Origin of the sequence: Arthrobacter nitrophenolicus (genome assembly GCF_000332815.1) — a bacterium.
Classification (GTDB): Bacteria; Actinomycetota; Actinomycetes; order Actinomycetales; family Micrococcaceae; genus Arthrobacter; species Arthrobacter nitrophenolicus.
Map to the genome: position 1 here is coordinate 1 of NZ_AOFD01000020.1, position 57671 is coordinate 57671.

A 57671-nucleotide genomic window follows, 5' to 3' on the forward strand; every position below is an offset into this window, starting at 1 on the left:
GCTCGGTCATCCCTTGGAAGTCGACGGCGGCCGTTTGGTTTAACGCGCCTGCCCGCCTGGCGGGGACGGCGGTCAGCCGCGCTCGGCGATCGCCTTCACGTCGCCTACCAGCTTGTCCCACATGCCCTTTGAGTGTGCGGCTGCCTCTTCCGTGGCGTTGTTGTCCTGGGCAAGCGTGAGCCGGGTCCCCTGGTCCAGCGCCTCGAGGGTCCAGGTAAGGGTGTGGTAGTTCTCCGGGATGTCCGCGTCGCCGCTGAGCGGGCTGTAGTGGGTGTGGACCAGCCGCTGCCCGGGTTCCACTTCCAGGATGAAGCCTTTGTCCTCGTAGTCCCTGCCCTCCCACCGGCCGCGCCACACGATGGGCCCGCCCACGGTCCAGTCGGTGACCACGTCGCGCCGAACATGAACTCCTTGATGGCGGCAGGTTCGGTGATGACGTCCCAGACCCGACTGGCAGGAGCGTCGATGGTGACGGTCGAGGTGGCTACATGGCCGCCCGCCATCACTGCGCCTTCTTCGCCGTGAACAGGAGGTACTCCCATTCCATCTGGAAGGGGGTGTCGCCGTGGGCGTCGCCGAAGGAGTCGGCCAGTTCCGTGAGCGCGGCATCCAGTGCCTTGACCTTGTCCGGGTCCTCTCCGATGAACTTGTAGACCGAGATGGTGGGGCCGTAGTGGGACTTGAAGTAGCGGACGAAGTCGGCCGGCTGGTGGAAGCTGCGCACTGCGAGGGTCTGCTTGCGGGCCTTGGCATCGGTGATGCTGCCGCCCAGCAGCTCCCTGATGTAGTCCTCGGTGCCCCAGAGGGGCGCGGGCTGCGCGCCGGGCGGGGGCGGCGGCGCGAAGGGTTTCATGGTGGCGAACATCCGGCCGATGAATCCTTCCGGCGTCCAGCCCAGCAGTCCGATGGTCCCGCCGGGTTTGCAGACACGGACCAGCTGGTCGGCGGCTTTCTGGTGGTTGGGCGCGAACATGACGCCCAGGCATGACATCACCACATCGAACTCGGCGTCCCCGAACGGCAGCGCCTCGCGTCGGCCTCCTGCCAGTCCAGGCTCACTCCCCTGTTCGCCGCCTCCCGGCGGCCAGCCTCGAACAGCTCGGGGGTGAGGTCACTGGCCACGACTTTGGCGCCCATCATCGCCGCCGGAATGGCGGCATTGCCGGAGCCTGCCGCCACGTCCAGTACGCGGTGGCGGGACGTGATTCCGCAGGCTTCCACCAGGATGGCGCCAAGTTCCAGTAATAGCTCATCCGCCAGGGCCGGGTAATCCCCGGACGCCCACATGGCCCGCTGCTTCTGCTTGAGAGCCCGGTCCGCCTCCGCCGCTTCCGTTTGGTCGTTCATGTCCGCGCCCCTCTGCCGTTCCGTTCGGGATGACTGGCAGCACGCTGTGTGCACAGCGGAGGCTGCGATTCAGCCATTGTGGACGTGCGGGCACTGGCTGTAAAGGGACCTGCGGGATTATGCGGGTTTGCGGGCTTTGCTGGCGGCGGGCTTCGACGCCGTGGTCTTTTCTGCCGACGTCTTGGTGCCCGTGCTCTTGGTCCCCGCGGCCTTGGCCGCCGTCGTCTTCGAGGCTGCAGCCTTGGTGCCGGACGTTTTCGTGGCGGCCGGTTTGGACGCCGTGGACTTCGAGGCGGTGGACTTCGAGGCGGTGGTCTTCGCCGTCGTGGATCTTGCAGTGCCGGACTTGGTGGTTGCGGATTCCGCAGACTTCGCGGCGGAAGACGCGCGCGATCCCGAATCCCTGCGGGCAGGCTTGGCCGGCACCTCTTCTTCCTCTTCCCCGTCCGAGTCCCCGGCAGCGGCAGCTGCCCCGCCCCCGCGCTTCTTGTCCAGGCTCCGCTTCAGCGCCTCCATCAGGTCGATGACTTCGCCCTTGCCGCCTTCGCCCGCTTCCACGCCGAAGGTTGCTTCCGTATCCAGCGACTCCCCCTGCTCAAGCTTGGCCTCGATGAGCGTGCGCAACTGGACCTGGTAATCGTCAGTAAAGGATTCGGGATCGAAGTCCGCCGCCATGGACTCGACCAGCGCGGCGGACATCTCCCGTTCCTGGGGGGAGATCTTGATGGACGTGTCCAGGGCGGGGAAGTTGGCTTCGCGCACCTCGTCCGGCCACAACAGCGACTGCAGGACCAGGACGTCGTCCTTGATGCGCAGCGCGCCCAGCCGCGTCTTCTCCCGCAGCGCGAACTGCACGATGGCCACCCGGTCCGTGTCCTCCAGCGCCCGGCGCAGCAGCACGTACGCCTTGGGCGACTTGGAATCCGGCTCCAGGTAGTAGCTCTTCTCGAACATCATGGGTTCCAGCTGCTCGGACGGGACGAACTGCACCACCTCGATCTCGTGGCTGTTCTCCGCAGGAATGGACTTGAGCTCATCCTTGGTGAGGATCACCGTCCGGCCGTCTTCCTCGTACGCTTTCTCGATGTCCGAGTAGTCGATGACCTCGCTGCACACCTCGCACCGGCGCTGGTAGCGGATCCTTCCGCCGTCGGCATTGTGAACCTGGTGCAGACTGATGTCATGATCCTCAGTGGCGCTATAGACCTTGACGGGCACGTTGACCAGCCCGAATGCAATGGCACCCTTCCAGATGGCTCTCATTCCTACAGTCAACATCAGTCCGGGCCGGAGGTGAAGACCCATGCCCGCGGGTAAGGAGCGTGTCCGGGTGGCGGGCCGCGAACTCACGCTCACCAACCTGGACAAAATCATCTATCCGCAGACCGGAACCACCAAGGCGGACGTCCTGGCCTACTACGCCGCCGTGGCCCATGTCCTGATTCCCGCCGCCGCCAACCGGCCGGCAACCCGGAAACGCTGGGTCAACGGGGTGGGCACCGCGGAGCATCCCGGCGAAGTGTTCTTCCAGAAGAACCTCGAGGATTCGGCCCCAGGCTGGCTGCCGCGGGCCGCCGTCACGCACAAGGACCGGACCATCTACTACCCGCTGGTCAACGACGCAGCCACATTGACGTGGTTCGGCCAGATCAACTCGCTGGAAATCCACGTGCCGCAGTGGTGCGTGGATTCGCACGGCAACCAGCTGAACCCGGACCGCCTGGTCCTGGACCTGGACCCGGGTGAGGGCGCGGGCCTGCCCGAATGCCGCGAGGTGGCCCTGCTGGCCCGGTCCATCCTGGAGGACGTGGGGCTGGACCCTGTGCCCGTCACCAGCGGCAGCAAGGGCATCCACTTATATGCGCCGCTGGACGGGACCCAGAGCTCGGACCAGATCTCCGCCTTCGCCCGGGAACTCGCCCGCGCCCTGGAGGCCGACCATCCGGACCTCGCCGTCAGCGACATGAAGAAGACGCTCCGGAAGGGCAAGGTGCTGGTGGACTGGAGCCAGAACAACGCCGCCAAGACCACCATCGTGCCGTACTCGTTGCGGGGCCGGCCCACGCCCATGGTGGCCGCGCCACGGACGTGGCGGGAGATCAGCTCCAGCCGGCTGAAGCACCTGGACTACCACGAGGTCCTGCGCCGGGTGCAGGACGGCAAGGACCCGTTCGCCGCCGTCGTCAGCGCGTCCGGGCAGCCGGCCAACTCCCCCTCGGGCGCCGGTGCCCACGGAGGATCGAAGCACGGCGGGTCCAAGCACAGCAGGCCGACGCAGGGCGGGTCAGCGGCGGGCTCCGACGGGCACGACGCGAATCCCCGCCTGGCCAAGTACCGGTCCATGCGTGATCCGAAGGCCACGCCGGAGCCCTTCAGCGGCGCGGCGGGAAGCGGCGACGCCTTTGTCATCCAGGAGCACCACGCCAGCAGGCTGCACTACGACCTCCGCCTGGAGCACGACGGCGTCCTGGTGTCCTGGGCCATCCCCAAGGGCGTCCCCGAATCCGGGGGCAAGAACCACCTGGCCGTGCAGACCGAGGACCACCCGATGGACTACCTCACGTTCCACGGCACCATCCCCAAGGGGGAATACGGTGCCGGTGAGATGACCATCTGGGATACCGGCACCTATGAGCTGCATAAGTGGATCAACGGCCGCGAGGTCATCGTCACCCTCCACGGTTCGGAGGGAGGCGGGCTGGGCAGTCCAAAGAAGTTCGCGCTGATCCACACCGGCCGCGGCCAGGGCAAGGATGCCGAGGGGCAGTGGCTTATCCACCTCATGGACAAGGAGCAGGCAGGCGGACGACGGCGGTACGCGGCCCCCGCGGACGCCATCACCGAGCAAGCGCCGCCCCCTCCCCCACAGATTTCAGCCCCATGATGGCCACTGCCGGCGACGAGGCAGACCTGCAGGGCAGCAACTGGCAGTTCGAGCTCAAGTGGGACGGAGTGCGGGCCATCCTCGTGGCCGACGCACAGCGCGTCCGCATCTTCAGCCGCAACGGCAACGACGTCACCCGCACCTACCCCGAGCTCACGGACCGTTCCTGCTGGCCGGAGCAGCCCTTCGTGGCCGACGGCGAGATCGTCGCCGTCGGCGGGGACGGCAGGCCCGACTTCGGGCTGCTCCAGGGACGCATGAAACTCAACCGGCCTGCCGACGTCGCAAAAGCCCGCACTGCCATCCCGGTCCGGCTCGTCCTCTTCGACCTGTTGTCCGACGGCGGAACGGACCTCCGCCGGCTGCCGCTCAGCAAACGGCGCGAGCGGCTGGAGGGGTTTTACCGCCCGTCCGGCTGCCCCGTGGATCTCTCGCTCGTGCTGGACGACCGGATTGACCACATCCTGGAGAGCGCGCGCGAGCTGGGGCTCGAGGGTGTCATGGCCAAGCGGACGGACAGCCGATACGTGAGCGGGCAGCGGACCCGCACCTGGATCAAGCTCAAGATCGAACAGACCCAGGAAGTGGTGGTGGGCGGCTGGCGCCCGGGCAAGGGCGGCCGCCAGGACACGGTGGGATCGCTCCTGGTGGGCATCCCCGACGGCGACAAGCTGCAGTACGTGGGCCGGGTGGGCAGCGGGTTCAGCACCCGCGAGCTCGCCGAACTCCGGCAGACGGTGGAGCGGCTGGCCAGGAAGACGTCGCCCTTCCACGAGGTCCCCCGCCCCGATGCCGCGGACGCGCACTGGGTGGCGCCGCAACTGGTGGGTGAGGTGACGTACAGCGAGTGGACCGGCCCCGGACGGCTGCGGCATCCACGGTGGCGCGGCTGGCGGCTGGACAAGGATCCGTCCGAGGTAGTCCGCGAGGCGTGAGGCGAACCGGCAACGCGAAGAATCATCCGCGACACGAAAATTTGTCCCCGGCACGAAAATTGCCTGGCGCCCCCAAATAATGGGATCGCCAGGCAATTTCCGTGTCGATAGCTGCTGCGGCCGGCCCTAGGACGAGTGCGGCATCTGCGGCCTGCTGGTGCGGTGCACGGCCGTCACCGCTGCCTCGTGGCCCATCCGTCCCTGTCCGGAGCCGCGCTCCTTCGGGTGCCGGCGCTTCCCGTTGCCGTCCGGCCACGAGGCCTGCTTGGGCATTGCGGTCCTGCCGGCCATCGCCGGTCCGGGCAGGTCCGGGGCGTTCATGGCCGCCGCCAGGTGGTCTGCCAACTCGGGTTTGATGTGGGTTTCACGGTTGTCAGCCATGTGATCTTCCTTTCCGCAGTGAACTGATGTGTTGCCCGGCGGCCGGCGGCCCCCGGGGAACCGCTGGACGTGCCAGCGGAGTTGCGCAGCCGGCCTGCTGCCGGGACATCCCCGGCTCACGGTGCGCAGGCCTGAAAGGAACGGCGGGGTGCAGCCGGACTCTGTCCGGGCACACGGGTCCGCCTGCTTAAGAAGAAGGTTTTTCCATTGCTCCACCATAGGCACCCGGCAGCCGCCTGTGAACCCCTTTGCACCCGGTTTTGGAAAGCACGACGGCGGCGTCCGGGCCGGGCCGGAATCGCAGCCTTTAGGGCGGGCAGGAGAGCGTGGCCCCGGTCACACTCACAGTGGGGACGTCCGTCAAAAGCGGCTGGAAAGGCCCCTGCGCGGAAAAAGATTTGGTAACGATGGCCACATGGGCGCATATTCCCTGTAATGGCGCGGGAAAAGCCGGGAAACGGCACCGCAAACAGCGCGCTCAAACGGGCCCAAAAGGTCGATCCTACGGCATTCGGGGGCCGCGCGCCATGGAAATCCCGTAAAATTGAAGGCCTGCCCAGAGCGGGGCAGCTACAAGTCGCAAGCAAATGACCTCCACAGGAGTTGCCCAAATGCCCACAGACCGAAGCATGACCGACTCTTCAGCAGGCGCCAGGAACGCCAGCGGAACAGACCTGACAGCCCACAAAGCTGCGAAAAAACCACGCCGGCTGCCGCGCCGCCGGCTCAAGGAATCCGACGTCAACGTGGTGAACCAGCCGATGCTCAAGAAAGCACTCGGCGGAACCATCGTGGGCAACACCATGGAATGGTACGACGTAGGCGTCTTCGGCTACCTCATCACCACCATGGGGCCTGTCTTCCTGCCGGAGTCCGACCCCACCACGCAGACCCTGTTCCTGCTCGGAACCTTCGCTGCCACCTTCATCGCCCGTCCCCTGGGCGGCGTGATCTTCGGCTGGATGGGCGACAAGATGGGCCGGCAGAAGATCCTTGCCGCCACCCTTATGCTGATGGCCGCGAGCACGTTCGCCATCGGCCTGCTGCCCGGCTACGCGCAGATCGGGCTGTGGGCTGCCGGCCTGCTGGTCCTGCTCAAGATTGTCCAGGGCTTCTCCACCGGCGGCGAATACGCCGGTGCCACCACCTTCGTCAGCGAGTACGCCCCGGACAAGCGCCGCGGCTTCTTCGCCAGCTTCCTGGACATGGGCAGCTACCTGGGCTTCGCCCTCGGCGCCGCACTGGTCTCTGCCCTGCAGCTGGGGCTGGGACAGGCCGCCATGGAGGAATGGGGCTGGCGTATCCCGTTCCTGGTTGCCGGTCCGCTGGGCCTGATCGCTATCTACTTCCGGAGCAAGATCGAGGAGTCGCCGCAGTTCCAGGCCACCCTGGACGCCCAGGAGGACATCGCCAAGAACGCTGCCGCCTCCGATGACGCTGCTGCCAAGGGTCCGGTGGGAATCGTCAAGGCCTACTGGCGCTCCATCATCGTCGCAATGATCCTGGTGGCCGCCGCCAACACGGCAGGCTACGCCCTGACCTCCTACATGCCTACCTACCTCACCGAGTCCAAGGGCTATGACGAGGTGCACGGCACCCTGCTGACCATTCCGGTACTGGTGGTCATGAGCCTCTGCATCCCGCTGACGGGCAAGCTGTCCGACCGGATCGGCCGCCGGCCGGTGCTGTGGATCGGCGCGCTGAGCACGGTCATCCTGGCCACTCCGGCCTTTATGCTTATCGGCATCGGTGAAGTCTGGTCCACCCTGGCCGGCCTGGCCCTGATCGCCTTCCCGGTGACGTTCTACGTGGCCAACCTTGCCTCGGCGCTGCCGGCGCAGTTCCCCACGTCCAGCCGCTATGGCGCCATGGGCATCGCCTACAACTTCTCGGTGGCCATCTTCGGCGGCACCACCCCGTTCATCGTGGCGGCCCTGATCAGCGCCACCGGCAACGACATGATGCCTGCCTACTACCTGATGGGCACCTCCCTGGTGGGCGCCGTGGCCATCTACTTCCTGAAGGAATCAGCCCAGCGTCCGCTCCCGGGCTCCATGCCCAGCGTGGACACCCAGGACGAGGCCAAGGAACTGGTGGCAACCCAGGACGAGAACCCGCTGATCGACCTGGACGAGCTGCCGTTCGAAACCCAGGACATCCAGGACTCCGTTGCCGCCGGCAAGGACTCCCCGGACAACTCCACGGAGAAGAAGGTTCCTGCCGGGGTCTAGCCCCTCTTGTAGCCCGCGCTCACAAGGCCCGTCCTGCATGCCTCCTTGGGGGAGGCATGCAGGGCGGGCCTTCGCCGTGTCCGGGGACTGCGGCACGCGGATGTCCTTGTATGACCGCCCGCCGCCCGCGGACATGACTCCCGGGCAAGCCCGGGATAATTTCCGGGGGGACCGGGAGAAAACCAGGCAGCGGAAAAGACAGGGACGGTAGGACATGAAGCGCGTAGCGGAGCAGGTGCGCGCCCTCCACCGGCTGGAACCCGCCAGCAATGACCACCTGGCGGCGCTGCGGGTGGCCGCGGGGGTGGCGATCCCCTCGCTGCTCCTCCTGGCTGCCGGCCGGACGGACCTGATCATGTACGCGGTGTTCGGCGCACTGACCGGTATGTATGGACGGGCCGAACCGCACCAGCTGCGGCTCATCCACCAGGCCCAGGCTGCACTCGTGCTCCTGGGCGGCGTCACCGTGGGCGTTGTCCTGTCCGTCAACCACCTGCACTCCTGGTGGCTCGTGGCGGTGGAGGCCGTGCTCGCAGGACTGGGATCTGCCTATTCGGACCGGGTCCGGCTCCGGCCCAACGGCCCGTTCTTTGGCATCCTCGCCCTGGGCGCCTGCGCATCCGTTCCCATGGCGGTTCCCTGGTACGCCGCGCTGCTGATCGCGGCCGGCTCCGCCGCGTTCTCCATGGTTATCGGCTTCGGCGGCTGGTTCCGCCGCCGCACCTGGCAGCCGGGCGCCACAAGGAACCGGCAGGCCGGGCCAGGCCGCCGGGAGATGCTTACCCACGCGGCGAGGTATGTGCTGGCCGTGGGAGCGGCCGGAACACTCGGCGTCCTCAGCGGCAGCGGCCACCCGCACTGGGCGATGGCTGCGGCCGCCGTTCCCCTGGCGGGTGCAGACCTCCCCAGCAGTGTCCGCCGCGGCATCCACCGGATTGTGGGGACGTTCGTCGGGCTGGCGGTCACCGCCGTCGTCATTCTCCCGGAGCCGTGGACACTCACCGGGCTGTTCCCCGGGCAGCAGGCCATCCTGCTGGCAGTGCTGGTAATCCTGTTCCAGTTCACCACCGAGCTGTTCATGGCCCGCCACTACGGCTTCGCCATGGTGTCCTTCACGCCCGTCATCCTGCTGATGACCCAGCTCGCGTCACCCATCGACCCCGCGCTTCTGATCCTGGAACGCGGCGTGGAGACCCTGGTGGGGGCGCTGGTGGGAATCCTGGTGGTCATTGCGGTGCGCCGGTCCGGCACCCGGAGCCCCGCCGCCCTGCTGGGCCTGGGGACCCACGTCCGGCTTCCGCCCCTATTTCGGCTTCCGCGCGGGTCCCGCCACTAGCTTCGCCGGCGCCACCCGCGCCACCGCAGCCACCAGCTTGTACCTCTTGGACGGGATGGACACCGGCCGGCCGCGTTCGTTGTCCGCCAGGCCCTCGCGCACCACGCGGTCCGCGTGCAGCCACGCCCAGGAGGGGGCCACCGACTTGTCCATGCCCATCCGGTCGTGGAATTCGGTGTGGGTGAAGCCGGGGCAGACGGCGGTGACCTTGATGCCCTGCTTGCGGTACGCCAGGTTGGCCCAGCGGCTGAAGCTCACCAGCCAGGCTTTCGCCGCGGAGTAGGTGCCGCGCGGCAGGAACGCGGCGATGCTGGCCACGTTGATGATCCTGCCGCTGCGGCGTTCCAGCATGCCTTTGAGTGCGGCGTGCGTCAGCACCATGGCGGTTTCGCCGTGCAGTTTCAGGTGCTTCTTCTCCTCCGAGATGCGGTTGTCCTCGAAGTTGTGCAGCAGCCCGATTCCGGCGTTGTTGACCAGGAAGCCCACCGGCCGCTCCGGATCGGCGAGGCGTGCGACGACGGCGGCCACTCCGGCGTCGTCCGTCAGGTCGGCGGGGAGCACCTCAGCGGTGATCCCGTAGCGCCGTTCCAGGCCCGCCGCGGCTTCCTCGAGGCGGGCCCGGTTCCGCGCCACCAGGACCAGGTTGGTGCCCTGGGCGGCGAGCTGGCGTGCAAACTCGGCGCCCAGGCCCGCGCTGGCCCCGGTGATCAGTGCTGTGTTTCCGGAGGTTCTAGCCGTCATGCTGCAAGCCTAGCCACCTGCCGGGGCATCCTCAGGCGAAGCGGGCCAGCGGGTTCGCCAGGCGTCCGGCCATCTGCAGTCCTCCGGACGGGTCCGTGAGATCCAGCATCTGCTGGTTATTCCGGAGCTGGAGCCGGTTCAGGCAGGACAGCTCGAAGTCCGCCGCGAAGAGGTCGTGCCGGGCGAACTGGTCCGCAAGCTCCGGATGCTGCTCCTGGTACTCCTTGACGGCCGCGGCAGCGGTCCGCCAGAACTCCTCCTGGTCCAGGGTTCCCGCATCCTCCAGCAGCGCCGCCATGAACCGGAAGATGCAGTCGAAGATGTCCGTGAAGATGGCCAGGACTTTTTCGCCGTCCGGGATGGCGGCCTTGATCCGGGACACCTCGTCCGGAAGGTCCAGCCGGTCCCCCATCACCACGATTTCCTCGGCAATGTCCTTCATGACGGCCCGCACCGGCACCCCGTCCTGGAGGACCAGGATGACGTTCTCGCCGTGCGGCATGAAGGCCAGCTCGTACTTGTACAGGCAGTGCACCAGCGGCACCAGGTACGCCTCGAAGTAGCGGCGCAGCCAGTCCGCGGGGGCCAGCCCGGAGCGGTCAATCAGTGCGGACACCATCGGCAGGCCCTGCGCATCAACGTGCAGCAGTGAGGCCATGGTGGCCAGCTGCTGGCCGTCCCGGAGCAGTGGCAGCGGGCTTTCCCGCCACAGGGCTGACAGCATTTTCCGGTAGGGCGACCCGCTGGCCGAGCCGGCCTCGTAGTAGCCGTTGTGGTAGCCGAGGGCGGCGATCTCGCCGATCATGGTGAAGCCCCGCTGCTGCAGGGCACCGTCCGCCTCGATCAGGTTCCGCAGCCAGTCGTTGATGGCGGGTGTGGCCTTCATGTACTGCGGCGACAACCCGCGCATGAAGCCCATATTCAGCACGGACATGGCCGTCTTGACGTAGTTCCGCGCCGGGGCGCTGGTGTTGAAGAACGTCCGGATGGACTGCTGCGCCTGGTACTGGTCCGTCCCCGTCCCAAGGTAGACGATGCGCTGGCCTGCTATTTCAGCCGCGAACGTCACGGTGAGCTTGTTCTCCCACTGCCACGGGTGGACAGGCATAAAGAAGTACTGCTCCGGGTCGAGGCCCTGCAGCTGCAGTTCGCTGGTGAAGTCCACTGCCAGCGGGCCGAGCTCGGCGTCCAGGTGCGCCCGGTAATCCAGCCCGGCGCTTGAGGTGAAGACCGCGTGGCTGCGGTGCACGGCGATCCATTCCAGCTGCACCGCCGCGCCGGTTTCCGGGGCGAAGGCGTGGTAGTCGCTGATGCCAAAACCCAGCCGGCCGTTGTTGGCCACGAAGCAGGGGTGGCCCTCGGTCATGCTCCGCTCGATGGCCTGGAAGTCGGCGGCAACGTCTGCCCCGCCGGTGATTCCGGCCGCGAGTTCCGCGGCGGACGGCTGGCCGGCCCACTGCTTGTACGCATGGCTGGCCAGGGTGCTGCTGATTTCCTCCAGGTAGACGGGGAGCATCTGGATGTTGATCCCCAGGTGCCCGTGGAACGCCGTGATGAAGCCCAGCACGTCCAGCGGCGCTTCGGTGCCGTCCTGGAAGTAGCGGATGGAAGCGGCATCGATGGACCAGTGCTCCAGCTCCAGGACGCGGGCTGCGAACCGGTACTCGTGGGTTCCGTCGCCGCTGCGCAGGCGGTAGCTGCCGGGCTCGCCGTCCACCGGTTCGGGCGTGAGGATCCGCTCGTGCGAGAACTCGGCGAGCGCCTTGCGCAGGAGGTGCCGGTTGGCCCTGCTCCAGCGCTCCGCATCCAGGTGCGGAGCGGCGTTCATGGTGCCGGCGCCGGGGGTGTGGCGGCGGGCGGGTGCGAAGGTGTTGGCCTGGACAGTCACAGTGATGCTCCCTGCGGAACGGGGGTGGAAAGAGTGTCTAGTGCCGCCCTGGCGGCAAGGTAGTCGGTGCGGGTGCAGAAGCTGAGCAGGGCTTCCTTGTCCGGCAGGGTGACCAGCCCGGCGGCCTGGAACCCGAGCCGTTCGTTGAGGGCGTGGATCCTGGTGTTCCGGGCATCCGGTTCCACCACCACCCGCTCCACCTCCGGCCGGTCAAACAAGCGGCCGAGGACGGCGTCCATCACCGCGGTGGTGTAGCCGGATTCGGGGTTTCCCGACGGCGGCGCAACCAGCAGGTGCATTCCGACGTCGCCGGGCTGGACGGCGTACCGGCCGGCCAGCGGCGAGGACTCCGGCAGGTACTCCTCCATCAGGAAGGCGGGGACGCCGCCGTCGAGCCCCAGCAGGGCGTGGTGGTGGCCGCTCGACTGGATTTTGGCGTACTCCTCCGCCACGTCAGCCACGCTGGCGGACAGCATCCCCCAGAACGAGGCGTACGGCCGGGTCACCCAGCTGTGCAGGAGCGGCGCGTCGGCCTGCGCGTCCAGGCAGCGGAACGTGAACCTCATGCGGGCACCTCCGCTTCAACGCCCGAAACCGTACCCGGCACGGCAGCACCGGCCGGGGAACCACCGGCCGGCACTGCGGCGGCCGGCGAACCGAACTGCTGGAACGCGATGCTCCGCTCCACGGGATAGACCTCGCGGCCGGTGATTTCCCGCAGGATGCAGGAGTTGCGGTAGGCGCCCATGCCCAGGTCCGGGGTCACGAAGCCGTGGGTGTGCAGCTCCGCGTTCTGAACGAAAATCTCACCGGGAACCACACCGGTGCTGTAGTTCCGGTCCACGTCGAACCTGCCGGCGCTGTCCCGGGCTATCCGGTCCTGCACCCCGGCCAGGAACGCCGGCTCCCGGTAGCCGTAGCCGGTGGCGAACACCACCGCTTCACTGTCCAGGGTGTAGGAGGCGCCCTGTTCGCCGTGGTGGAACTGCAGGGTGTGCGTGCCGGCGGCCGGGTCCCACTGCGCGCCGGTCAGGGTGGAGTGGGTCAGCAGCTGGCTGTTGACCATGCCGGAAAGGCTCTTGGCGTAGAGCAGGTCGTAGATCGCATCGATCAGGTCCGAGTTGATCCCCTTGTAGAGGTTCTTCTGCGTCTTGTTGAGGTGGTCCCGGCGCTCCTGCGGCAGTCCGTGGAAGTAGTCCACGTACTCGGGCGAGGTCATCTCCAGGGTCAGCTTGGTGTACTCGAGCGGGAAGAACCTGCCGGAGCGGGTCACCCAGTTCAGCTGGTAGCCATGGACGTCGGCTTCCTGCAGGAGCTCGTGGTAGATCTCGGCGGCGCTCTGGCCGCTGCCCAGGATGGTGATGCTGCGCCGCTGCTGCAGCTCGGCTTTCCGGGCCAGGTAGTCGGCATTGTGGAAGGCCACTCCCCCGCTCCTGTCCGCAGCACCGGCAACGATGTCGGCGCCTGCTTCCGGCACATACGGGGACGTTCCGGTTCCCAGCACCAGCCGCCGGGCGAACAGCACCTCCGTCCCGTCCGGACCCGACACCGTCAGGCGGTACACGCCGCCGTCGTACGCCGTATCCAGCACAGCCGTGCCAAAACGGACGGAGGCCAGCTGGCCCGCCACCCACTGGCAGTACTGGTTGTACTCGGCACGCAGGGGGTAGAAGTTTTCCCGGATGTAGAAGCGGTACAGCCGGCCCGTCTGCTTCAGGAAGTTCAGGAAGGAGTACGGCGAGGTGGGGTCCGCCAGGGTGACCAGGTCTGCCATGAAGGGCACCTGAAGATGGGCGGGTTCCAGCATCATCCGGGATGCCAGTCAAAGGACTCGCGCTGTTCCAGGAAGATGCCCTCCACCCCCTCCACCGGCTCGGTGAGTGCGGCGAGGCCCAGGTTGAAGGGCCCGACGCCGATGGCGGCGAAGTCGTAGATCCTGCGGTTGTCATGGGTGCTCATGCGGATACCTCGCTCTGCAGCAGTCCGGCGCCGGTGGTGCGGAGGAGTCCGATGATTTCGGCGATGTCCTCGAGCGTTGCCTCGGCGTTGAGGAGGGTGAATTTCAGGTAGTGCCGGCCGCCCACCTTGGTGCCGGCAACCACGGCCTGGCCGGACGCGAAGACGGCCGCCCGGATGGCGGGGTTGATGGCGTCGGCGGTGTCCTCGGACAGCCGTTCACCGGTGTCCAGGACGGGCCGGTAGCGGAACACCAGGGTGCTGAGCTGCGGTGCGGCGGCGAGCTCGAAGTCGTCGTCGGCCTCGAGGAGGGAGCCCACGCGGGCGGCAAGGTCGATCGCCTCGTCGAACAGGGCCCCCACGGCGTCCGCACCCATGATCCGCAGGGTGAGCCACAGCTTGAGCGCGTCGAACCGGCGCGTGGTCTGGATGCTCTTGTCCACCTGGTTGGGGATGTCGGCCAGGGCGGCGCTTTCCGGGTTCAGGTAATCGGCGTAGTAGGTGATGTGGCGGAGCATGGCGGACTCGCGGACCAGGAGCGCGCTGGAGCTGACCGGCTGGAAGAAGGTCTTGTGGAAGTCCACGGTGACCGAATCCGCCAGGCGGGTGCCGTCCAGCAGGTGCCGGTAGCGTCCGGAGACCATCAGTCCGCCGCCGTACGCGGCATCGATATGAAACCATGCGCCGTAAGCCTTGGCGAGGGCGGCGAGGTCTGCGAGCGGGTCCACCGCGCCGAAGTCCGTGGTCCCTGCGGTGGCCACCACCGCCATGGCGGTCAGGCCGGCACCCTGGCTTCCGCCATGGCCTCGGCGAGGGCCGCGGGGTCCATCCTGTGGTCGGGGGTGCAGGGGATGCTGATGACGGCGTCGAAGCCGAGGCCCAGCATGGAGGCTGACTTCTGGATGCTGAAGTGGCTGTCCGCCGAGGTGAAGATCCGCAGGGTGTCCAGCAGGGCCGGGAGGCGGAGGCCGCTGCGGGCCGGATCCTGCCGGAGCCCGGCAACCGCGTGGTTCCGCGCGATCAGCAGCGCCTGGAGGTTGGACTGGCTGCCTCCGGAGGTGAAGATGCCGTCCGAGTTGTCGCCCAGGTTCAGGCGCTCCGCCGTCCAGTCGATGAGGCGGCGCTCGATCATGGTGGCGCCCGCGCTCTGGTCCCACGTGTCCAGCGAGGAGTTCACCGCGGACAGGATGGCCTCGCCCACCAGGGCGGGGATCACCACGGGGCAGTTGAGGTGGGCGGCGTACTTGGCATCGTGGAAATAGATGGCGTCCCGGAGGTAGACGGCCTCGAGTTCCTGGAGCGCGGCCGCGGTGTCCGGGAGCGGTGCATCCAGGTCCACGGCGCCCACGCGCGCCTTCATTTCCGAAGGCCCGACGCCGGTGAACGGCCTGGTGGTGCGCTCCAGTTTGGTGGCCACCGCGTTGACGCCCTGCAGCACCTGCGCCACATAGCGGGGCGAGTTCCGTGCGTTGAACAGGTGGTTGGTTGCCCCCAGCGCGAGTTCCACCCGGGAGCCGAAGTCCTGCCCCGGCGGCTCGGGTTTTGTGTCCACACCGCTGCTGCGGTGGTCATCCACGGGTAACTCGTCAAGGCGGGGCATCAGCGACACTCGTCTTCCTTCGGTCAGGAGCTGGGGGAATTACAGAGGTAAGCCTTACTTAGGTGACCCTTTTAATCAAACTTTTGTGCTCTATTTCTCTTCAGCCCCGGAATTTCAAGGGTTCCGCCGCTCCTTCGTGCGTCATTGACTGGCACGCAGAGGGGGATCTAGCGCAAAATGCCCCTTCCGACGGCCGGAGGCGGGCAGGGCGCGGCCTGGCGGGCTTGCAGCTAGGGTGGACTCACGGCAGCACTGACCGCTGCGTCGAGATTTGGGGGAAGCAATGGAGCAGGCACCGTCGCAAGCCATCGGCTTTCGGGAAGTGGACCGGGACGGGAATCCTATGCCTGAGGACAACGAACAGGCAGCCCGCAACACCGAAGGCGGCAGCACGCCCGCCATCAACCCGTTCATCGCCGCCCTATGGCTCCTCACCGTCATACTCATTGGCGGCGGGGCGTGGATTTTCGCCAACGCGGACACCTTCGCGGGCCCGGGCAGCGGCGGCATGCCGGCGCAGTTCCTGGTGTTTACCTTTGCACCCTATGCGGTCTTCGCGGGGATTGCAGCGCTCATCAGCCTGCTGCTATGGCACGCGCTGCAGTGGCAGCGCAAGCGGGCGTAGGCAGCAGCTTCCGAGCGGGGCAAGGGCAGGAAACCGGCCTCCCCGGCATGTGTCGCGGGCCACAGCGGATTTGCCCGTTCATTAGTAAGCATGCTTAGGTAATGGGGTAAATGAACCTCCGCAAGCAGTTCGCGGCGGGGCTGCCAACGCCGGCAGCCTCGTGAAGAAGCCCAAGGATGAACATCATGGCCACCGCTACCGAAGACCAGTTGACGGCGTTTGGGGAACGCACGCTGGGAGACCTTTCTCCCGTGGAACCCCTCCAGCCCCTGGATATGGAATTGATGGTCACCCTGAATTCGCGCATGCATTGCCGCATGCCCATGGAGCGCATTGACCCCGATGAGCTTCCCGTCCGCCAGCCCGTCTACGTTGACGGAACGGGCGTTGTACCCATCGGCATGTCAACTGTTCCCGGGAACGTAGTGACGTACCGCTGCGCCTGCGGCTTCACCATCGATGACCCCGCGTCGGCGCAGGCGCAAGCGCGCAGGCCCTCGCCAGCTGACCTGCGTCCAGGCGCACAGATCTACTGGTCCGGCTGCTACCCCTCCGGCCAGTCGACGAACTGCTCGTACCCCTCGTGCTTGCGCAGGTAGCCGGAGATGAACGGGCAGTGCGGAATGATCCGCTTGCCCGTGGCCACCACGTCGTCCAGGGCGAAGTGGGCCAGCACCCTGCCCAGGCCCCGGCCTTCGAAGTCCTGGCTGGTTTCGGTATGGGTGAAGTCAATATGCCCGGGCAGGTCCCGGAAAAACGACTGCACGGCCAGCTTGCCCCCTACCAGTAGCTCGTAGCGGTGCTGCGCATCGTTGCGCCGCAGGGTGACATCGGGGGCGAACCTATCCTCGGTGGACATCGTGTTCTCGGTCATGGTTCGACACTGGCACTACTTCACCCCGCTGGCAATGCCACAGCAGCAGCATTAGGGCAGCGGCGAAGCAGGCTGCGCCCGCACCCAGCAGTCCCAGCGTCAGGCCGCTGAAGGCCGCGGCCGCCACCGGAAGGAAGACCACGACGACGGCGGCGACCACCCTGGCGGGCCGGCAGCGGGTGCCGGGAACCGTCGTCGGACGTTCCTCCAGCCGGCCAAAGGCCGCCACGGCGGCCAGCAGCAGGAGGACCAGCGCCAGCAGGACCAGGGGCCGCGCCCACCACCACTCCGCCGTGCCGGAGGCGGGCTTGGGGAACGGGGTGAGGAGCAGCAGCCCCGACATCCCCACCAGCAGCGGCAGGTGCCACAGATACACCGTCAGGGAGCGGCTTCCTGCCACCGTCATGAGCCTGCTGACCCACCCCACGGAGCACACCGGGACCAGCACTGGCCGCGCCAGCTCCAGGAGGGCCGCCTGCGTGATGCCCAGCAGGAGCAGGCAGAGGTTGGGCGGGTTGAGGTTGACCAGCATATTGCCCGGGTAGAGTCCCAAACCCGTAACTGCGCCGAGGACCAGATTGGCACCCAGGGCAACGGCCAGCAGCCCGGAACGCGACACCCTGGACCAGTGCCCGCCAGCCAGCAGGAAGCCCACCTGCTGGACGGCGCACCACAGGAACACCAGGTTGGCGTGCGCCAGCCCGGGAAGCGCCCCGCGGAGGCAGTCAACGGTTACCACCAGCGCGGTCAACGCCATGAACGTGAGCCAGGGGGCGCGGGTGTGCAGGGCGGCGAGGAGCGGAATATTCAGCTGGGCGGCAAGGTATGCGGCCAGGAACCACAGGGGCATGCCCGCGCCGGCCGCCATCAGCTGGACCACCTGCGGATGCACACCCAGCAGCGCTGCCGCGCCCAGTGCCACGAACATTACCGCCAGCAGCGCGGTGGCGGGGCGGACCAGGCGCAGGAGCCTTGCCCGGACAAATTGGGATGCAGTTCCGCCGCCCTCGCTGAGCCGCCGCCAGGACTGCAGGCCGGTAATGCCGCCGGTCACGAAAAACAGCGGCATGACCATGAAGATCCAGATGACCGGAACAAACCAGTCCTGCTCAGCGAGGGTGTTTTGCGTTGTCACCGTGCCGTCGGGGTGCAGGACGGGGCTCACCATCATGCAGTGGCCCATTACCACCAGGGCCAGGCAGACGAAGCGCACAAGGTCGATGGCGGCGTCGCGGCCCTCAGCCGGAGCCGGGCGAGGCTTCCCGCTGCTCACAGCACCATTGTGCGCCTGTTGCGTGTGGTGTTAAAGGGTCACGAGTTTTGTCCAGATACGGTGGCTTCCGCGCCTCCCAACCCGCCAGATCTGGACAAAACTCCTGACTGAGCGGGCAGGAGCGGCTCTACTGCGCCAATGCGAGCAGGCCGAGGACGACGGCGAACAGCGGCAGGGTCCCTTGGGTGGCAGCGGCCCGGAGGTACTTCCGGCCGGTGGAAACCAGGACCAGCGCGGCCAGCAGCATGGAACCGCAGCTCGCGAAAATCAGGGTCCAGCCCGCCACGGACTGCGCCGAGCCCTCGGACCCCAGCGCCACGCAGGCTATGCCGATCAAGGCCCCGGCAGCCAGGAACAGGTTGTAGAAACCCTGGTTGAAGGCAAGCGGCCTGGTGGTCTCGGCGTCGGCCTGCGAAGCCACGCCGAAACGCCGCCAGGTGGCCGGTCGCGTCCAGGTCAGCGACTCCATGGTGAATATGAAGACGTGGAGCGCCGCCGCCAGGAAGGCAAAAAGGAGGGAGGCCAGGATCATTGCTTGATCCTAGCCTCCCCCGATTCCGGCTACCGGCCAGCCCCACGGCTACCGCGTGAGCGTGGCCAGCGTTCCGGCGGCGAAGTCCTTGGCGGTCCTGGTCCAGTGGCCCAGGAGCGCCTGCAGGTTTTCGCCGTCGGCGCGGTGGCCGGGCAGCTGTTTCTGCAGGGTGGCCAGGACGCCGGTGCGGAGCTCGGTGTTGAAGTTGACCTTGCCCACGTTCATGGCGGCCGCCTTCACCAGCTCCTCCGCCGGGATGCCGGACGCTCCGTGCAGCACCAGCGGGATGTGCGTCCTGACGGCGATGTCCTGCAGGACGTCCCAGCGCAGCTGCGGATCGCCCTTGTACTTGCCGTGGACATTGCCGACCGCCACGGCCAGCAGCTGGGCACCGGTCCGGGCGACGAAGTCCTCCACCTGGGCGGAATCGGTGAGGCCGGCCACGGAGGCGCCGGACTTGTCGGCGCCGAAGGCACGGTCCTCGTCGCCGGCGAGGTCGCCGAGTTCCGCTTCCAAGACGACGTCGGGACCAAGCAACGCGCGGGCGGAAACCACAAGCGCGATGTTGTCCTCGTAGGGAAGCGAGGAACCATCAGCGAGGACGGAATCCGCCCCCGCCGCGACGGCGTCGGCCATCACGTTCAAGTCCATGGCATGGTCAAGCTGCACTGCAACGGGCACGGACGCGGCGTCCGCCAGCCCGCGCAGTGCTGAGATGAGGCGCAGGCCGTTGGGGGTGGCGGCGGTCTTGGGCGCCACCAGCAGGATGGCGCCCAAGCCGGATTCCTCCGCGGCGCCCACCACTGCCAAGGCGGTGGTGAAGTCGTAGCAGGTGAACGCGGGGACGGCCGAGCCCTGCTGCAGGGCGGAGGTGACCAGGTGGTCCAGACGGGTGCGCATCAGACGCCCAGGCCTCCCACCAGGATCCAGGCGACGAAGGTCAGCGCGAAGCCTGCCAGGCCCAGGATGGTGGTCAGGACGGTCCAGGTGCGGAGCCCGTCAGCAACCGAGAGCCCCAGGTACCGGGTCACGATCCAGAAGCCGGAGTCGTTGACGTGGCTGAGGCCGAAGGCGCCGAAGCCGATGGCGATGAGGATCAGCGCGGTCTGGATGGGCGAGAAGCCGCCGTCGGCCACGGAGGCGGCCAGCAGGCCTGCCGTGGTGATGATGGCAACCGTGGCGGAGCCCTGGGAAGCGCGGAGGATTGCCGCAAGGATGAAGGCCATCACGATGACCGGCAGGCCCGCGGTCTGCAGCCCCTCGGCGAGTGCCTTGCCGATGCCGGAGACGGTGAGGACCTTGCCGAAGACACCGCCGGCGCCGGTCACCAGGATGACGATGGCCGTGGGGGCCAGCGCCGAATCCATCACTTCGCCGGTGTGCTGGGAAGACCAGCCGCGGCGGATGCCCAGGAAGTAGTAGGCAAGGCCCAGGGCAGTCAGCAGTGCGATCAGCGGGGCGCCGATGAATGCAGCCAGCTGGGCGGGGAAGGAGTCCTTGGGCAGGATGACGGCGCCGACGGTGCCCACCATGATCATGAGGATCGGCAGGACGATCAGGGTGATGATCATGGCCGGGCTGGGGGCAGTCCGGACCTCGGTCTTGACGGCAACCTTGGACGTGCCCTGGGCGGCTTCCTGTTCAATCTGCGAGTTTCCGGTGCCGAAGAGGCGGAACTGCTCGGCGGTGGCGGGCAGCATGGAGAACTCGCGGCGGTTGAGCTTGCGGGCAACGAAGTAGCCCAGGACACCCACCGGAATGCACAGCACCAGGCCGAGGATGGTGGTCCAGCCAATGTCGGCGCCGAGGATGCCGGCGCCGCCCACCACGCCCGGGTGCGGCGGAACAACAACGTGGATGGCCAGCATGATGGCACCAACGGGCAGGCCGATCTTGACCGGGTTGACGCCTGCCGCCTTGGCGAAGCCGTAAATGATGGGGATCAGGATGATGAATCCGACGTCGAAGAAGACGGGGATCGCCAGCAGGAACGCGGCCGCGGTCAGGGCTGCGATAACCCTGCGGGGTCCGAGCAGCTGGGTAAATTTCCCGGCCAGCGACTGCGCACCGCCGGAAATTTCGATCATCTTGCCCAGCATGGCGCCGAGGCCCACCAGGATGGCCACGGAACCGAGCGTTCCGCCCATGCCTTCGGTCACGGTCTTGATGACATCCGGCAGCGGAATTCCCGCGACCAGCGCCACGGAAACGCTGACCACCAGCAGGGCCAGGAATGCCGGAATCTTGAATTTAATGACGGCCACCAGGAGCAGGGCGACCCCTGCTGCTGCTATGGCCAGAAGAGCCAGTGCGCTCATCGTGCGTCTCCTTTGACATCGCCAGTTAAGCCTAGCGAGCTTGGCAGGTGCGGCGACGGCGGAGGGGGGACCGCCGTCGTCGTACCTCTTGGGGGAAGAGTTTTTGGTCAGATATGGCGACTTGGACGGACGTTAGGCCGCTTTATCTGCCAAAAACTCGATGGGGGTGGAACGGGTTACTTGGTCCGCTTGGTGGGGGCGACCACCTTGATGACGGCGGAGTCATCGGCGGCGGCGAGTCCCTGGGCCTGGCCCAGGAGGTAGAGCTGCTCGGCGGCCGCGGCAACCGGGGCCGCGAGCCCGGCCGCGCGGGTGGCTTTGCCCACGATGCCCATGTCCTTGACGAAGATGTCCAGGCGGGACAGCACCTCGGCACCTTCCTCGTTGTAGGCCTCGAGGATCCGGGGGCCGCGGTTGGACAGCATGAAGGACCCGGCCGCGCCGGCTTCGAGGGCGGCGAGGGTCTTGGCCTGGTCCAGGCCAAGCGCGTCGGCGAGGGCCATGGCCTCCGCTGCGGCCGCGATGTGGACGCCGCAGAGAAGCTGGTTGACGGTCTTGAGGGCCTGGCCGTCGCCGGGCTTGTCGCCCACCACGGTCAGGGTGGAGGCGAGCAGTTCCAGCGCGGGTGCTGCCTTTTCGCGAGCCTCCGGGGAGGCCCCGACGACGATCAGCAGGTCGCCTTCGCCGGCGCGCTTGGGCCCGCCGGACAGCGGGGCGTCCACCAGTTCCACGCCGTATTCGGCAAGCTTCTCCACCGTGGCGGGGATGGCATCGGTGCCCACCGTACTGCCGAGGATGACGACGGCGCCCGCCTCCAGCACGGAGGCCACGCCGTTCTCGCCGAAGAGGACGTCGTTGAGCTGGTCGCCGTTGCGGACGGCCAGCAGGACAGCGTCGGCACCCTTGGCGGCTTCGCGGGCGCTGCCGAAGGTGGCGATGCCGGCTTCTTCAGCGAGCTTCAGCCGCGGTTCGGCGATGTCGAAACCGTGGACGGTCAGCTGGGAGGCGAGCCGGGTGGCCATGGGCAGGCCCATGGCGCCGAGGCCCAGGACGGTGACGGTGTAATTGCTGGTCATGGTGTTCTCCGTTGAAGGTTGACGGCGGTTCGGTGATTGGGCTTGTCGAAATCCGGTTTCGACGGGCTCAACCACCGGAAGGACTAGAAGGTGTTGCTGAGCTTGCGGGTGACGTCGGCGAGGGACTGGTCGTCGCCCACGTTGCCGGCGAAGACGATGTACGGGATGCCCTTGGCGGGGCCGTCCACCGGTTCCCAGAGGCTGACGATGCCTGGGAGCATGGGGCCGCGGACGATGGCGTGGCGGATTTCCAGGCCGTGCGCGGCGACGTCTGAGGAGGTGATGCCGCCCTTGGCGATGACGAACCGCGGCGGGAAGGTTTTCAGGGTGCGGTTGACTACGGCGACGACGGCGGCGGAGACGGTGCGCGCGATCCGCAGGCTTTCGGCGGGGTCGTCTGTCTTGATCAGCAGGCGGCTGGTGTGGACGATGACGTCGCCGCCGCGGAGGGCTTCGACCACCGTGTCCACGGTCAGGTCCAGGTGGGAAGCGGCTTCCGCCTCGCCGGCCAGGAGCTTTTCGACGTCGATCTCGACGATGCGCGCGGCGCTGTGCTGTTCGGTCAGGGCCTTGAGCTGCCTGGTGGTAACGCCCACGTGCGAACCGACCACGATGAGGCCGCCGGCCTCGGACGGGGTGTTGCCGGCGTAGGCTTCGGCGCCGGTCAGCTCGGTACGGATTTCCTGTCCGATCCGGGCGCGGCCGAACGGAGGGCCTACCCGGTAGAGGAGCTTCTTGCCCCGGCGTTCCGCTTCCTCAAGGCCCAGGGCCAGGGCGCGGAGGTCGTTTTCGCTCACAATGTCGGCCACGATCGGGGTGGAATCGGCGGCTCCTTCGATGGCGTCGGCGATGGCCTTTGCGGAAATCGCAGGGTCCTGTGCCGCGGCGCCGGCCCGGATGGTGTTGAGGTCCAGGACGATGACGGAGTCCGCTGCAAAGCGGCCCTGCGACTTTTCCGCCACGTAGTCCGCCATGACGGAGGTGCCAAAACCGAAGGTGGCGTCCCTGGCGAACTCCGTCTCGGAGACAGGCGTCAGCGTTCCTGCGGATTCACCGGTGCCGCGCATGTAGTGCACCCCGCCGATGGTGACCCGGCCGGCGTCGGGAAATGCCGGGACCAGGACCACACCGTCGGTGCCCTCGCCGCTTACCTTGGCAACGGTGGTGGCGATGACGTCGGGTTCCAGGGGGTAGTGGCCGCGGAGGGTCGAATCGCTGCGGCTGACAAACCCCAGCCGGAGCGTGTCCGGAGAGCCGGCAGCGGCGAGCGCGTTGCGGACCACTTCCTCGTTGCGGGCGGCTGCTTCGGCGGGGTCCAGGCTGCGGGTGTTGGTCAGGACGTAGACGGCCGGCTTGGACTGGCCAAAAGCCCAGGTGAAGTCCTCCACGTCCCAGCGGGTGAGCACGGGGAGATCGGCCACGGACTGCGTCCCGGTGGGGTCGTCGTCGAGCACCACCAGCACGCGGGGAACCTCGGCGTTGGACGCGGCCAGCGTGTCTGCCACGAGGCTGGCGGGGATCTGTACTTCCGCTGGGTAGGCGGCCAGAACATCTGCTTCAAGCGTCACAGTGCACTCCGTTGTGTAGTAATCCGGGCGGCGGATCGTCAATTTTCGAATCTGTAAGATGTCTGACATCTTGCATTTGAATGCTAGTGTGGCATACGACATAGAGACGCGCAAGTAGACTTGTCAGACATATCCGCCGGGCAGAGGCCACGGCAAGGATCGGGGGCAGGAATGGCAAGGAAATCGCTGGTCGGCGTCGTGGCCGACGAGCTGCTGGACCGCATCATCGAGGGCGAATTTCCGCCCGGGGCCACCGTCCCCGGCGAACACGAGCTTAGCGCCCGCCACGAAGTCAGCCGGATGACCGTGCGCGAGGCCATGAAGACCCTCCAGGCCCAGCACATCCTCAGTGTGGAACGCGGCCGCGGAACGTTCGTTAACCCGTTGAGCCGCTGGACGTCCCTGGAAGCCGTCCTTCGGGCAGCATCGGAAGGCAAGAACGAGGCCGAAGCCTCCGTCCAGCTCATCGAACTCCGCCGCATGCTGGAAACCGGAGCATGCGAGCTGGCGGCCGGCCGCATCTCGGAGCCGGACACCGAGGCGCTGTTTGCCTACATCTCGGCCATGAAGGCAGCCCATGAAGTCAACGACGTCGCAGCGTTTGTCGAGGCCGACCTCGCCTTCCATGACGTCATACTGCGCGCGTCCGGCAACGTTTTCGTGTCCGTGCTGTTCGAACCGCTGCACCGGGTCCTGGAGAAGCGCCGGGCGGAAACATCGGCGGTGCCGGAAATCCAGGTGCACGCCATCGGACACCACCAGAACATCGCGGATGCGCTGCAGGCACGTGACGCCACAAAGGCGCGCCAGGCCATGGATGCGCATATGCAGCAGACGCTGGACGACTTGAAAACCCTGGTGTTGGGCAGCAAGTAACCCCCAGGCAGAAGGTCAGGAGGCCGGCGGGGCCGTGGTCCCGCGGACCACCAGCTCAGTGGCCACTTCCAGGGCGGTGGGCGCCATGGCACCCGGCTGGTCCTGCTGTTCCGTGAGCATGCCCACGGCCATGGATGCCAGTTGCGCCAGCGGCTGCCGGACCGTGGTGAGCGGCGGCGACATCAGCGCCGCCTGTGCGATGTCATCAAAACCCACAATGCTGAGGTCCCCCGGCACATGGAGGGAACGCTGCCCCGCCGCGTTCATCACCCCGATGGCCTGCAGGTCGCTCCCCGTGAAGATCGCCGTGGGCGGCTCGGGGAGGTCCAGTAGGTCGGCACCGAGCCGCATGCCGGACTCGATACTGAAGTCGCCGTCGCGCACCAGCTCCGGCAGGACGGGCAGGCCCGCCTCGTGCAGTGCCGCCGCGTAGGCAGCGTAGCGGGCACGCCCGTGGCCCGGACTGTGCTTGCGGCCGGTGATGATGCCGATCCGCTGGTGCCCCAGGGAGAGCAGATGCCCGACGGCGGTCAGTGCGCCGGAGAACGACGCCGGACTGACGCTGGGGATGGGCAGGTCCCCCGCGCTTTCGGGGTCGATGGCCACCGCCGGGATCTTGAGCGTCCGCACCATGCCGACCAGCCGCGACCTTGCGGGGAGCCAGCAGCAGCACACCGTCCAGGCGGTTCACCGACGGCTCACGCAGTTTCCGCCAGCGGTCAGGGGTGGAGTGGTCAGCCCGGGCGTAGGACACGGTGTAACCCAGCCGGTCCGCGGCGGCCTCGACGCCGGCCATGGTTTCCAGGATCCACGGGGAGTCAAAGTTGTTGACCACCAGCTGGAGCATGCCGGGCTGGGAGGCAGGGGTGCTGCGCTTGGAATAGTCCAGTTCTTCCAGCGCCTGCTGTACCTTGGCCCGGGTGGCTTCCGAAACGTGGGTGCGGCCGTTGAGCACCTTGGACACGGTGGGCACCGAAACCCCGGCGGCCGCCGCGACGTCGGCAATTTTGGGTCGCGGGGTGGCTGTCAACGGAGCAATCCTTGGGGTCATGTGGTTGCGGCGGCGAGTTGCGGAGCAGTCGCGCGCCTGACGGGCGCGGTCTCCACCCGCACGGGTCCCACGATAACACTGCCGCTTTCCCGGGAACCCAGCGGCGACGCCGTAAAAATGCCAAGTTCGGCGCCGATCCATCGGCCTTCCACAACGTCGAAGTTCCAGCCCTGGACCTCCCAGGGCTCGCCCGGGCCCGACCGCCAGGCAAAGGTTGACCGCGGCGTACCGTCCGTCCGGATCTGGAGTTCGATCCTGGCGCCCGGCAGCAGGACCCGCCGTCCCATCGCCTGTTCAGCGGGCTCCTCTCCCCCGGTGCCGCCGCCCAGGACGTAGCCGTCGGCTGTGCGCACAATGCCCAGCCAGGCGTACCTCTGTCCCAGCACCACCACGCCGGCGCGCGTTCCGGGCGGAACGTCCCGCAGTTCAAGGGATGTGGTGAACGTCGAGGGCGTGCCGGGCAGGATCTGGGCCAGCACATTGGGCAGCTCCCGCAGGTTCACGGGATCATTGGCCTGCGGCCGCAGCTCCAGCTGCCCGCCACCGCCCTGGTAGCACCAGGCGTCACGCGGGTTGGCCTGCCAGTGCCACTGCGGCCCCAACCAGGGTGACGTGAAGTCGTCGCTCGCGGGCGGTGCCACATCCCGGGGCGAGGTACCCGCGGGGTAGGGGTGGCTGGTCACCGGGGTGCCCGGGCCGCCGTCGGACGCCGGTGTACCCATCCAGGGCCAGCCGTCCTCGTCCCAGCCCATCGGCTGGAGGTGGACCACCCGCCCGTACGGCCCGCGGTCCTGGAAATGCAGGAACCAGTCCTCGCCCCGGGGCGAGGTCACCCATGCACCCTGGTGGGGCCCGTTGACCGCGGTGCTGCCCTGCTCCAGCACGCGCCGGCCCTCGTAGGGACCAAAGGGCGACCTGGACCGGAACACGGACTGCCAGCCGGTGGCCACACCGCCGGCCGGGGCGAAAATCCAGTACCAGCCGTCCCGCTTGTAAAACTTCGGCCCCTCCAGCGTTGTGTAGCCGGGAAGCTCGTCACCGTCGATGACGTGGGTTCCGTTGTCCAGCAGCCGGCTTGCGTCCGGGCTCATCCGGTGGACCGTGAGCCGGTTCTTGATGCCGATCCGGCTCTTCGCCCAGCCGTGGACGAGGTATGCCTGGCCGTCGTCGTCCCACAGCGGGCAGGGATCGATCAGCCCACGTCCGGGATACAGCAGGTGCGGGGCGGTCCAGGGGCCTTCCGCCTTTTCGGCGCTCAGGACGAAGATGCCGTGGTCCGGATCCGGATAGAAGATCCAGAAGCGGCCATCGTGGTACCGCAGTGCAGGAGCCCACACGCCGCTGCCGTGCCGGACCAGGGAGTAGTGGCTGCCTTGGGGCAGGTGCGGCAGTGCATGCCCGGCGTGTTCCCAGTCCACCAGGTTCCGGGACTTCAGGATGGGGAGTCCCGGCACGCGGTTGAAGCTGGAGGCGATGAGGTAGTAGACGCCGCGGACCTGGACGGCGTCAGGATCCGGCCAGTCGGCGTTGAGGACGGGGTTGGTGTACACGGGGACTGCGTTGCGGGATGTCATGGCGTCCTGTCGGGGCGGGAGGTCTGGAGGTCGGGGTGCTGCTCGAGGAGTTCAAGGGCTTGGGACGGGGCGGAAAGGTGGCCGTCGTGGATGACGGCGTGGAGTGCCTGCACCAGGGGATTTGCAGCGTTGACGACGGCCTTTTCGGACCAGGCAACGGCCGGGCCGGCACCAAGATAGCCGTCCGTCCTTACGAACCAGGGGCGGTTGTTTTCCTGGGCCAGGACAACGCTGGCCGGGGATCCGCCTGAGGTTGTGCTGATGGCGAGCCAGGGTGACTGGCTTCCGTGGCTGCCGCCACGCCGTCCCCCGATGCCGAGAAGACTCTTGGCCCGGCGCAGTCCTCGGGAAAGCGCCAGAAGATCCCGCCGTAACCTGCGCCCACACGCCCCTTGACGGCCGACGACGAAACCTCCAGCTGCGCGACGCCGCCTGCGGGAAGCAGCGCCGAGCGGATGGACAGGCTCCACGTGCCCGGGGCCGGGTGCCGAAAGCAGCGGATGCTTCGGTGCTCAGTGGCCAGCTCCATGCCCTGCCCGGAAAACCAGGTGACGGAACCGTCTGCGCCGCCGGCTGTCCGGCTCCAGCCGGACGGTTCCTGCCACCCGTGGTTGGAGAGCATGGCCGGGCCATGGGTGGACGTGTACGTGGAGCCGCCCCAGAAGTTGGTGCCGTTGACGTCCGAGAAGGCGATGGACAACCCGGCGTGGTGCGGATGGTCCTCCGACCCCGCCGCGGTCAGCGTGGTGCCCGCCAGCGAGCGGACCGGATGGAGATACGGCCGCGGTGAGTTCGACGGCGGAAGGCCGCGTCCGCTGCGGTGGCCCACCAGGGCGTCGAAATCAGGTGCGCCACGCGACATGGGGCCTCCTCCCGGGTGATGGTTTTGCGGAATGCAGATCAGCCTAGGCACTCCGGAAAAAAACGGCAATACCTAAAGAAAATTTCTGTTTTTTCTGTATGCGAGTTTCTAAAAAGGTGTTGACAGTCACACTCGCACCTTGCTAGAAATCGTTTACTCACTTGTTTCTTCTGCTTGCTGCTTTTCGCCTCTATAAGAAAAGCCAATCGCATGCACTTCTTCCGGAAACAGAAAGTTTCCGGGCCAACTCCACATCACGCTCCGTCCGCGGACAGCAAAAGAGAGGCGTCATTCAATGAAGAAGACAACAACCGCCGGGATGCCCCGCAGGATGTTCCTGGGCGCAGCCGTAACGGCAGCCGGGCTGGCCCTGAGTGGCTGCGGCGGAGGTGCGGCCCCCGCGGCCGGCGGCAACGTGGAACTCAACTTCGTTTACTGGGGTGACGCCAACCGGGCCAAGATGACCGACGCGGCCATCAAGGTCTTCGAAGAGAAGAACCCGGGCATCACCGTCAAGAGTGAATACCAGGACAGCGGCCCTTACGCCGATAAGCTCGCCACCCGCTTCGCCGGGGGCAATCCACCTGACGTACTCAACATGGCCAACCGAAGCCTGCTGGAATACGCCCAGCGCGGCACCCTGGCAGACCTTCGATCCATGCCGGAACTCGACCTGGCGAACATCCCGGACACCATCCAGAGCCGGGGTGAGGTGGACGGCAAGCTCTTCGGCCTTGCCACCGGCGTGACCACCATCGGCATGGTGGTGAACAAGACCATCACGGACCAGGCCGGCGTCACCATCCCGGACGACAAGACGTGGAGCTGGGAGGACTACGCTAAGTTCGCCACCGAGGTCACGCAGAAGACCGGCGGCAAGGTCTACGGGGCAGGCTACGACGTCGCCACGGAAACAGGCCCCATCCTGTTCGCCAGGCAACGCGGCGAGGACTTCTACACCAAGGACAACAAGCTCGGGGTCAGCGAGGAAACCATCCGGGACTGGTTCCAGTACAGCGTGGACCTGCGGGAAGCCGGCGGCTATCCGCCGGCAGGCTTCTTCGAGCAGATTGGCGGCTCCGCCGCGCAGTCCTACCTGGCCAAGGGAACCGTCGCCTCCCAGATCATCCCGATTAACAACTACAAGGCCTACAACGAGGCTGCCGGCGGCAACGTGGTGCTGCTCCGGATGCCCGGTGAAACTACCCTGGAGCGCCGTGGCTACTCTGCGGACCCCAGCATGCTCTGGTCCATCGCAGCCAAGTCGAAGCACCCCAAGGAGGCTGCAAAACTCCTGAACTTCCTGGTGAACGATGCAGACGGAGCCGCCGAAACGCTCACCCAGCGCGGCGTCCCCATCAATCCGGAGATTGCTGAGGCCATCAAGCCGAAACTCAGCAAGGACGACACCGCCTTCGTGGACATGGTGGCCGCCATCCAGGAAGACGAACTGGCCCCGGCATACGTCTACCCCAAGGGTGCCAGCGTTGTGGCGGACACCCTCAAGCAGCTCGCCACCGAGGTCGAATTCGGCCGGATCACCCCCGCGGATGCCGCCAAAACCTTCCTTGAGAAGAGCAATGCAGCAATCAACAAGTAGGTCCGTCCGCTTGCCGGCACCCCCACACCAGATAGGAGCCTGACGGATGTCAGTGCTGACCAAGCAAGCCCCCGGTGCGGCCGCAGCCCTCGGCGCGGGCGCACCGGGACGCCCGTCCCGCGGAACGCCGCGGCGGAAGAACCAGCGCTCCGGCTACCTGTTCCTGTTGCCGTGGTTTCTGGGCATGCTGTTCACGATCATCCCGTTTTTCGCGTCCCTGTACCTCGCGTTCACGGACTACAACCTTTTCATGGAGCCCAATTTCGTGGGCCTGGCCAACTTCCAGGCGATGGCCGGGGACCCGCGGCTGTGGCAGTCCCTGAAGGTCACCTTCATCTACACCTTCGTCTCCGTGCCCATTTCGCTGGCCGTTGCCCTGGCAATTGCCCTGGTCCTCAACCGCGGCCTGCAGGGGCTTGCCATCTACCGCTCCGTCTACTACCTGCCGTCCCTGCTGGGCGGCAGCGTGGCCATCGTGATGCTGTGGCGGTACATCTTTGGCAATGACGGCATCGTCAACGGATTCCTGAGCCTCTTCGGTATCCAGGGGCCGGCCTGGGTCACGGACCCGGACTTCTCCCTGAGCACCCTTATTGTGCTGAACGTCTGGACCTTTGGCTCGCCCATGGTGATCTTCCTGGCAGGCCTGCGGCAGGTCCCCACCATGTACTACGAGGCCGCCTCGATTGACGGTGCGTCCCGCTGGCGGCAGTTCCGCAGCATCACCATTCCGCTGATCAGCCCCATCATCTTCTTCAACCTCATCATGCAGCTCATCGGCTCGTTCCAGACGTTCACGCAGGGCTACGTGATGAGCGGCGGCACGGGCGGGCCAGCAGACTCCACGCTCTTCTACAACCTGTACCTCTACCAAAAGGGCTTCACCGAATTCGAGATGGGGTATGCCTCGGCGATGGCCTGGCTACTGCTGATGATCATTGCGATCTTCACCGCCGTCAACTTCATCGCATCCAAGTTCTGGGTCTTCTACGACAACTAAGGCAATCCCATGGCACTCATCGAATTACCGACAAAGCGCAAGCAAGACAAGCGGGCCAGGCAGGCGGATCCGGAAGACGCCCTGGCAGGAACGCCGGGCACCCGGTTCTCCCGGCACCTGATCCTCTGCCTGGTGGGCCTGGTGATGCTGTATCCGCTGCTGTGGCTGATCTCCAGTTCCCTCAAGCCCAGCAACGACATCTTCCGGCAGCTGGGACTATGGCCGGAGAACTGGGATTTCGGCAACTATGCCCAGGGCTGGACGGCCCTGGACCAGCCCTTCCACGTCTACCTTTTCAACTCGATGATCGTGGTGGTCTTCTCGATCGTGGGCAACATCTTCTCCTGCGCCCTGGCGGCCTACGCCTTCGCGCGGATGGAGTTCACGGGCAGGAAGCTGTTCTTCGCGCTGATGCTGGGCACCCTGATGCTGCCGGGCCACGTCCTGCTGGTACCTCAGTACATCATCTTCTCCCAGCTCGGCTGGCTGGATACCTACCTGCCGCTGATCATGCCGAACTTCATGGCCACCAACGCGTTCTTCATCTTCCTGATGGTCCAGTTCATGAAGGCGCTGCCAAAGGAACTGGACGATGCCGCGCAGATTGACGGATGCGGCCCTTTCCGCACGTTCCTCCGGGTCATCCTGCCGCTGTGTGTCCCCGCCATGGCCACCACCGCCATCTTCACCTTCATCTCCACCTGGAACGAGTTCTTCGGCCCCCTGCTCTACATCCAGAACCAGGACCTGTACACCGTTCCCTTGGCGCTGCGGGCCTTCATGGACTCGGAAGGCCAGAGCATGTGGGGGCCCATGTTCGCCATGTCCGTGGTCTCCATAGCCCCGATCATCGGCTTCTTCATCGCCGGGCAGAAGTACCTCATCAACGGCATCGCCACCACCGGCCTTAAATAGGCCGCCCCGTTTTCCGCGCGCATCACCTGACACCCCGAGTGAAACCGCCCTGGCCGGAGGCTGCCCGGGCACAAAACAAAGGAGTTTTGCATGAGTCTGCGACGTCTCTTAGGCGCGGCAACCGCCGTCGTCATCCTTGGCGGTTTTGCCCCCGCCCCGGCAACCGCCGCCCCTGCCCTTCCGGCCGGCGGCACCCGGGTGCCCGCCGCGCCGTCCGCCCAGGACCCCGCTACGCTTGATCCCGCAGCCCTGTGGAAGGGGACTCCGGACGGCTTCGCCTCGTTGCCCGGCCACGGGCTTCCCGGAACCACCGGCGGACAGGCGGGAAAGATTGTCACCGCCACCACCATCGCCCAGCTGCAGGAGTTTGCTTCCGCCCCCGAGCCGCTGGTCATCTTCATCGACGGTTCCCTGCACGCCGCCCAGTACGTCAAGATCCCCGTCGCGGCGAACAAAAGCTTCATCGGGGCCGGCGCCGGCGCGCGAGGTGGTGAACGCCGGGTTCAAGCTCATCAACGTTTCCAACGTTATCTTCCGGAACTTCACCGTCCGTGATTCGTACATTCCCGGCGACTGGGACGGCAAGCGCCCGGACAATGACCGGGACGGCATCCAGCTGGACACCAGCCACCACGTCTGGGTGGACCACATGAAGTTCGAACGGATGGGCGACGGACTGATCGACACGCGCAAGGACTCGGACTTCCTGACGTACTCCTGGAACGTCTTCGCGGACAACAACAAGGCCCTGGGCGTGGGCTGGTCCGCCAACGCCGTCACCCGCATGACCATCCACCACAACTGGATCCGGAACACCACACAGCGGAACTTCAGCCTGGACAACACCGCCGCCGCCCACGTCTACAACAACTACCTGCAGGACATCGGCCAGTACGGCATGATGGGCCGGAATGCGGCCAAGGTGGTCCTGGAAGGCAACTACTTCACAGCCGTGCAGGACCCGATTGTGGCCAAAGACCCGGGCACCGAGGTGGTCAACCGGGACAACATCTTCAACTCCACCCGCGGCCGCAAGGACAACGTGGGCTCCGCCTTCGATCCCGCCGCCTTCTACCCGTACCAGGAAGACGACGCCGCCCGCATCCCGGACCTCGTCAGTGCCGGCGCCGGACCGCGGACAAACAACGCAGCCCAGACGACGGCGGAAATCACCGTCGCCCTGGACGGCACCGGCGACTTCGGCAGCCTGCAGGCCGCCATCGGCTCCATCCCCGCCGGCAACACCCAGCCGCGCACCATCACCGTCAAACCCGGCACCTACCGCGAGGTGGTGAACGTCTGGGCAGACCGCCCCAACCTCACCATCCAGGGCGCAACAGCCAACCCGGCCGACGTCGTCATCACCTACGACACCCCCTCGAACGGTGCGAAATTCTTCGGCGGGACCTGGGGCGCGGTCGGTTCCGCCACCATGACCATCTCCGCCACGGACACCACCGTGCGGAACCTGACAGTGGAGAACGCGTACGACGAGGCAGCCAACGGCAACAGCCAGGCGCTGGCTGTCCGCAGCGTCGCCGACCGCGTGGTGTTCGACGGCACCCGGTTCCTCGGCAACCAGGACACCTACCTCGCCGATACTGCCGGGCGGGACGCCACCGCGCGGACGTACCTGAAGAACTGCTACATCGAAGGCGACGTGGACTTCCTCTACGGCCGGGGAACGGCAGTTTTCGATCGCTGCACCATCCACTCCGTGGACCGCGGCAGCGACACGAACAACGGCTACATCGTTGCCCCCAGCACCAAGAACTCCAATCCTTACGGATTCCTGATCACCAACAGCACCCTCACCTCCGATGCCGCTCCGGGCACCGTGAGCCTGGGCAGGCCCTGGTTCGCCAGCAGCGACCCCGACGCACACCCGATGGCCGTCATCCGCGACTCCGTGCTGGGCAACCACATCGCCGTCCAGGGCTGGGCCGACATGGGTGGCCACGTGTGGACCGAAGGCCGGTTTGCCGAGTACAGGAACACCGGGCCCGGCGCCTTTATCAACGAGTTCCACCCGCAGCTTTCGGACGCAGACGCGGCCAGGTTCACCAAGGAAGCCTTCCTGGGTGGCTGGACCCCGGCGGGATTGCGCTGAGATGGCCGGCACGCACAACTCCAAGGGGGTCCAAGAGTGATTACCGCACCCGTGTCCATCGCGATCGCCGCCGCAGTCGCCCTCACCGTGCCCGTACCCGCGCCGGCGCCGGCACCTCAAGGCATGGAAGCCACTTCCACATCCGATCCCGGGCGGCAGACCCTGGCACCGCGTGATGGCTGGGCGTCCTTTGACGGCGGCACCACCGGCGGTGCCAATGCAGCACCCGACGACGTGCACGAGGTTTCGACGAGGGATGAGCTCGCCGCAGCCGTGGCGGGCAACAAGCCCAAGATCGTCTACGTCAAGGCGGACATCAACGCGAATACCGCCTCTGACGGCACTCCCATCACCTGCCAGGACTACGCCGCCAACGGTTATTCCCTGGATGCCTACCTCGCGGCATTCGACCCTTCCCACTGGAACGGGAAGGCATCCGGACCCCTCGAAGATGCCCGCAAGGCATCGAGCGCCAACCAGCAGAAACAGATCCGGATGGACGTCGGTGCCAATACAACCATCATCGGCTTGGGCAACGTCCAGCTCACGGGTTTTACCGTGAACATCGACCAGGTGGACAACGTGATCGTCCGCAATCTCCGGATCTCCGACGCCTATGACTGCTTCCCCGGTTGGAACGGGGAGACCTGGAAGACCGAGTGGGACAACCTCGTGGTGTCGGGATCCACACACGTGTGGCTGGACCACTTAACCCTGGATGACGGCGCGACGCTGACGCCGAACAGCCGAGATATTTCGGCGAGCCCTTCCTGCGGCACGACGGCCTGCTGGACGTCGTCCGGCAGGCGGACCTGGTGACCGTTTCGTGGAGCAGGATGGTGGGGCATGACAAATCGCTGCTGTGGGGCAACGGGGACGGTGCCACCGGGGACCGGGGAAAGCTCCGGGTCACGCTGCACCACAACGAACTGGTTGATCTCGAGCAGCGTGCGCCCCGGGTCCGGTTTGGCCAGGCGCACGTCTATAACAACGTGTACCGGGTGACCAGTCCTGGCCGCTACCAGTACTCGTGGGGCGTGGGGGTGGAGTCGAGTATCATCGCGCGCAACAATACCTTTGAGCTGGCTGAGGGCATTTCTCCTGACCGGATCCTCCGGGACTTCGGCGGCACCGGCATCGACGAAGAGGGCACGTGGTCAATGGACGGCACATCAGCGTCCTCGACGCCTACAACTCGGCCAATCCGGGCCAAATGCTGGCACCGGAAGTTTCGGGATCGCCAGGGCCGCACCTGCCGATTGAACCTGCCCCGGCGGCACGGGAACGGGTTGAGCGTGATGCAGGTTCCGGCCTGCGGTCCTGAACCGGCCTGGGCGGGCGGATGCGGATAAGGGCTGGTCAGCCCATCGTTGTCCTACTAGTCTTCAAGGACGGCCCGCAACCGGGAGCAACGATGATCACGAGGAGCGAAGTTGTCCAACCACACGTACAGCATTTCTGAAATTGTCGGCACGTCGGATCAGGGTGTGGACGACGCCGTCCGGAACGGGATCGCCAAGGCTTCCCAGACGCTGCGGAACCTTGACTGGTTCGAGGTGAAGGAGATCCGCGGACACCTGGAGGAAGGCAAGATCGCCGACTGGCAGGTCACCATGAAGATCGGCTTCCGCCTCGAGGAACACTAAAACCCTCGCGACTGGCCAGCAGCCGGTGCCCGGAAACCAATGGTTTAGGCACCAGCTGCGGGCCAGTCCGCGTTTAAGGTTGGCCCTAGTTGGCCGAGGCGAAACCTGACGGACGCCGCCGCCACACTGTAGGGACGCCGTCGAACGCGGGAAACACATGTCCTTCAAAAAAGGACAGCACGGTGTGGGGATCGTGGTCGGGGCTCCACAGTCCGGACACCGGGCAGTGCGAGCCGGTGGCGGTGGACGAGGCGTTGCCGGCGTTACCTGCCTGGCGTTCCTTCAGCAGGGCGATGCGTTTCATCTTTGAGACCATCCTTGGTGGGCGAAGAGTATGTTCCTCCAGCCTAGGAACAGCGCCCCACCCCACCAATGGGCGGCTGGCCAGAATCGCCGCCTTCCTCTGGACAAATGTACAGCCGGCCCGGCGCCGCTACGCTTTCCCGGTCTCCTGGGGTGCTGCGACGACGTCAATCCCCTCCCGCTGCTGCCCCGCCCCGGGCGCACCAAGGCTGCCCAGCAGCGCAAGCGCGTCCGACGACGGCGAGCCGGGCCGGGCGGAATAGATCCGCAGCGTCTGGTCGGGGTCGTCCGGAAGAGCCAGGTTTTCAAAGTTCAGTTCCAGGTCCCCTACTGTCGGGTGGTGCAGCCGCACGGTCCCCGCTGCCCTCGTCGCCACCCGGTGTCCGGCCCACCATTGCCGGAAGTGTTCGCTGTGGACCGCGAGCTCGCCCACCAACTGGCTGGCCTGGGGATCGTTGGGGTGCCGCCCTACGTCCAGCCGGAGCGCTCCGGCTGCCTCCGCCGCCACCGTTTTCCAGTCCCGGAACAGGTCCCGGGCCCCCGAATCGAGGATGAGCCAGCGGGTGAGGTTGCGTTCGGCGGCCGGAAGGGCGGGGAAATCAGTAAAGAGCAGGAACGCCATCCGGTTCCCGGCCAGGACATCGCTGCGCCGGCCCAGGACCATGGCGGGCACGTCCCCCACGGCGTCGAGGAGGTTCCGGAGCGCCGGCCGGACGCCCTGCACCGTGGACCCGGACGGCCGGGGTGTTCCGGCGCAGTTCTCCAACAAATCCAGCATGTGGGCGTGCTCGCTGCTGTCCAGCCGCAGCGCCCGCGACACGGCGTCGAGCACTGTCCGTGAGGGGTGGATGTTGCGGCCCTGCTCCAGCCGGACGTAGTAGTCAGTGCTGACTCCGGCCAAACGCGCCACTTCCTCGCGCCGGAGCCCGGGAACCCTGCGCGCCCCGGGGGTAGTGCCTGCTCCGGCTACTTCCGGACTGAGCCGTGACCGCATGGCTTTGAGGAATTTTCCGAATTCGGCGCTTTGACCCATGGTGACCATTGTGCCCGGCCTTCCCCGCCAACTTCTACAACGAAGGTAGGACTGGCAGTCCTAGGAAAAAGAGGATCATCCTTAGCTGCTGACTTGGCGGCAAAAAATGCATAGGCTCGGAACAGAGCCAGCGGAAACCGCTTTCTCCGTGTCAAGCACACGGCACCCCATTCCAGCATTAGCACCAGCACCTGCAAGGAGCACCAATGTCAGAGCTGACACTGAACAACGGCGTCACCATCCCCCAGCTTGGCTTCGGCGTATTCCAGGTCCCGCCGGAAGACACGCAGCGGACCGTCGAGGATGCGCTGGCGGCAGGCTACCGCCATATCGACACTGCCGCCGCCTACCAGAATGAGGAAGGCGTCGGTGCCGCCATTGCGGACACCGGCATTGCCCGCGAGGACATCTTCATCACCACCAAGCTGCGCAACGGCGAACAGGGGCGCGCACAGGAGGCTTTCCAGAACAGCCGCAAGGCACTTGGCCTGGACTACGTCGACCTCTACCTCATCCACTGGCCGGTTCCGTCGCAGGGCCTCTACGTCCAGGCCTGGAAGGAGATGGAGCGGCTCTACGAGAACAAGGAAATCCGGGCCATCGGCGTCTCCAACTTCCTCTCCGACCACCTGGACACGCTGCTCGAGTCCGCCGAAATCGTCCCGGCCGTCAACCAGATCGAACTCCACCCGAGCTACCAGCAGGCAGAGCTTGCCGGGAAGTGCCGGAGCCTGGGGATCGAGGTGGAGGCGTACAGTCCGCTGGGACAGGGCGCGGACCTCAACGGAAACGCCGTCACGTCCATCGCCACCGCCCACAACGCCACCACCGCGCAGGTGTGCTCGCCTGGCACCTGGCGACCGGCAACATCGTCATCCCCAAGTCCGTGGACCCCGGACGTATCCGGGAAAATTTTGCCGCGTCGTCCCTGACGCTTTCCGACGACGAACTCGCGGCCATCAGTGCCCTCGAGTCGGGCGCCCGCCTGGGTTCCGATCCCGCCGTCGCATCCTTCACCCAGCTCTAGCCGCATCCCGGCCGGCCCAACCGCCGCGCTACCCGGCACAATCGCTGAAAGGACTTTCCATGGAATACACCCACTTGGGCCGGTCCGGCCTCAAGGTCTCCCGCCTCTGCCTTGGCACCATGAACTTCGGACCGCAAACAGAGGAATCCGATGCCCACAGCATCATGGACTCCGCCCATGAGAACGGCATCAACTTCTTCGACACCGCCAACGTCTACGGCGGCGCGGGGCACCGCGGCTGGACCGAGGAAATCATCGGGCGCTGGTTCGCCAAGGGCGGCGAGCGCCGCGAACACACGGTCCTGGCCACTAAGCTCTACGGCACCATGACGGACCGGCCCAATGAGTCCAGGCTGTCCGCCCTCAATATCCGCCGTGCCCTGGACGCGAGCCTCAAGCGGCTGCAGACGGACTACATCGACGTCTACCAGTTCCACCACATCGACCGGGATACCCCGTGGGACGAAATCTGGCAGGCCATTGAGGTTGCCGTCCAGCAGGGCAAGATCCTCTACTCCGGCAGCAGCAACTTCGCCGGCTGGCATATCGCCCAGGCGCAGGAGGCCGCGCGGCGGCGGAACTACACCGGCCTGGTCAGCGAGCAGTCCATTTACAACCTGTTCATGCGGCAGGTGGAGCTGGAGGTCATCCCCGCCGCCCAGGAGTACGGGCTGGGGCTCATTCCGTGGTCACCCCTCCAGGGCGGACTCCTGGGCGGGGTGCTGAAGAAGGAGCGCGACGGCGTCCGGCGCACCGAAGGCCGTGCGGCGGAGACCCTCAAGAAGCACGAAGGCCAGATCCGCCAGTACGAGGACTTTGCCGACGAGCTGGGCCATGAGCCGGGCGACATCGCCCTGGCATGGCTCCTGCACCAGCCGGCAGTGACGGCCCCGATCGTGGGCCCGCGGACCCAGGAACAGCTGGACGCCGCCATCCGGGCACTAAACGTCACACTGGACGCCGATGCACTGAAGCAACTGGATGCCATCTTCCCGGGCCACAGGACAGCCCCGGAGGATTACGCGTGGTGATCCCGCACCCTGAAGCCGGACCGGTGGCGCCGCGGAACATCCTCTTCATCGGCGGCACCGGGGTAATCAGCACGGCGGCAGCGGAACGCGCCGTCGGGCTGGGACACCGGCTCACCATCCTCAACCGGGGCCGGTCCACCAGGCCGGTCCCGGAAGGGGTGGAGACCCTGCAAGCGGACGTCCGGGACCAGGAGTCCGTCCGGGAGGTGCTGGGCAGGCGGGAGTTCGACGCCGTTGCCGATTTCATCACCTACACGCCGGACCAGGCGCAGGCCAGCATGGAGTTGTTCCGGGGCAGGACCGGGCAGTACGTCTTCATCAGCTCCGCGTCCGCCTACCAGAAGCCACCTGCCCGGCTGCCGATCCTTGAGTCCACGCCGCTGAAGAACCCGTTCTGGAAGTACTCCCGGGACAAGATTGCCTGCGAGGAACTGCTGTTCCGCGCCTACCGGGATGACGATTTTCCATTGACGGTGGTCCGCCCCTCACACACCTACGACCGCACCAAGATTGCCATGGTGGGCGGCTGGACCGACATCCACCGGATGCGCGCAGGCCTGCCCGTCATGGTGCACGGGGACGGCACCTCGCTCTGGACCCTGACCCACAGCCGGGACTTCGCCAAGGCCTTCGTCGGCTTGCTCGGCCTGCCCCAGGCGGTGGGCGAGAGCTACACCATCACGTCTGACGAGTACCTGCCCTGGAACCAGGTCTACCGGCTCTTTGCCAGGGCCGCGGGCGTGGCGGAACCGGAACTTGTCCACGTGGCATCGGAGACCATCGCCGCACAGAACCCCGAGATCGGCGCCAATCTGTTGGGCGACCGCTCCCACTCGGTCATCTTCGACAACAGCAAGATCAAAGCCCTCGTGCCGGACTACGCGGCCACCATCCCCTTCGCCGACGGTGCCCGGGAGATCGTTCAGTGGCATGACTCCCACCCTGAGCTGCAGGTGGTGGACCAGGGCTACATGGAGCTCACGGACAAGCTCACTGCGTGGGCCCGCGGCAGCATGTGAACCTCCGCGCAAAGCGGAGCTGAGCCTGCCTTCGTTAGCCACTGTCCGCGAAATCGCCGGAATGCTTCGGGAACGCCGATCAGGATCGGCGTTCCCGAAGCATTCCAGCGTGCCCGGCGAGCACCCAATTCTACAACGTTCTAAATAGCGCGCTTCTGGCGCGATTTCAAGGCTTGTTTTACCCCCACCCCCTACCCTAGGTTACTGGGGAAGCGTTTTCCCGATACAAAATTGAAAGGATTCACCGATGAATCCCACCAAGACAAGCCTGCGCCTGCTGTCGGTCGGCACCCTGGGCGTTGCCCTGACATTCGGCTGCCTTGCAGCCCCGGCCTCCGCCGTCGGGCCCTCCCCTGAGCCGGGCAACCCGGCGGTCCAGCTGGATCACCTGGACCGGGGGCTGGTGGCCGCCGGCACGTCCGAGGGCGTCTTCCTCAGCTGGCGGCTGCTGGGCCACGAAGCCACCGGTTCGTCCGCCACAGGCCTGACCGGCACCGACTTCAACGTGTACCGGGACGGCCAGAAGCTGGCAACGGTCACGGACAGCACCAACTACCTGGACACCTCCGGAACCGCCGCCTCGAAGTACCAGGTGCGCGCCGTCGTCGAAGGCGTTGAACTGGACGAAAGCGCCACCGCCACCTCCTGGGGCGGGAACTTCAAGGACATTCCGCTACGGAAGCCGGCGGACGGCGTCACCCCGGCCGGCCAGGCCTACACCTACTCCGCCAACGATGCCTCGGTGGCCGACGTGGACGGCGATGGCCAGTACGAGTTCATCGTGAAGTGGGACCCCAACAACTCCAAGGACGTCTCGCAGGTGGGCTACACCGGCAACACCTACGTGGACACCTACAAGGCGGACGGCACGCTCCTGCACCGGATCGACCTGGGCGTCAACGTCCGTTCGGGCGCGCACTACACGCAGCTGCTCGTTAACGACTTCGACGGTGACGGCCGCGCCGAGATGATGATGAAGACGGCGCCGGGGACAAAGAGCACCAACTACAACGCGGACGGCAGTGTCGCATCCCAGCAGTTCATCACGCTGCTTCAGTCCGACATCGAAGCAGGCTACGCCAGCACCGACGACTACCGGATGAGCGCCGCGGACTACTACCAGCACGTCGTGGAGATGTTCCAGGGCTGGAGCCAGCACCCCGAGGTAAAGGCCGGCAACTGGCCCGCCACCCTCGAGGAAGCCTTCGGCATCGCGCCGGAGTACCAGTACCCGCTGTCCACATCCGACGCCAAAGCGCTGGCCGACTACTTCATGGACGTTTACGCCCCCTCCCGCAGCGCACGGAACAACCTTCGGGCCTTCGAGGGCTTCATCGTCTCCGGCCCGGAATACCTCACCGTTTTCGAGGGCGCCACGGGCAAGGAACTGAAGACGGTGGCCTACGAGCCGGGCCGGCACGACGACGGCCTGATGTGGGGCGACTACGCCATGGCACGCATCGAGCCGGGAAACCGCGTGGACCGGTTCCTGGCCGGCGTCGCCTATCTGGACGGGCAAAAGCCCGCAGCGGTCTTCGCCCGCGGCTACTACACCCGCACCACCCTGGCCACCTACACCTGGGACGGTACCAACCTCTCCCCGGCCTGGAACATCGACTCGGGCTGGGCACCCATGACCAACCCGTTCAACGATTCCCCGCACGGCCGTGACGGCACCGATCCGGAATACGGCAAGCTCACCACGCAGGGTTTCCATTCGCTGAGCGCCTCGGACGTGGACGGCGACGGCAGGCAGGAGATCGTCTACGGCGCCGCAACCATCGACGACGACGGCTCCGTCCTGTACAGCTCCTTCGACACCATGCCGGAGGGCAGCGCCACACCGGGTGAAGAGGCGCGGCTGGGCCACGGCGACGCCATGCACGTGACGGACATCGACCCCAACCGGCCCGGCAAGGAAATCTTCACGGTGCACGAGGGCGGCACGTGGGCACCCTACGGCTATGCCATGCGCGACGCCGGCACGGGCGAGGTGCTGTTCGGCGCCTACTCGGGCAAGGACACCGGCCGCGGCATGATCGGCGACGTTGACCCCGCCGTACCCGGCATCGAGAACTGGGCCATCGGCATGCAGTCCGCCGACGGCACCAAGCTTTCCACATCCCAGCCCGGCACCAACATGAGCATCAAGTGGGCAGCGGACATGACCACGCAGATCGTCAACGGCTCCGGCGACCAGACCCCCACCATCGACGACTGGAAGCGCGGACGGCTGCTGACCGCGGAGGGAACCCGCACCAACAACGGCACCAAGGGAACACCCAGCCTGGTGGCGGACGTCGTGGGTGACTGGCGCGAGGAGATGCTCGTCCGGACCGCGGACAGCACCGCCCTGCGGATGTACCTGAGCACCGAGGTGACCAACCACAAGCTCTACACGCTGATGCACGATCCCCAGTACCGCGCGGAGGTTGCCCGGCAGAACACCACCTACAACCAGCCCTCCTACACCGACTTCTACTTTGCCTCGGACATGGAGTTCGGCGATGTGCCGCTCCGCGCAGCCTGGCTCCCCGGCAGCGTGAAGGCGTTGCAGCACGCGCTGGAGGACCTGACGGAATCAGGGGATGTCACGGGCCCGGTGGCCAGCCAACTCACGGAAAACGTGCGGCAGGCAGCAAAGGCCGTTGAAGACGGCGACCCGGAGAAGGCTGCCAGGACGCTGGAGCGGTTCGTGGACTTCCTGGCCCAGCAGAACGGACCGGACACGGTTTCGGACACCGCCCGGACGGTCCTGGACTACAACGCCGGAAACATTCTCCGGGCTTTTGGGAGCTAGGACGGCACTACGGGAGAGACTGTTCTCATGACACTTGCACCGCTGATCAAACTCAATGACGGCTACTCCATCCCGCAGGTAGGTCTTGGCACCTGGCCGCTGGACGACGACCAGGCCGCTGCCGCCGTCGTCCAGGCCGTGGAAGCCGGGTACCGGCACATCGATACGGCCGTGAAGTACGGCAACGAGCAAGGGGTGGGGAACGGCGTCCGCGCCTGCGGCGTGGACAGGAGCGAGCTCTTCATCACCACCAAGCTCGACGGCCAGTTCCAGGGCAACGACAGGGCGGTGGAAGGGCTCGAGGGTTCGCTGCGGCGGCTGGGGCTGGATTACGTGGACCTCCTGCTGATCCACTGGCCGCTGCCGGCCCGGGATGAGTACATCTCCACATGGAAGACGTTCGAGCGACTCCAGGCGGAAGGAAAGGTGCGCTCCATTGGAGTGTCCAACTTCAAGCCCGCCCACTTGGAGCGGTTGATGGCAGAAACCGACGTGGTTCCTGCCGTCAACCAGATCCAGCTGACGCCGGCGGTGACCCGGACCGTGGAGCGGGAGTTCCACCAGAAGCACGGAATCGTCACCGAATCCTACAGCCCCCTGGGCGGGTCCGGGGCCGGTCTGCTGGACGCGCCCATCCTCACCCAACTGGCCGAAAAGCACGGCAAAACGCCCGGCCAGCTGGTACTGCGGTGGCACGTTCAACACGGACTGGTAACGATTCCCAAGACCGCTAATCCGGACCGGATGAAGGAGAATCTGGACATCTTCGATTTCACCCTGGATCCGCAGGATCTAGCGGAATTGGCGATCCTGGACGAGGGTCCCGGGGCCGGCAACGATTCGGACGTCACGGGGCACTAAAACGCCCTGAAATGCACTTTTTCCAACTTACGGGGTTGGCAAACAGATAGTAAGCATGATTACTATTGAGTCAGAAGGATGAAGTGCTTCCGGAATCCGGAGGCCTCCTTTACTTAGGAAGAGGAACGAAAAAATGGGATTTATTGCATTTCTGATTCTCGGACTTATTGCTGGTGCGATCGCTAAGGCGATCCTTCCGGGCCGTCAGGGTGGCGGCTGGCTCATCACCCTGGTTCTGGGCGTCGTAGGAGCACTCCTCGGCGGCTGGATCGGCGGCATGGTCTTCGGCACCGGACTGCAGGAGTTCTTCTCGCTGCAGACGTGGCTGCTGGCCATCGGCGGCGCTCTCATCGTGCTGCTGGTCTACGGCATGGTCACCAAGCGCAGCGCTCGCGGCTAACCTAGCCCGCAAGCCAGGAAACCGGCCCGGGGACAAAATCCCCCGGGCCGGTTTTCATATTCCCGGCCATACGCCGTCCGGCTGGCCGGATTTGAAAACCTTCTCACGGAGCAGGATTTCATCGTGAAAAACAAGCTTCTTTTGGGTATCGGAATTGCCACCGGCTACGTCCTTGGATCCCGGTCCGGGCGCGCTGCGTACGACAAGCTCAAGGCACGCGCCGCAGGAATTTGGGACAGCAAGCCCGTCCAGGACAAAGTGCATGTCGCCACGGATGCCATCAAGGAAAAGGCCCCCGAAGTGGCCGACCAGCTGACCGAGGCGGCACGCCGGGCGGGGACCGTGCTTGGCTCCGCAATGCATCGTGAAGGCGCGTCCGGGTCTTCGGGTGACGGCAAACCCGCAACGTCCGACGCCGGCACTTCCACGGCTGCCACCGCAAGCGGCACAGGTACTGGCACCATAGGCAACGGCGCCCCAGGCAGTTACGGAACCGCGGCGACTGGAACATCCGGCACCACGGGAGGCGCAGCGGGAACGTCCGGAACCCTGAGCGATGCGGGTGACCTCGGCGAGGACCACATCCCCGCGCACAGCACCCACCCGGAAACTACGAACCTGGGAACCACATCCGATGAGGGTGGTTCGAAGGCCTGAGGCACTCTCTGCGTCAGATCATGACACGGGAAGCACCCTTGACAATGGGGCATTGACTTCCGTGTGCTAAAACTGAATCGCCATGCTGGCCGTCGCGATCCTTGGGGGACGCGGCGGCCGGCATTTTTGCTGGTCGGTGCTGGCAGGCCTTGGCGGTCAGGTGTTCAGGGCTCAGGTCACCAGGTCCGCGGCGCCAAAGGAAACGCTGAACTGCACGCACCACAGGTCCACTGACTTGTACCGCGCAAGATCAACGTCCGCGGGAATGTCGTAGACCTGGTTGCCTTGGTTTCCCTTGATCAGGCCCAGGTCGTAGTACTCGGCGGAACCCGCGGTAAACCAGCCGGCTGTGCCCTCAACTACTTTGGCAGCGCTCAACCAGACGTGGACATCCGGACCGTTCGACGTGTCCAGGTTCTCCAGGGTCAGCAGCCTTTTGCCGTCGGGCTGTTCAACGATCCGGACAGTGCCTGTGGTGGCGTGTTCGTGGCTGATCAGCGTGCCCACGGCCAATTGCCGGGGCCCGGGAGGCGTCGCCGGAGGAGCCTGGGGTTCGATGGCATCCCCGCCCGGAAGGCCTGAAGGAGAAGGCTGCGGCGGCGTGGTCTGGCTGGCTACAAACGGTAGTTGCTCGTCCACCCGCACATCTATGAAAAGCAGCCACGGCTTGAATACGACAAGCCCCACGACCAGGGCTGCGGCTGCCAGAACCGCCAGGATGACCTTCGATCGCCGGCCCAACCGGCCGCGGTTTCTGCCCATGGCTCCATCGTCCGCGTAATAGCCACCCGGCGCAACGACGCCCCGGACCGTCCCGCCCTAATCTCGTGGCTTCCCTTCCCCATTCCGGAACAGCATGCGACCCCCGTTCAGCGGGTTTTCCACATAGCCCTCTCGAACCGGCTGTTTTGTCGGTGGTCTTTGGGAGAGTTGTCCCATGGAGGCCATTGGGGAGCAGCTTGCAGAGTTCGGCAGTACTGCCGGCACTCTTCCGCTGGTTGCGCCGCAGCACCGCCGCCCGTTTATTGCGCACGACGCCGGCAGGCGGCCCGGGCGGCTGAGTCACCTTCCGGCGCACCAGGCTACCGCCGGTCCGGTTGCCCGCCCGGCCGAGGACCCGCTGGGGCTGGCCGCGATCGGTGCACTGCTCACCACGGCGGCAGCCGCTGCACCGGAAGCCCTGGCAGCCGCGGACTATGCCGAAGCAGCTCATTACGCGGCCCACATTGAGGAACTTTCCCGGCGTCTGGAGTCTTTGCAGGTTCAGTCCGCCGGAGCCGTGGACCGCACCCGCACCCAAGCCATCGCCGCCGCCGCGGCCGCCCGAACCAGCCGGACCCGCACCAGCGCCGCAACAACGGACCGGCCGGGGCGGGGCTGGATGACCGGCTGGGACGCCAACGGCGTCGAGACACTGAACGAAACCGACGTTGACTGGCCCGCCTCCAGCACTCTTCAACCCGCAGCCGCGCCCGCAGCAGGTCAACAGGATCCGCCGGTGACATCCCCGGCCGACGACGGCTGCCGGAACACTGCCGAGTTCCTCAGGCTCCGGCTCCGGATCCCCATCCGCGAAGCCCGCCGCCGCCTTGCCCTCGCCCACCAGGTCCTGCCAGCCAGCAGCCTCACCGGACAACCCGTCCCACCGTTGCGCACCCACCTCGCCGCCGCGCTTGCTCCCACAGGCGGTGAAGCCGCAGCACCGGCAGTGTCCTCTCACGCCGCGACCATCATCACCGCAACCCTCGACCGGCTCCAACATCAAGCCACGCCGGAAATCCTCGAGCACATCGAAAACCACCTCACCACCGCCGCCAGGACCACCGACCCCGACTTCCTCGCCCGTCTGGCCCGCCGATGGGCTGACACCATCGACGCCGACGGTGCCGAACCCTCCGAAGAAGCGCTCCGCCACACCCAGGGAGCCTTCATCCGAAAACCCCGCCACGGCCTGCACCACGTCGAAATCTTCGCCACCACCGACCAGTACGAATACCTCGCCACCGTCATGAACACCGCCACCAACCCCCGCACCACCACCCCCAACACCAGCACCAGCCAGACAACGGAAAACCTCACGAGCAGCAGCCAGGCTCAGGTCCCGGCAGACAACCCGGATGCCACCGTGGACCCGCACCGGGACCTGGACATCAGCCTGGAACGGCGCTCCCGCCCCCAGCAACAGCTGGACGGGCTTGTCTCCGCCGTCAAAGCAGGGCTGACCACAAACCAGCTGCCCACCACAGGCGGCAACCGTCCCCAGATCATCGCAACCATCAACTACCAGGACCTCTTCCCCACCACCACCGCCGCCGCTACCGGCACCGGTGCAGCCGATGCGGACAGAAACAGTGCAGGCAGTACCACTGCGGGTAGGGCTAGTACTGGTGGAGCTAGTTTGGCTGGGCCCCATACGGACGGGTCAGGAACACGCGCGCGCCCAGGCCAGGACCGTACGCCCGACCGGCACGGAACCGGAAACTTCGCCTTTACAGGACCAGCGGCCGCCACCACGCTGCGCAAAATAGCCTGCGACGCCGACATCATCCCCGCAGTACTGGGCACTCACGGCGAAATCCTGCACCTGGGACGCAAAACCCGGCTGTTCACCCCCGCCCAACGCCTCGCCCTCACGGCCCGCGACCAAGGATGCGCCTTCCCGGACTGCACCATCCCCGCTCCGTGGTGCGAAGCCCACCACATCACCTACTGGTCACACGGCGGCGAAACCACCACCGACAACGGCGTCCTGCTCTGCAGTTTCCACCACCACCTGATCCACAAAGAACAGTGGGCCATCGCCATCCAGCACGGCACCCCAAGCTTCATTCCACCGCCCCACGTCGACCCCAACCAAAGCCCCCGGCAAAACAACTACTTCAAACCCCCACCACTCCCCCACCTGCGGGAGTGAACCGTACCGTCCCTTCAGCTTGGTGCCCTACCCTGTTTGGCCCACTTCTCGCCCTCCCCCGCGTGGCATACCTCGCGGGCGGCTCCCCTGTCAGTGCCAGCTCGGCATGATGCCAGATCTTGGCGGTGCTAGCTTCCTTTGGTCCCGACCACTAAGGTGCCGTCCAGTTCTTCCGATCGAACGGTCCTCACAGCAAGGCCAGCCGATGCAACGATTGATGCTGTTCCCGCTGCCTGCTGCTCACTGGTTTCAATGAGAAGATGCCCGTCAGCACTCAACCATCCGGGGGCGGAAGCAGCCACAAGGCGGTGGATGTCGAGCCCGTCGGGCCCGCCGTCGAGGGAAAGGCGGGGTTCGTGAAGCCGCGCCTCAGGAGGCATGGTCCTGATCGCGTCGCTGGGCACATACGGAGCGTTGACTGCAAGCACCTGCACGCGGCCCCGGATCGAAACGGGAAGGGCAGCAAACAGGTCCCCCTCGTACACGCGGCCGCCCATCTTTTCGACGTTCCGCCGGGCGCAGGCCGCAGCAGCGGGATCTAGGTCGGAGGCGTGGAGTTCCAGATCTGGGTGCACAGCCAGCAGGGTGGCACCCACGGCCCCGGACCCGCAGCAGAGATCGACTACAACGCTGGACAGAGCGTGGGCGGACGGAGCGTGGCCGACCGGAACAGGGCTGGACGGAACGGTGCTGACGGGAACGGGGTCGGTCGGGGCAAGCAGTTCCAAAGCCGTTTGGACGAGCAGCTCGGTCCGCCGACGGGGCACAAAGACACCTTGCCCTACTTCGATCCGCTGACCGAAGAATTCGGCCCAGCCCAGGACATATTCAAGCGGAATGCCTGCGCGGCGCCGCTGCACCCCGCGGGCCAGTTCCGCGGGGCCGGAACATTCGGCCATCAGGAGCGCGGCCTCCTCCTCAGCGAAAACACAGCCGGCTCCCCGCAGGGCGGAGACAATTCCAGCAAAAGTCAGGGAAGCGGGAGGTAATGCAACAGGAGCAGTAGACCATTCAGCAGGTGGCATGGGAACGCCTTTCGGTGAGCCGGTGGGCACCCTGCATGCGCCAGTCAGGCCAGACGGCCCGGACAGCAGCACCAGGATGAACCCGAAACAGGTAACGCGTTGATCGGATTCACCTCCTGGTGCCGTGACTGGAAATTCCATGCTAGCTGAGGCCGGGTCGCCATGGAGCGAAGCCAAATCCTTGACAGGATGGAGGCATGACCTCCGCCACTAGCGACACCATCATCTGGACCGGAACCTACACATCGGACGGAGGCGGCCGCGCCGAGGGCATCGGTGCCCTCCGCGCGCATCAGGACGGCAGCCTGGAGTGGCTGGGCACGGCCGTGCAGGCGCAGTCGCCGTCGTTCATTGCCGTACATCCGTCCCTGCCGGTCGTTTATGCGGTGGCTGAGCAACGCCAGATGGTCCAGGCGTACCGCAGGACCGGCGAGTTCGGCCTGGAACCGCTCGGTCCGCCGCAGCCCGCCGGTGAGGCCACCTGCCATGTGGCCGTTGACCCGAGGGGCCGCTTTGTTACCGCTGCCTGCTGGGGTGACGGCCAGGTCCTCCTGTACGAACTGGATGCCGACGGCGGCATGACAGGGCGGTTCGCAGCGCCACCTTCGGCGGACCCGCACGCAAGCCTGTCACCGGGCCGGCCGCGGCCAAGCCGCGCGCATGCCAGCCTGATGCTTCAGGACGGCCGCATCATGACCACCGATCTTGGGCATGACACCCTCCGTGTCTGGAACTACGTCCCGGGTACGGGGCTTGTTGCCGACCACGAGGTGGCGCTGGCGTTCGGCAGCGGTCCCCGCCATCTGGTGCAGCATGCCAGCGGCAACGTCTTCGTCGTCTCTGAATACTCCGTTGAGGTCTTTATCATCCGGCCGGAGGCCGGGACCTTTGAGCTGGTGTTCCGTGGACCGGCCACCTCCGGCGGCAGCCAGTCCGGGGACTCTGCGGCCGAGATCTCCCTTAGTAAGGACGGCCGCTACGCCTATGTGGGCGTCCGCGGCACCAATATCGTCAGCACCCTGGAGGTGGCCGGTGGCGGGACGGAGCTCCTGCCGGTGCACGACATGCCGAGCGGCGGTGACTGGCCGCGGCACCACCTGGTAAGGGGAAACTGGCTTCACGTGGCCCATGAACGGTCGGACAATGTCGCCACGTTCGCGCTGGATCCTGCCACCGGGCTGCCGGGCCCACTCCTCCACGACGTCCGGACCCCCTCACCCACAGCCCTCATCCCGGCTGGCTGACGCCCCGGGCACTCGGGCTGACGGCTGCGGGCATTCGGGCTGGCGCCGTCCCGGAACCACGGACTGTCGCCCCCGGGTACGCACGCTGACGCCGCCCGGGCACTCGACGGGTGCTTTCGGCAATGGCTCCAGCGACCCCGCACGGACATTACCCAAACGCTGGAGTTATTCAGTGCAAGCGCTTACAGTTGTGACGTGGTTCACAGGGCTTGCCGCCTGGTGAACCCGCACCCAGCAGAACGCCCTGCCTCCGGCAAGCCTGAACAGCAGCGCCGCTACACCAGGAAGGTCTCACCCTTTGATATCCCGCACCCCTAATAGCGCCTTGTCGCGCGCCAGAACCACCAGCCAGAATCGCAGACGAACCGGAACAGGAACAGGAACAACCCCGTCCTCCATCCGGTCGGCGGGCATCCGCTCCGCGGCGGGAGTGGTTGCAGCAGCAGTTGCCGTGTCCGCAGCAGTCCTACCCGCAGCCGCCGCCCCCGGCACCACAGAGGGTCCAAAGCATCCGGGAGCGTCATCAGCCTCCACTCACTCCGGGCCCCGGTCACGGACGAGAACTTCTATTTCGTCATGGCCGACCGCTTCAGCAACGGCAGCACGGCCAATGACCAGGGCGGGCTTGGCCCGGATCCCATGGTCTCGGGCTTCGATCCAGCCAGGAAGGGGTTCTACAACGGCGGCGACCTGGCTGGGCTCCTCAACAAGATCGACTACATCCAGGGGCTTGGCACCACGTCCATCTGGCTTACTCCCAGCTTCAAGAACAAGGCCGTCCAGCCTGAAGACAAATCAGCTGGCTACCACGGCTACTGGATCACCGACTTCACCCAGATCGATCCGCACCTGGGCACCAACGACGAACTCAAGGCGCTCATCGACGCTGCCCACGCCCGGGGCATGAAGGTCTACTTCGACATAATCACCAACCACACGGCAGACGTCATCGGCTATGAGGAAGGTGCACGCAAAGGCTACGTCTCCAAGGATGCAGTTCCGTACAAGACGGCGGATGGCCAGGAATTCGATGACCGCGACTATGCCGGTACAGGCAGTTTCCCGGAACTGGACGCCACCACCTCCTTTCCCTACAAGCCCGTCCTGGACGAGAGCGAAAAGGACCTGAAGGTTCCGGCCTGGCTGAACGACCCCACCCTCTACCACAACCGCGGTGACACCACCTTCGCGGGCGAGGACGCCTACTACGGCGACTTCTTCGGCCTTGATGACCTCTTCACGGAGCACCCAACGGTGGTGGAAGGCATGAAGGACATCTACAAGACCTGGATCGGCGACTTCGGCGTGGACGGCTTCCGGATCGACACCATGAAGCACGTCAACAACGAGTTCTGGCAGGAATTCGGCCCGGACGTCCTCGCCTACGCGAAGGAACAGGGCAAGGAAGAATTCTTCATGTTCGGCGAGGTCTTCGACGCTACCAAGAGCTTCACCTCGCAGTTCACCACGCGGAACCAGATGCAGGCGGTACTGGACTTCCCGTTCCAGGACGCCGCCCGCAACTTTGCCTCGAAGAGCCAGGACACCCGCAACCTGGCAACGTTCTTCGCCGGCGATGACTGGTACACGGATGCGGACTCCAACGTCTACCAGCTGCCCACCTTCCTCGGTAATCACGATATGGGCCGCATCGGCAGCTTCATTGCGGCAGACAACCCGGGCTCGGACGACGCCGAGCAGGTGGCCCGCGACCGGCTTGCCCACGAGCTGATGTACTTCTCCCGCGGCAACCCGGTGATCTACTACGGCGACGAGCAGGGCTTCACCGGCCCCGGCGGAGACCAGGACGCGCGGCAGACCCTGTTCGCAAGCAAGGTGCCTGAGTACCTGGACGATGACCTGCTGGGGACTGACGCCACCCACGCCCAGGACAACTTCAACACCGGCCACCCGCTGTATGCCAAGATCAGCGAACTGGCGGCGCTGACCAAGGAACACCCCGCCTGCGGGACGGCGCGCACCAGCACCGCTACGCGTCCGAGGGCGCGGGCATCTACGCCTTCTCCCGGACGGACGCTGAGGACCAGCGCGAATACGTTGTGGCGTTGAACAACAGTGAGCAGGCGCAGACGGCCGAGGTTCCCACCTATATCGCCAAGCGGAACTACACCCGCATCTATGGCGATGCGGCAGCAGAAACCAAGACGTCGGAGGACGGAAAGCTGACGGTCACCGTCCCGCCGCTGTCCGCCGTGGTTTACGAATCTTCGGGCCGGATCCCGCATTCGAAGGCCGCGCCCGGCGTCGTGCTCCAGGAGCCTGCAGCGGCACCCGGTGACAATGGACGCCTTAATGTGACGGCCGACGTCGACGGTTCCTCATTCTATGAGGTCACCTTCGAAGCGAAGACAGCGGGCGGCAACTGGGAACCGATCGGCACTGACGACACCGCTCCCTACCAGGTCTTCCACGACGTCGCGGGCTTCGACGCCGGCACCGCGGTGGAGTACCGCGCAACCGTCCTGGACAATGGCGGCCACACGGCCACCAGCCAAACGCGTTCGGCCAACGTCCCGGCGCCCGTCCTCACGCTGCAGAAACCCGAAGAGGGCAGCAGCGTCAAGGGCATGGTGGAACTCAGCGCCACGGCCGATCCCGAGAAGGCCAGCCACAGTGTGTCGTTTGAGCGCAGCGTGGCGGGCGGCGAGTGGACGGCCGTCGGATCTGATGCTTCTTCGCCCGTGTACTCCGCTACGGACGACGTCTCCAGCCTGGCGGACGGCACCGAGGTTAAGTACCGTGCTTCGATGAGCGGCCCCGGCTTTACTGTTGCCAGCGGGGTGCGCACGGTCACCGTGGGCGATGCTCCGCAGCCTGACTCGGTGACCGTTGCCGGATCGCTGAACCAGGCGATGGGCTGCGCTGAAGCATGGCAGCCGGCCTGCACCCAGGCCATGATGGCCCTGGACCCGGCCGACAACATCTGGCGCCTGACGGTGGACCTGCCGGCAGGCAAATACGAGTACAAGGCAGCACTGAATGGCGGCTGGGATGAAAACTACGGGGACGGCGGCCAGTTCAACGGGCCTAACCTCGTGCTGGACCACCCCGGCGGACCCGTCACGTTCCGCTACGACAACGGCACGCACGTCCTCAGCGCGGTCTACGCCTCCCAGCAGCCGGGGGCAGTTGCCGCCGCTGGCAGCATGAACAGCGAGCTTGGCTGCACCGCCGACTGGGAGCCCGCCTGTGACCAGGCCCAGCTGGTGCTGGACCCGGCAGACCTGGTGTGGAAGCTGAGCGTTCCGGACCTGCCCGCCGGGAGCTACGAGTTCAAGGCGGCGCTGAACCGCTCCTGGGACGTCAGCTACGGGGCGGGCGGCGCCTCGCCAGGTGCCAACATCGCCTTTGAGCACGACGGCGGCCCGGTCACCTTCCGCTACGACCACTTCAACCACGTGATCACGGCGGGTTAGCCACAATCACCATGTGGAAGGCTCCCCGCCCTGTTCCCGATATCGGGACGGGGCGGGGAGCCTTCCTTCGTTCCCGGTCAGCCCTTGACGGGGTGGCCCAGGATGCCGATGAACCGGCGGACGGCGTCTTCGGCCGATGGCGGCGGCCCGAAGACCTCCGCCTGCCGCCTGGTGTCGGCAACATAGCGCCCGGACTGGAACCAGGCGATCATGGCCGCGAGGTCCTTCACCATTGGATTGAAGCGGCCCACTACCAATCCCGCCGCCTTCAGGACCGGCATGGGGATGGAGCGGACCTTGATGGGTTTGCCGGTCAGGCGGGCGGCAATTTCGGCGACGTCCTGCATGCCGAGCGGACGGTCCCAGCCGATATCGATCCGCTGCCCGTCAACGCCGGGAGCGTCCACGGCTTCTGCCAGGTAACCGGCAAGGTCCGGGGTCAGCACGAACGTGGTGGGGACGCGGGGCGAGCCCATCCACATGAGCTTGCCCTTGGCGATGGGGTCCCCGCCGAACCGGGTGACCTGGTCCAGGAAGGCGCCGGGCCGCAGCGCGACGAACGGAACACCAAGCTGCTCGAGCCTGTCCTCCATGAGCTTTTTGTGCCAGAAGTGCGGGACGTCCGGGGTCTGGTCGCAGGTGAGGATGCTGGTGAGGACGAACCGGCGGACGCCCCCGCGGTGCGCGGCCTCGGCCAGGTTGGAATTGCCCCTCGTATCGATATCGGGCGTATCCCCCTTGCTGTGCCTGGTGTAGCCGGCGGCCGAGGTAACCACAGCATCCACACCGGACATCGCGCGGTCGAGCGAGTCGGGGTCCATCATGTCTCCGCGGGCTATGTCTGCGCCGGCGGCCTCCAGCCGGGACGCATCCGAACCTGGCCGGACCAGGGCGCGCACCTGTTTCCCACGTTTCAGCAGCTCGGTGACCACCTGGCTCCCCAGGAACCCGGTGCCGCCAACCAGCAGGATGGGCCCACGCCCGTCCGGCTCCTTGGCCGGGCTTGCGGCGTCGGGGAACGGGTGGGGATTCATGGCGCCCTCCTCAGGGTTGATCAGCCGTGCAGAGCCTCCTCCACCGCAGCGAGCAGGCTGTTGAACCGCGCGTTAGCGGGGAGGTCATCAAGGACAACGGGACTGCCGTCCGGGCCGCCCAACGGGACCTGCCAGTTCGGGTACAGCGCCTCGGTGGTTCCGGGCTGGTTCTGCACGCGCCGCTCCCCCACTGCGTCCACCAAGGCCACGCCCAGCAGGACCGACGGCGTCTGCGTGAGCAGCAGGTGCAGGGCCTCGATGGTGCGCTCCTCGGAGCCGGATGGTCCGGGACCACCGGAGCCGCCGGTCCCGTCCTCCGGAAGGTAGCCCCGCTCCCGCAGCATGGCGAGCATCTTTTCCAAGGACGCGTTGTGCTCGGCCCGCTCTTCGGCTTCGGAGCGTTCCAGCAGGCCCAGCCTGCTCCGCAGCGCCACATGGTCGCCGGCCAGGTAGCCGGCGGTGGGCGGAAGGTCGTGGGTGTTCACGCTGGCAAGCGCCTGCGTACGGTACTTTTCGGGCGCAAGCGGGGAATCGCCGTCGTACTCAAACCAAAGGATGGACGTGCCCATGATGCCGCGCGCGGCCAGGTAGTCCCGCACCCACGGTTCGAAGGTGCCGAGGTCCTCGCCGATCACCACGGCCCCGGCGCGGTGCGCCTCAAGGGCCAGGATGCCGATCAGTGCCTCGTGGTCGTAGCGGACGTAGGCGCCGTCGCCGGGGGCGTTGCCCACCGGAATCCACCAGAGCCGGAACAGTCCGAGAATGTGGTCCACCCGGATGCCGCCGGCGTGCCGCAGCACGGTGGCGAGCATATTGCGGAAGCTGGTAGCCGGCCTCCGCCAGCCGAACGGGGTGCCACGGCGGCTGGCCCCAGTCCTGGCCCTGCTGGTTGTACATGTCCGGCGGCGCACCCACGCTGGTGGCCGGCGCCAGCACGTTCCGGAGGGTCCAGGCGTCGGCACTGCTGTGGTCCACGCCGACTGCAAGGTCGTGGACCACACCCAGCCGCATGCCCGACCTCAGCGCGGCCTGCTGGGCATTCTCGAGCTGCTCGTCGCAAATCCACTGCAGCCAGCGGTGGAAGCCGATCCGGTCGCCAAGCTTTTCCCGGAGCGCTTCCGCTTCAGGGGTGCCCAAGGCGGTGGCGGGGTCGGTCCACAGCGGAGCATCCGGGGCGAGGTCCTCGCGGATGGCGGACCACAGGGCGAAATCGTCGAGTCCGCTGCCGGAAATCCGGCAGAACTCGTCGAACGCTGCCTGCCGGGCAGGCGAACGGCGGGTGTGGTACAGAAGTTCCAGTGCCTGCAGCTTTGCGGCGTAGACGGAATTCCGGTCCAGCCGCCCGCCGTCCTTGTTGAGTCCGGCCACTTCCTCGTGCAGTTTTTCCAGCTGGGCACGTTTGCGCGGCTTCAGGTAGGCCAGTTCGGGAATGGCCTCAATCCGGATATAGAGCGGGTTGAAGAACCGCCGGGTGGACGGCGAATAGGGCGAAGGCTGGACCGGCGGAACGGGCTCCGCCGCATGCAGCGGATTGACCAGCACATAGTCGGCGCCGCGGGCACCGCTCAGCGCGGCAAGGTCGGCCAGGTCCGAGAAGTCGCCGATGCCCCATGACCGCTTGGACCGGACGGAATACAGCTGCGTTGCCAGGCCCCAGCCCCGGCGCTTCTCCAGTTCCTTTGCCGTCTCAAGCCGGGCAGGAGCCACCACCAGCGTGGCGGACGCGGTGGTGCCTTCCGACTCGGCCACAAGCGTGTGCCAGCCCAGCGGCAGGTCCTGCGGGAGGGCGAAGGTTGCCCGGCCCACCGACACACCGTCCACGTCCACGGGCTGCACCCAGACGTCCTGCTGTTCCGCTTCCCGCGTCCCGGCCCCGCCTTCCAGCGTGATGGCCAGGCTGGCAGCGGCTCCTTCCCGCACATGCACGGGGACCTGCGCCGGCTCGCCCTGCTGGATTACGACGGCGGGTGGCAGCATCCGCCGCCACGGCGCCAGTGCCGCTTCCGCCAGCGCTTCCTGGATGTGCTGGTTGGTGTGCGCCTGGACGCCCAAGGCAGCCAAAACCTTGATGAGTGTTTCCTCGGCCACCGAGTGCGGCAGCCCATCCCAGCCCTGGAACGAAGTTCCCACGCCGTGCGCATCCGCCAACTGCTGGAGCAGGTGGGGGTCCACGCGTGCCCCTGTGACGGGCCCGCCGGCAGCACTTCCCGGGGCAGATTCCCCCGCAGCCGGAACGAAGCCCGGTGGATCGGCCGGCATCGCTGGCCGTGGTGCGTGCTGCTGGTCTGAAGCCGTCATGCGTGTCCGCCTCGTCTGGTGTGAAGGGATCGAACTTACAGTGCTGCCTGTTGTACCGGGCGCTCGCACCCCCGTGCACAACCGTTGGTTCAGATTATTGCAGGGCGGGGCAGAGGCGAAATGCGGCTGCCGTCACATGGGTGGGCGCCCGCCTCACGGCTCGAAGTGCGTGTTGACCGCTCCGTCGCTCACCCGGGCAAGGACTTCCGCCGCCAGGTCCCGCAGTTTCTGGTTGCGGTGGCTTGAGGCCTTGGTCAGCAGCGCGATGGCTTCGTCCTGGGAGCACCGGTTTTGTGCCATGATCACGCCGCAGGCGAGATCGATGGTGGTGCGGTTCTGCATCGCGGCCGAGAGGTCTTCGGCGAGGTTCTGGGCATCCGCGATGCGCAGGGCAAGCCGCAGCGCGCGGCCGGCCAGGTCGGCAAACCCTTCGGCCCGGCTGATCACAGCCTCGGAAAAGACGCCGGGCTGGTTGGCAAAGAAGTTCAATGCGGCGCTCTGGTTCTGGTCCAGGGCAAGGGGGACGCCCAGCACGCTGCGGCAGCCGTTCTCCGCCAGGACCTTCCGGTACTCCGGCCAGCGGGTATCGGTCTCCACGTCGGGCAGGACAACGAAACTCATGCTCTCCAGGGCAGTGAGGCACGGCCCCTGCCCCAGGTCCTGTTCCAGCGCGTCCAGTTCCCTTGCCCGCTCGCTGCTGCCCGCCACCGTGGTGCTGCGTTTACGCCGCCGGAGGGTCACCCCGCATTCAATGTGCGTGCCGGCAGACTCGCTCAGGGTCGCGGCCGCCACTGTGGACAGCTCCGTGAGGAAATCGCTCACATTGGTGCTGCCAATAATCAGGTCGTGCAGCTTTACGAACTGCTCGTCTTTACTGGGGGTGGCCATCCCTCAATATAAGCGAGATCGCGGGCTGCGCGCGCGCCACAAAACGTCATCCGGGCCCCCTCCGTTACTTCGTGCGTCGAAAAGCGAAGGACTAAGGCAGGAATCTTCAGGCAACCGGCGGATCTGGGTAGCCTCATGACGGGTCAAGGGCAAGCAAGCCAACGGGAGGAGACCGGGGATGAGCCTCAACGAACTGCGGGTGTTCGGGCGGTCGGGAACCCCCGTCAGCGCACTCACGCTGGGCACCATGAACTTCGGCGAAGGGACCGGCGGACCGTCCGGGGCGCCCACCGGCGCCGAGGAAAGCATCCGGATCATCCACGCCGCACTGGACGCAGGCATCACGGCGATCGACACCGCCGATGTCTACTCGCAGGGCCAGTCCGAGCAGGTGGTGGGCCGGGCACTGCGCGGACGCCGCGATGATGTTTTCCTTGCCACCAAGTTCCATGGGCAGATGAGCGCCAACCCCGCGCACTGCGGCAACTCCCGCCGCTGGAT

Annotated in this window: 43 protein-coding genes and 9 pseudogenes (1 of these 52 running past the window's edge); 25 read left to right on the plus strand and 27 right to left on the minus strand. The window is 66.4% G+C overall.

The window, feature by feature from the left end; genetic code table 11:
• Positions 1–72 precede the first annotated feature (72 nt).
• The 3 genes and pseudogenes from G205_RS09065 to ku all read right to left on the minus strand — a co-directional run bounded on the left by G205_RS09065 (position 73) and on the right by ku (position 2610).
• On the minus strand, positions 73–390 hold the full coding sequence (locus G205_RS09065; protein WP_009357731.1) for an SRPBCC family protein: 318 nt from the start codon (positions 388–390) through the stop codon (positions 73–75).
• A gap of 112 nt (positions 391–502) precedes the next feature.
• Positions 503–1347 (minus strand): annotated as a pseudogene (locus tag G205_RS09070) (class I SAM-dependent methyltransferase).
• A 117-nt stretch (positions 1348–1464) separates the two neighbouring features.
• Positions 1465–2610 carry a non-homologous end joining protein Ku gene (gene ku, locus G205_RS09075; protein ID WP_009357732.1) on the minus strand — a complete coding sequence of 382 codons (1146 nt, stop codon included), beginning with the start codon at positions 2608–2610 and terminating at the stop codon, positions 1465–1467.
• Positions 2611–2650: 40 nt separating this feature from the next.
• Here ku and G205_RS24005 point away from each other — a divergent pair.
• Positions 2651–5166, plus strand: a pseudogene (locus tag G205_RS24005) (ATP-dependent DNA ligase).
• A gap of 126 nt (positions 5167–5292) precedes the next feature.
• Here the strand turns inward: G205_RS24005 and G205_RS09085 are convergent.
• Positions 5293–5547, minus strand: coding sequence for a hypothetical protein (locus tag G205_RS09085; protein ID WP_009357733.1), 255 nt, complete (start codon positions 5545–5547; stop codon positions 5293–5295).
• A 611-nt stretch (positions 5548–6158) separates the two neighbouring features.
• Between G205_RS09085 and G205_RS09090 the strand changes: the two genes are divergently transcribed.
• On the plus strand, positions 6159–7778 hold the full coding sequence (locus tag G205_RS09090) for an MFS transporter (protein ID WP_009357734.1): 1620 nt from the start codon (positions 6159–6161) through the stop codon (positions 7776–7778).
• 214 nt (positions 7779–7992) lie between these two features.
• Positions 7993–9114, plus strand: a complete 1122-nt coding sequence (locus G205_RS09095) for an FUSC family protein (RefSeq protein WP_009357735.1) — start codon at positions 7993–7995, stop codon at positions 9112–9114.
• On the opposite strand, the gene G205_RS09100 is transcribed toward G205_RS09095, so the two are convergent.
• From G205_RS09100 to G205_RS09120, 5 genes and pseudogenes are all read right to left on the minus strand, one after another.
• Entirely contained in the window at positions 9082–9855 is a 774-nt protein-coding gene (locus G205_RS09100) for an SDR family NAD(P)-dependent oxidoreductase (protein WP_009357736.1), read from the minus strand. The two genes, G205_RS09095 and G205_RS09100, sit on opposite strands and share 33 nt — an antisense overlap.
• Positions 9856–9886: 31 nt before the next feature.
• A complete protein-coding gene (locus G205_RS09105) occupies positions 9887–11683 on the minus strand; it encodes an IucA/IucC family protein (RefSeq protein WP_052014082.1) in 1797 nt (598 codons plus the stop codon).
• A 56-nt stretch (positions 11684–11739) separates the two neighbouring features.
• Positions 11740–12309: a GNAT family N-acetyltransferase gene (locus G205_RS09110; protein ID WP_009357738.1), complete on the minus strand. Its 570-nt coding sequence runs from the start codon at positions 12307–12309 to the stop codon at positions 11740–11742.
• A pseudogene (locus G205_RS09115) lies at positions 12306–13702 on the minus strand (lysine N(6)-hydroxylase/L-ornithine N(5)-oxygenase family protein). Before G205_RS09115 ends, G205_RS09110 begins: the two are co-directional and overlap by 4 nt.
• Positions 13699–15299 (minus strand): annotated as a pseudogene (locus tag G205_RS09120) (pyridoxal phosphate-dependent decarboxylase family protein). Before G205_RS09120 ends, G205_RS09115 begins: the two co-directional pseudogenes overlap by 4 nt.
• A 343-nt stretch (positions 15300–15642) precedes the next feature.
• Here G205_RS09120 and G205_RS09125 point away from each other — a divergent pair.
• Both G205_RS09125 and G205_RS09130 read left to right on the plus strand, forming a co-directional pair.
• On the plus strand, positions 15643–15924 hold the full coding sequence (locus G205_RS09125) for a hypothetical protein (RefSeq protein WP_152419554.1): 282 nt from the start codon (positions 15643–15645) through the stop codon (positions 15922–15924).
• 185 nt (positions 15925–16109) lie between these two features.
• Positions 16110–16523: a hypothetical protein gene (locus G205_RS09130; RefSeq protein WP_235046840.1), complete on the plus strand. Its 414-nt coding sequence runs from the start codon at positions 16110–16112 to the stop codon at positions 16521–16523.
• Here G205_RS09130 and G205_RS09135 read toward each other — a convergent pair.
• From G205_RS09135 to G205_RS09165, 7 genes are all read right to left on the minus strand, one after another.
• Positions 16469–16798 carry a GNAT family N-acetyltransferase gene (locus tag G205_RS09135; protein ID WP_035752594.1) on the minus strand — a complete coding sequence of 110 codons (330 nt, stop codon included), beginning with the start codon at positions 16796–16798 and terminating at the stop codon, positions 16469–16471. The genes G205_RS09130 and G205_RS09135 overlap by 55 nt on opposite strands.
• The gene (locus G205_RS09140; protein ID WP_009357742.1) at positions 16767–18071 is read right to left on the minus strand and encodes an acyltransferase family protein; all 1305 of its coding nucleotides are present in this window, start codon (positions 18069–18071) and stop codon (positions 16767–16769) included. The genes G205_RS09135 and G205_RS09140 overlap by 32 nt, the downstream gene beginning before the upstream one ends.
• Positions 18072–18198: 127 nt before the next feature.
• Positions 18199–18603 (minus strand): DUF1304 domain-containing protein, encoded by a 405-nt coding sequence (locus G205_RS09145; protein WP_009357743.1) that lies wholly within the window; start codon positions 18601–18603, stop codon positions 18199–18201.
• A gap of 48 nt (positions 18604–18651) precedes the next feature.
• Complete coding sequence (locus tag G205_RS09150; RefSeq protein WP_009357744.1) at positions 18652–19503, minus strand: class II fructose-bisphosphate aldolase; 852 nt, start codon at positions 19501–19503, stop codon at positions 18652–18654.
• Complete coding sequence (locus tag G205_RS09155) at positions 19503–20921, minus strand: GntP family transporter (RefSeq protein ID WP_009357745.1); 1419 nt, start codon at positions 20919–20921, stop codon at positions 19503–19505. Before G205_RS09155 ends, G205_RS09150 begins: the two co-directional genes overlap by 1 nt.
• 176 nt (positions 20922–21097) lie before the next feature.
• On the minus strand, positions 21098–21997 hold the full coding sequence (locus G205_RS09160) for an NAD(P)-dependent oxidoreductase (protein WP_009357746.1): 900 nt from the start codon (positions 21995–21997) through the stop codon (positions 21098–21100).
• Positions 21998–22080: 83 nt separating this feature from the next.
• The gene (locus G205_RS09165) at positions 22081–23565 is read right to left on the minus strand and encodes a four-carbon acid sugar kinase family protein (protein WP_009357747.1); all 1485 of its coding nucleotides are present in this window, start codon (positions 23563–23565) and stop codon (positions 22081–22083) included.
• A gap of 171 nt (positions 23566–23736) precedes the next feature.
• Here G205_RS09165 and G205_RS09170 point away from each other — a divergent pair, with 171 nt between their 5' ends.
• Positions 23737–24441 carry a FadR/GntR family transcriptional regulator gene (locus tag G205_RS09170; protein ID WP_009357748.1) on the plus strand — a complete coding sequence of 235 codons (705 nt, stop codon included), beginning with the start codon at positions 23737–23739 and terminating at the stop codon, positions 24439–24441.
• Positions 24442–24456: 15 nt separating this feature from the next.
• On the opposite strand, the gene G205_RS22665 is transcribed toward G205_RS09170, so the two are convergent.
• From G205_RS22665 to G205_RS09185, 4 genes and pseudogenes are all read right to left on the minus strand, one after another.
• A complete protein-coding gene (locus G205_RS22665) occupies positions 24457–25074 on the minus strand; it encodes a substrate-binding domain-containing protein (protein ID WP_009357749.1) in 618 nt (205 codons plus the stop codon).
• Positions 25075–25378: 304 nt separating this feature from the next.
• Positions 25379–25492 (minus strand): annotated as a pseudogene (locus tag G205_RS22670) (LacI family DNA-binding transcriptional regulator); the annotation flags it as partial.
• Positions 25489–27066: a glycoside hydrolase family 43 protein gene (locus G205_RS09180; RefSeq protein ID WP_009357750.1), complete on the minus strand. Its 1578-nt coding sequence runs from the start codon at positions 27064–27066 to the stop codon at positions 25489–25491. The pseudogene G205_RS22670 and the gene G205_RS09180, both read right to left, overlap by 4 nt.
• A gap of 128 nt (positions 27067–27194) precedes the next feature.
• Positions 27195–27928, minus strand: a pseudogene (locus tag G205_RS09185) (DUF6807 family protein); the annotation flags it as partial.
• A 295-nt stretch (positions 27929–28223) separates the two neighbouring features.
• On the opposite strand from G205_RS09185, the gene G205_RS09190 reads away from it, so the two are divergent.
• From G205_RS09190 to G205_RS09215, 8 genes are all read left to right on the plus strand, one after another.
• Positions 28224–29528: an ABC transporter substrate-binding protein gene (locus G205_RS09190; RefSeq protein ID WP_009357752.1), complete on the plus strand. Its 1305-nt coding sequence runs from the start codon at positions 28224–28226 to the stop codon at positions 29526–29528.
• Positions 29529–29574: 46 nt separating this feature from the next.
• On the plus strand, positions 29575–30528 hold the full coding sequence (locus tag G205_RS09195) for a carbohydrate ABC transporter permease (RefSeq protein ID WP_009357753.1): 954 nt from the start codon (positions 29575–29577) through the stop codon (positions 30526–30528).
• 9 nt (positions 30529–30537) lie between these two features.
• Positions 30538–31443, plus strand: a complete 906-nt coding sequence (locus tag G205_RS09200; protein WP_009357754.1) for a carbohydrate ABC transporter permease — start codon at positions 30538–30540, stop codon at positions 31441–31443.
• Between the two features lie 90 nt (positions 31444–31533).
• Positions 31534–31998: a hypothetical protein gene (locus tag G205_RS22680; RefSeq protein ID WP_235046841.1), complete on the plus strand. Its 465-nt coding sequence runs from the start codon at positions 31534–31536 to the stop codon at positions 31996–31998.
• Positions 31931–33553, plus strand: coding sequence for a pectinesterase family protein (locus tag G205_RS09205; RefSeq protein ID WP_235046842.1), 1623 nt, complete (start codon positions 31931–31933; stop codon positions 33551–33553). Before G205_RS22680 ends, G205_RS09205 begins: the two co-directional genes overlap by 68 nt.
• Before the next feature lie 36 nt (positions 33554–33589).
• The gene (locus tag G205_RS23450) at positions 33590–34372 is read left to right on the plus strand and encodes a pectate lyase family protein (RefSeq protein ID WP_009357755.1); all 783 of its coding nucleotides are present in this window, start codon (positions 33590–33592) and stop codon (positions 34370–34372) included.
• Positions 34369–34905 (plus strand): pectate lyase family protein, encoded by a 537-nt coding sequence (locus G205_RS23455; protein WP_009357756.1) that lies wholly within the window; start codon positions 34369–34371, stop codon positions 34903–34905. Before G205_RS23450 ends, G205_RS23455 begins: the two co-directional genes overlap by 4 nt.
• A gap of 81 nt (positions 34906–34986) precedes the next feature.
• Positions 34987–35199, plus strand: a complete 213-nt coding sequence (locus G205_RS09215; protein ID WP_009357757.1) for a dodecin — start codon at positions 34987–34989, stop codon at positions 35197–35199.
• An 85-nt stretch (positions 35200–35284) separates the two neighbouring features.
• Here the strand turns inward: G205_RS09215 and G205_RS09220 are convergent, their stop codons facing one another.
• Positions 35285–35503, minus strand: coding sequence for a hypothetical protein (locus G205_RS09220; RefSeq protein ID WP_009357758.1), 219 nt, complete (start codon positions 35501–35503; stop codon positions 35285–35287).
• A 129-nt stretch (positions 35504–35632) separates the two neighbouring features.
• Complete coding sequence (locus G205_RS09225; RefSeq protein ID WP_035752597.1) at positions 35633–36535, minus strand: helix-turn-helix domain-containing protein; 903 nt, start codon at positions 36533–36535, stop codon at positions 35633–35635.
• 206 nt (positions 36536–36741) lie between these two features.
• Between G205_RS09225 and G205_RS09230 the strand changes: the two are divergent.
• The 7 genes and pseudogenes from G205_RS09230 (at position 36742) to G205_RS09260 (ending at position 44330) form a co-directional block, all read left to right on the plus strand.
• Positions 36742–37562: pseudogene (locus tag G205_RS09230) on the plus strand (aldo/keto reductase).
• Positions 37563–37621: 59 nt separating this feature from the next.
• Positions 37622–38593, plus strand: coding sequence for an aldo/keto reductase (locus G205_RS09235; protein WP_009357760.1), 972 nt, complete (start codon positions 37622–37624; stop codon positions 38591–38593).
• Positions 38590–39612, plus strand: a complete 1023-nt coding sequence (locus G205_RS09240) for an SDR family oxidoreductase (RefSeq protein ID WP_009357761.1) — start codon at positions 38590–38592, stop codon at positions 39610–39612. The genes G205_RS09235 and G205_RS09240 overlap by 4 nt, the downstream gene beginning before the upstream one ends.
• Positions 39613–39859: 247 nt before the next feature.
• Positions 39860–42412: a rhamnogalacturonan lyase gene (locus tag G205_RS09245; RefSeq protein ID WP_009357762.1), complete on the plus strand. Its 2553-nt coding sequence runs from the start codon at positions 39860–39862 to the stop codon at positions 42410–42412.
• Positions 42413–42439: 27 nt separating this feature from the next.
• Entirely contained in the window at positions 42440–43273 is an 834-nt protein-coding gene (locus G205_RS09250) for an aldo/keto reductase (protein WP_009357763.1), read from the plus strand.
• Between the two features lie 133 nt (positions 43274–43406).
• Positions 43407–43673 (plus strand): GlsB/YeaQ/YmgE family stress response membrane protein, encoded by a 267-nt coding sequence (locus G205_RS09255; RefSeq protein WP_009357764.1) that lies wholly within the window; start codon positions 43407–43409, stop codon positions 43671–43673.
• Between the two features lie 123 nt (positions 43674–43796).
• Complete coding sequence (locus G205_RS09260) at positions 43797–44330, plus strand: hypothetical protein (protein ID WP_009357765.1); 534 nt, start codon at positions 43797–43799, stop codon at positions 44328–44330.
• A gap of 171 nt (positions 44331–44501) precedes the next feature.
• On the opposite strand, the gene G205_RS09265 is transcribed toward G205_RS09260, so the two are convergent.
• On the minus strand, positions 44502–45092 hold the full coding sequence (locus tag G205_RS09265; protein ID WP_009357766.1) for a DM13 domain-containing protein: 591 nt from the start codon (positions 45090–45092) through the stop codon (positions 44502–44504).
• Between the two features lie 175 nt (positions 45093–45267).
• On the opposite strand from G205_RS09265, the gene G205_RS09270 reads away from it, so the two are divergent.
• Positions 45268–47244 (plus strand): HNH endonuclease signature motif containing protein, encoded by a 1977-nt coding sequence (locus G205_RS09270; protein WP_009357767.1) that lies wholly within the window; start codon positions 45268–45270, stop codon positions 47242–47244.
• A 128-nt stretch (positions 47245–47372) separates the two neighbouring features.
• Here G205_RS09270 and G205_RS09275 read toward each other — a convergent pair whose 3' ends face one another.
• Positions 47373–48143: a methyltransferase gene (locus G205_RS09275; protein WP_009357768.1), complete on the minus strand. Its 771-nt coding sequence runs from the start codon at positions 48141–48143 to the stop codon at positions 47373–47375.
• A 323-nt stretch (positions 48144–48466) separates the two neighbouring features.
• On the opposite strand from G205_RS09275, the gene G205_RS09280 reads away from it, so the two are divergent.
• A complete protein-coding gene (locus G205_RS09280; RefSeq protein WP_009357769.1) occupies positions 48467–49513 on the plus strand; it encodes a lactonase family protein in 1047 nt (348 codons plus the stop codon).
• Positions 49514–49910: 397 nt separating this feature from the next.
• A pseudogene (locus G205_RS09285) lies at positions 49911–52950 on the plus strand (alpha-amylase family glycosyl hydrolase).
• Between the two features lie 77 nt (positions 52951–53027).
• On the opposite strand, the gene G205_RS09290 reads toward G205_RS09285, so the two are convergent.
• The 3 genes and pseudogenes from G205_RS09290 to G205_RS09300 all read right to left on the minus strand — a co-directional run bounded on the left by G205_RS09290 (position 53028) and on the right by G205_RS09300 (position 57170).
• Positions 53028–53984: an SDR family oxidoreductase gene (locus tag G205_RS09290; protein ID WP_009357770.1), complete on the minus strand. Its 957-nt coding sequence runs from the start codon at positions 53982–53984 to the stop codon at positions 53028–53030.
• A gap of 20 nt (positions 53985–54004) precedes the next feature.
• Positions 54005–56282 (minus strand): annotated as a pseudogene (malQ, locus tag G205_RS09295) (4-alpha-glucanotransferase).
• A 153-nt stretch (positions 56283–56435) separates the two neighbouring features.
• A complete protein-coding gene (locus tag G205_RS09300; protein WP_009357771.1) occupies positions 56436–57170 on the minus strand; it encodes a GAF and ANTAR domain-containing protein in 735 nt (244 codons plus the stop codon).
• Between the two features lie 178 nt (positions 57171–57348).
• Between G205_RS09300 and G205_RS09305 the strand changes: the two genes are divergently transcribed.
• On the plus strand, positions 57349–57671 hold the 5' portion of the coding sequence (locus tag G205_RS09305; RefSeq protein WP_009357772.1) for an aldo/keto reductase. Its footprint extends 724 nt past the window's final position; the window shows 323 of its 1047 coding nt (coding positions 1–323); its start codon is at positions 57349–57351; its stop codon lies beyond the right edge, outside the window.

Bases quoted from the DNA above. Each gene is read 5' to 3' on its own strand.
- ku (WP_009357732.1), bottom strand. From the start codon at position 2,610: ATGAGAGCCATCTGGAAGGGTGCCATTGCATTCGGGCTGGTCAACGTG.
- G205_RS09085 (WP_009357733.1), bottom strand. From the start codon at position 5,547: ATGGCTGACAACCGTGAAACCCACATCAAACCCGAGTTGGCAGACCAC.
- G205_RS09090 (WP_009357734.1), top strand. From the start codon at position 6,159: ATGCCCACAGACCGAAGCATGACCGACTCTTCAGCAGGCGCCAGGAAC.
- G205_RS09095 (WP_009357735.1), top strand. From the start codon at position 7,993: ATGAAGCGCGTAGCGGAGCAGGTGCGCGCCCTCCACCGGCTGGAACCC.
- G205_RS09100 (WP_009357736.1), bottom strand. From the start codon at position 9,855: ATGACGGCTAGAACCTCCGGAAACACAGCACTGATCACCGGGGCCAGC.
- G205_RS09105 (WP_052014082.1), bottom strand. From the start codon at position 11,683: ATGAACGCCGCTCCGCACCTGGATGCGGAGCGCTGGAGCAGGGCCAAC.
- G205_RS09110 (WP_009357738.1), bottom strand. From the start codon at position 12,309: ATGAGGTTCACGTTCCGCTGCCTGGACGCGCAGGCCGACGCGCCGCTC.
- G205_RS09125 (WP_152419554.1), top strand. From the start codon at position 15,643: ATGCCTGAGGACAACGAACAGGCAGCCCGCAACACCGAAGGCGGCAGC.
- G205_RS09130 (WP_235046840.1), top strand. From the start codon at position 16,110: ATGGCCACCGCTACCGAAGACCAGTTGACGGCGTTTGGGGAACGCACG.
- G205_RS09135 (WP_035752594.1), bottom strand. From the start codon at position 16,798: ATGACCGAGAACACGATGTCCACCGAGGATAGGTTCGCCCCCGATGTC.
- G205_RS09145 (WP_009357743.1), bottom strand. From the start codon at position 18,603: ATGATCCTGGCCTCCCTCCTTTTTGCCTTCCTGGCGGCGGCGCTCCAC.
- G205_RS09150 (WP_009357744.1), bottom strand. From the start codon at position 19,503: ATGCGCACCCGTCTGGACCACCTGGTCACCTCCGCCCTGCAGCAGGGC.
- G205_RS09155 (WP_009357745.1), bottom strand. From the start codon at position 20,921: ATGAGCGCACTGGCTCTTCTGGCCATAGCAGCAGCAGGGGTCGCCCTG.
- G205_RS09160 (WP_009357746.1), bottom strand. From the start codon at position 21,997: ATGACCAGCAATTACACCGTCACCGTCCTGGGCCTCGGCGCCATGGGC.
- G205_RS09170 (WP_009357748.1), top strand. From the start codon at position 23,737: ATGGCAAGGAAATCGCTGGTCGGCGTCGTGGCCGACGAGCTGCTGGAC.
- G205_RS22665 (WP_009357749.1), bottom strand. From the start codon at position 25,074: ATGGTGCGGACGCTCAAGATCCCGGCGGTGGCCATCGACCCCGAAAGC.
- G205_RS09180 (WP_009357750.1), bottom strand. From the start codon at position 27,066: ATGACATCCCGCAACGCAGTCCCCGTGTACACCAACCCCGTCCTCAAC.
- G205_RS09190 (WP_009357752.1), top strand. From the start codon at position 28,224: ATGAAGAAGACAACAACCGCCGGGATGCCCCGCAGGATGTTCCTGGGC.
- G205_RS09195 (WP_009357753.1), top strand. From the start codon at position 29,575: ATGTCAGTGCTGACCAAGCAAGCCCCCGGTGCGGCCGCAGCCCTCGGC.
- G205_RS09200 (WP_009357754.1), top strand. From the start codon at position 30,538: ATGGCACTCATCGAATTACCGACAAAGCGCAAGCAAGACAAGCGGGCC.
- G205_RS22680 (WP_235046841.1), top strand. From the start codon at position 31,534: ATGAGTCTGCGACGTCTCTTAGGCGCGGCAACCGCCGTCGTCATCCTT.
- G205_RS09220 (WP_009357758.1), bottom strand. From the start codon at position 35,503: ATGAAACGCATCGCCCTGCTGAAGGAACGCCAGGCAGGTAACGCCGGC.
- G205_RS09225 (WP_035752597.1), bottom strand. From the start codon at position 36,535: ATGGGTCAAAGCGCCGAATTCGGAAAATTCCTCAAAGCCATGCGGTCA.
- G205_RS09235 (WP_009357760.1), top strand. From the start codon at position 37,622: ATGGAATACACCCACTTGGGCCGGTCCGGCCTCAAGGTCTCCCGCCTC.
- G205_RS09245 (WP_009357762.1), top strand. From the start codon at position 39,860: ATGAATCCCACCAAGACAAGCCTGCGCCTGCTGTCGGTCGGCACCCTG.
- G205_RS09250 (WP_009357763.1), top strand. From the start codon at position 42,440: ATGACACTTGCACCGCTGATCAAACTCAATGACGGCTACTCCATCCCG.
- G205_RS09255 (WP_009357764.1), top strand. From the start codon at position 43,407: ATGGGATTTATTGCATTTCTGATTCTCGGACTTATTGCTGGTGCGATC.
- G205_RS09265 (WP_009357766.1), bottom strand. From the start codon at position 45,092: ATGGGCAGAAACCGCGGCCGGTTGGGCCGGCGATCGAAGGTCATCCTG.
- G205_RS09270 (WP_009357767.1), top strand. From the start codon at position 45,268: ATGGAGGCCATTGGGGAGCAGCTTGCAGAGTTCGGCAGTACTGCCGGC.
- G205_RS09275 (WP_009357768.1), bottom strand. From the start codon at position 48,143: ATGGCCGAATGTTCCGGCCCCGCGGAACTGGCCCGCGGGGTGCAGCGG.
- G205_RS09280 (WP_009357769.1), top strand. From the start codon at position 48,467: ATGACCTCCGCCACTAGCGACACCATCATCTGGACCGGAACCTACACA.
- G205_RS09290 (WP_009357770.1), bottom strand. From the start codon at position 53,984: ATGAATCCCCACCCGTTCCCCGACGCCGCAAGCCCGGCCAAGGAGCCG.
- G205_RS09300 (WP_009357771.1), bottom strand. From the start codon at position 57,170: ATGGCCACCCCCAGTAAAGACGAGCAGTTCGTAAAGCTGCACGACCTG.